The 53,386-nt window shown below is 46.1% G+C and carries 49 protein-coding genes; 35 read left to right on the forward strand and 14 right to left on the reverse strand.

Going from position 1 to position 53,386, the window contains the following annotated elements; translation table 11 throughout:
• Positions 1-469: IS3 family transposase (locus B092_RS0103755; protein ID WP_018573908.1), on the reverse strand; the 469-nt coding region annotated here is incomplete at its 3' end.
• Positions 470-483: 14 nt separating this feature from the next.
• Positions 484-762: a transposase gene (locus B092_RS0103760; RefSeq protein ID WP_018573909.1), complete on the reverse strand. Its 279-nt coding sequence runs from the start codon at positions 760-762 to the stop codon at positions 484-486.
• Positions 763-876: 114 nt separating this feature from the next.
• Here B092_RS0103760 and B092_RS13600 point away from each other — a divergent pair, with 114 nt between their 5' ends.
• The 4 genes from B092_RS13600 (at position 877) to B092_RS14930 (ending at position 2,278) form a co-directional block, all read left to right on the forward strand.
• Positions 877-1,143, forward strand: a complete 267-nt coding sequence (locus B092_RS13600; RefSeq protein ID WP_332299383.1) for a cell wall assembly protein — start codon at positions 877-879, stop codon at positions 1,141-1,143.
• Positions 1,127-1,327: a hypothetical protein gene (locus B092_RS0103770; protein ID WP_018573911.1), complete on the forward strand. Its 201-nt coding sequence runs from the start codon at positions 1,127-1,129 to the stop codon at positions 1,325-1,327. Before B092_RS13600 ends, B092_RS0103770 begins: the two co-directional genes overlap by 17 nt.
• Positions 1,328-1,338: 11 nt before the next feature.
• The gene (locus B092_RS0103775; protein ID WP_018573912.1) at positions 1,339-1,797 is read left to right on the forward strand and encodes a DUF2750 domain-containing protein; all 459 of its coding nucleotides are present in this window, start codon (positions 1,339-1,341) and stop codon (positions 1,795-1,797) included.
• Positions 1,798-1,930: 133 nt separating this feature from the next.
• Positions 1,931-2,278, forward strand: a complete 348-nt coding sequence (locus B092_RS14930; RefSeq protein ID WP_255313370.1) for a DUF1963 domain-containing protein — start codon at positions 1,931-1,933, stop codon at positions 2,276-2,278.
• A gap of 90 nt (positions 2,279-2,368) precedes the next feature.
• On the opposite strand, the gene B092_RS0103785 is transcribed toward B092_RS14930, so the two are convergent.
• A complete protein-coding gene (locus B092_RS0103785; RefSeq protein WP_018573914.1) occupies positions 2,369-3,475 on the reverse strand; it encodes a glycerol dehydrogenase in 1,107 nt (368 codons plus the stop codon).
• A 218-nt stretch (positions 3,476-3,693) separates the two neighbouring features.
• On the opposite strand from B092_RS0103785, the gene B092_RS0103790 reads away from it, so the two are divergent.
• From B092_RS0103790 to yaaA, 6 genes are all read left to right on the forward strand, one after another.
• Positions 3,694-9,639, forward strand: coding sequence for an alpha-2-macroglobulin family protein (locus tag B092_RS0103790; RefSeq protein ID WP_040608108.1), 5,946 nt, complete (start codon positions 3,694-3,696; stop codon positions 9,637-9,639).
• Positions 9,640-9,649: 10 nt separating this feature from the next.
• Positions 9,650-11,911, forward strand: coding sequence for a penicillin-binding protein 1C (pbpC, locus tag B092_RS0103795; protein WP_083907455.1), 2,262 nt, complete (start codon positions 9,650-9,652; stop codon positions 11,909-11,911).
• 19 nt (positions 11,912-11,930) lie between these two features.
• Positions 11,931-12,749, forward strand: a complete 819-nt coding sequence (locus tag B092_RS0103800) for a carbon-nitrogen hydrolase family protein (protein ID WP_018573917.1) — start codon at positions 11,931-11,933, stop codon at positions 12,747-12,749.
• A 91-nt stretch (positions 12,750-12,840) separates the two neighbouring features.
• Entirely contained in the window at positions 12,841-13,905 is a 1,065-nt protein-coding gene (gene fba, locus B092_RS0103805) for a class II fructose-bisphosphate aldolase (protein WP_018573918.1), read from the forward strand.
• A gap of 220 nt (positions 13,906-14,125) precedes the next feature.
• Positions 14,126-15,472: a serine--tRNA ligase gene (gene serS / locus B092_RS0103810; RefSeq protein ID WP_018573919.1), complete on the forward strand. Its 1,347-nt coding sequence runs from the start codon at positions 14,126-14,128 to the stop codon at positions 15,470-15,472.
• A 42-nt stretch (positions 15,473-15,514) separates the two neighbouring features.
• Positions 15,515-16,303: a peroxide stress protein YaaA gene (gene yaaA / locus B092_RS0103815; RefSeq protein WP_018573920.1), complete on the forward strand. Its 789-nt coding sequence runs from the start codon at positions 15,515-15,517 to the stop codon at positions 16,301-16,303.
• Positions 16,304-16,404: 101 nt separating this feature from the next.
• Here the strand turns inward: yaaA and B092_RS0103820 are convergent, their stop codons facing one another.
• The 5 genes from B092_RS0103820 to B092_RS0103840 all read right to left on the reverse strand — a co-directional run bounded on the left by B092_RS0103820 (position 16,405) and on the right by B092_RS0103840 (position 25,169).
• Positions 16,405-18,399, reverse strand: a complete 1,995-nt coding sequence (locus tag B092_RS0103820) for a TRAP transporter permease (RefSeq protein WP_018573921.1) — start codon at positions 18,397-18,399, stop codon at positions 16,405-16,407.
• Positions 18,347-18,871 carry a DUF1850 domain-containing protein gene (locus tag B092_RS0103825; protein WP_018573922.1) on the reverse strand — a complete coding sequence of 175 codons (525 nt, stop codon included), beginning with the start codon at positions 18,869-18,871 and terminating at the stop codon, positions 18,347-18,349. The genes B092_RS0103820 and B092_RS0103825 overlap by 53 nt, the downstream gene beginning before the upstream one ends.
• Before the next feature lie 46 nt (positions 18,872-18,917).
• On the reverse strand, positions 18,918-19,916 hold the full coding sequence (locus B092_RS0103830) for a TAXI family TRAP transporter solute-binding subunit (protein WP_018573923.1): 999 nt from the start codon (positions 19,914-19,916) through the stop codon (positions 18,918-18,920).
• A gap of 203 nt (positions 19,917-20,119) precedes the next feature.
• Entirely contained in the window at positions 20,120-21,673 is a 1,554-nt protein-coding gene (locus B092_RS0103835; protein WP_018573924.1) for a succinyl-CoA:acetate CoA-transferase ScpC, read from the reverse strand.
• Between the two features lie 274 nt (positions 21,674-21,947).
• Positions 21,948-25,169 (reverse strand): Rne/Rng family ribonuclease, encoded by a 3,222-nt coding sequence (locus B092_RS0103840; protein WP_018573925.1) that lies wholly within the window; start codon positions 25,167-25,169, stop codon positions 21,948-21,950.
• A gap of 790 nt (positions 25,170-25,959) precedes the next feature.
• Here B092_RS0103840 and B092_RS0103845 point away from each other — a divergent pair.
• The 3 genes from B092_RS0103845 to B092_RS0103855 are packed head-to-tail and all read left to right on the forward strand — an operon-like array spanning position 25,960 to position 28,309.
• The gene (locus tag B092_RS0103845; RefSeq protein WP_018573926.1) at positions 25,960-26,916 is read left to right on the forward strand and encodes an RluA family pseudouridine synthase; all 957 of its coding nucleotides are present in this window, start codon (positions 25,960-25,962) and stop codon (positions 26,914-26,916) included.
• A gap of 34 nt (positions 26,917-26,950) precedes the next feature.
• Positions 26,951-27,616, forward strand: coding sequence for an HAD-IA family hydrolase (locus B092_RS0103850; RefSeq protein WP_018573927.1), 666 nt, complete (start codon positions 26,951-26,953; stop codon positions 27,614-27,616).
• Between the two features lie 3 nt (positions 27,617-27,619).
• Positions 27,620-28,309 (forward strand): protein-methionine-sulfoxide reductase heme-binding subunit MsrQ, encoded by a 690-nt coding sequence (locus B092_RS0103855; protein WP_018573928.1) that lies wholly within the window; start codon positions 27,620-27,622, stop codon positions 28,307-28,309.
• A gap of 92 nt (positions 28,310-28,401) precedes the next feature.
• Here B092_RS0103855 and B092_RS0103860 read toward each other — a convergent pair whose 3' ends face one another.
• Together B092_RS0103860 and B092_RS0103865 are read right to left on the reverse strand one after the other, a co-directional pair.
• Positions 28,402-29,112 (reverse strand): SAM-dependent methyltransferase, encoded by a 711-nt coding sequence (locus B092_RS0103860; protein ID WP_018573929.1) that lies wholly within the window; start codon positions 29,110-29,112, stop codon positions 28,402-28,404.
• Positions 29,113-29,137: 25 nt separating this feature from the next.
• On the reverse strand, positions 29,138-29,752 hold the full coding sequence (locus tag B092_RS0103865; RefSeq protein ID WP_018573930.1) for a Maf family nucleotide pyrophosphatase: 615 nt from the start codon (positions 29,750-29,752) through the stop codon (positions 29,138-29,140).
• Positions 29,753-29,851: 99 nt separating this feature from the next.
• Here B092_RS0103865 and B092_RS0103870 point away from each other — a divergent pair, with 99 nt between their 5' ends.
• From B092_RS0103870 to B092_RS0103960, 19 genes are all read left to right on the forward strand, one after another.
• Positions 29,852-30,433, forward strand: coding sequence for a YceD family protein (locus tag B092_RS0103870; protein ID WP_018573931.1), 582 nt, complete (start codon positions 29,852-29,854; stop codon positions 30,431-30,433).
• Positions 30,434-30,551: 118 nt separating this feature from the next.
• Entirely contained in the window at positions 30,552-30,734 is a 183-nt protein-coding gene (gene rpmF, locus B092_RS0103875) for a 50S ribosomal protein L32 (protein ID WP_018573932.1), read from the forward strand.
• A 96-nt stretch (positions 30,735-30,830) separates the two neighbouring features.
• The gene (gene plsX, locus B092_RS0103880; protein ID WP_018573933.1) at positions 30,831-31,925 is read left to right on the forward strand and encodes a phosphate acyltransferase PlsX; all 1,095 of its coding nucleotides are present in this window, start codon (positions 30,831-30,833) and stop codon (positions 31,923-31,925) included.
• A 36-nt stretch (positions 31,926-31,961) separates the two neighbouring features.
• The gene (locus B092_RS0103885; RefSeq protein WP_018573934.1) at positions 31,962-32,942 is read left to right on the forward strand and encodes a beta-ketoacyl-ACP synthase III; all 981 of its coding nucleotides are present in this window, start codon (positions 31,962-31,964) and stop codon (positions 32,940-32,942) included.
• A gap of 77 nt (positions 32,943-33,019) precedes the next feature.
• On the forward strand, positions 33,020-33,973 hold the full coding sequence (gene fabD, locus B092_RS0103890) for an ACP S-malonyltransferase (RefSeq protein WP_018573935.1): 954 nt from the start codon (positions 33,020-33,022) through the stop codon (positions 33,971-33,973).
• Between the two features lie 97 nt (positions 33,974-34,070).
• Positions 34,071-34,814, forward strand: a complete 744-nt coding sequence (gene fabG / locus B092_RS0103895) for a 3-oxoacyl-ACP reductase FabG (protein WP_018573936.1) — start codon at positions 34,071-34,073, stop codon at positions 34,812-34,814.
• Positions 34,815-35,170: 356 nt separating this feature from the next.
• Entirely contained in the window at positions 35,171-35,410 is a 240-nt protein-coding gene (gene acpP, locus B092_RS0103900; RefSeq protein WP_018573937.1) for an acyl carrier protein, read from the forward strand.
• Between the two features lie 137 nt (positions 35,411-35,547).
• The gene (gene fabF / locus B092_RS0103905; protein WP_026253584.1) at positions 35,548-36,777 is read left to right on the forward strand and encodes a beta-ketoacyl-ACP synthase II; all 1,230 of its coding nucleotides are present in this window, start codon (positions 35,548-35,550) and stop codon (positions 36,775-36,777) included.
• Positions 36,778-36,784: 7 nt separating this feature from the next.
• Positions 36,785-37,207: a hypothetical protein gene (locus tag B092_RS0103910; RefSeq protein ID WP_018573939.1), complete on the forward strand. Its 423-nt coding sequence runs from the start codon at positions 36,785-36,787 to the stop codon at positions 37,205-37,207.
• A complete protein-coding gene (gene rpoE, locus B092_RS0103915; RefSeq protein ID WP_018573940.1) occupies positions 37,204-37,803 on the forward strand; it encodes an RNA polymerase sigma factor RpoE in 600 nt (199 codons plus the stop codon). The genes B092_RS0103910 and rpoE overlap by 4 nt, the downstream gene beginning before the upstream one ends.
• A 40-nt stretch (positions 37,804-37,843) precedes the next feature.
• Positions 37,844-38,566 (forward strand): sigma-E factor negative regulatory protein, encoded by a 723-nt coding sequence (locus B092_RS0103920; RefSeq protein WP_018573941.1) that lies wholly within the window; start codon positions 37,844-37,846, stop codon positions 38,564-38,566.
• A complete protein-coding gene (locus B092_RS0103925; protein ID WP_018573942.1) occupies positions 38,563-39,621 on the forward strand; it encodes a MucB/RseB C-terminal domain-containing protein in 1,059 nt (352 codons plus the stop codon). The genes B092_RS0103920 and B092_RS0103925 overlap by 4 nt, the downstream gene beginning before the upstream one ends.
• Positions 39,622-39,681: 60 nt before the next feature.
• The gene (locus tag B092_RS0103930; RefSeq protein WP_018573943.1) at positions 39,682-41,226 is read left to right on the forward strand and encodes a Do family serine endopeptidase; all 1,545 of its coding nucleotides are present in this window, start codon (positions 39,682-39,684) and stop codon (positions 41,224-41,226) included.
• Positions 41,227-41,308: 82 nt separating this feature from the next.
• A complete protein-coding gene (gene lepA, locus B092_RS0103935; RefSeq protein ID WP_018573944.1) occupies positions 41,309-43,099 on the forward strand; it encodes a translation elongation factor 4 in 1,791 nt (596 codons plus the stop codon).
• A 22-nt stretch (positions 43,100-43,121) separates the two neighbouring features.
• Positions 43,122-43,937, forward strand: coding sequence for a signal peptidase I (lepB, locus tag B092_RS0103940; protein ID WP_018573945.1), 816 nt, complete (start codon positions 43,122-43,124; stop codon positions 43,935-43,937).
• A gap of 7 nt (positions 43,938-43,944) precedes the next feature.
• On the forward strand, positions 43,945-44,718 hold the full coding sequence (gene rnc / locus B092_RS0103945) for a ribonuclease III (protein ID WP_018573946.1): 774 nt from the start codon (positions 43,945-43,947) through the stop codon (positions 44,716-44,718).
• Positions 44,708-45,604: a GTPase Era gene (gene era, locus B092_RS0103950; RefSeq protein ID WP_026253585.1), complete on the forward strand. Its 897-nt coding sequence runs from the start codon at positions 44,708-44,710 to the stop codon at positions 45,602-45,604. The genes rnc and era overlap by 11 nt, the downstream gene beginning before the upstream one ends.
• On the forward strand, positions 45,597-46,199 hold the full coding sequence (gene recO, locus B092_RS0103955) for a DNA repair protein RecO (RefSeq protein WP_018573948.1): 603 nt from the start codon (positions 45,597-45,599) through the stop codon (positions 46,197-46,199). Before era ends, recO begins: the two co-directional genes overlap by 8 nt.
• Before the next feature lie 262 nt (positions 46,200-46,461).
• Positions 46,462-47,028, forward strand: a complete 567-nt coding sequence (locus B092_RS0103960) for a TMEM165/GDT1 family protein (protein ID WP_018573949.1) — start codon at positions 46,462-46,464, stop codon at positions 47,026-47,028.
• 120 nt (positions 47,029-47,148) lie between these two features.
• Here B092_RS0103960 and B092_RS0103965 read toward each other — a convergent pair whose 3' ends face one another.
• The 4 genes from B092_RS0103965 to B092_RS0103980 form a co-directional block, all read right to left on the reverse strand.
• The gene (locus B092_RS0103965) at positions 47,149-47,838 is read right to left on the reverse strand and encodes a Bax inhibitor-1 family protein (protein WP_018573950.1); all 690 of its coding nucleotides are present in this window, start codon (positions 47,836-47,838) and stop codon (positions 47,149-47,151) included.
• A gap of 171 nt (positions 47,839-48,009) precedes the next feature.
• A complete protein-coding gene (locus tag B092_RS0103970) occupies positions 48,010-48,456 on the reverse strand; it encodes a hypothetical protein (protein WP_018573951.1) in 447 nt (148 codons plus the stop codon).
• Positions 48,457-48,465: 9 nt separating this feature from the next.
• Positions 48,466-48,954 carry a DNA polymerase III subunit chi gene (locus B092_RS0103975; RefSeq protein WP_018573952.1) on the reverse strand — a complete coding sequence of 163 codons (489 nt, stop codon included), beginning with the start codon at positions 48,952-48,954 and terminating at the stop codon, positions 48,466-48,468.
• 16 nt (positions 48,955-48,970) lie between these two features.
• The gene (locus B092_RS0103980) at positions 48,971-50,473 is read right to left on the reverse strand and encodes a leucyl aminopeptidase (RefSeq protein ID WP_018573953.1); all 1,503 of its coding nucleotides are present in this window, start codon (positions 50,471-50,473) and stop codon (positions 48,971-48,973) included.
• A 64-nt stretch (positions 50,474-50,537) separates the two neighbouring features.
• Between B092_RS0103980 and lptF the strand changes: the two genes are divergently transcribed.
• The 3 genes from lptF to B092_RS0103995 form a co-directional block, all read left to right on the forward strand.
• Positions 50,538-51,665, forward strand: coding sequence for an LPS export ABC transporter permease LptF (lptF, locus tag B092_RS0103985; RefSeq protein ID WP_026253586.1), 1,128 nt, complete (start codon positions 50,538-50,540; stop codon positions 51,663-51,665).
• A gap of 129 nt (positions 51,666-51,794) precedes the next feature.
• Positions 51,795-52,730, forward strand: coding sequence for a CysB family HTH-type transcriptional regulator (locus B092_RS0103990; RefSeq protein WP_018573955.1), 936 nt, complete (start codon positions 51,795-51,797; stop codon positions 52,728-52,730).
• Positions 52,731-53,060: 330 nt separating this feature from the next.
• A partial coding sequence (locus tag B092_RS0103995) for an RRXRR domain-containing protein (protein WP_026253587.1) occupies positions 53,061-53,386 on the forward strand: 326 nt, incomplete at its 3' end.

Here is a 53,386-nt window from a genome sequence, read left to right on the forward strand (position 1 = left end):
GATCAATTCGTGTGCTGGTTGACCAGCCAACAATACGGCGACTAAATAGATCTAACATCACGCAGAGATAGAGCCAACCTTCTTGCGTATAAATATACGTAATGTCAGTCACCCATACTTTATTCGGTTGGCTCACCGTAAATTGACGGTTTAGATGATTAGGAACAACGGGTAAGCGATGNTCTGAATCGGTGGTCACCTTGAACTTACGTGCAATCTTACAGCGTAAATTTTGTCGCTGTAAGCAACGTCCTACGGTACGTTCAGAGACCTTAAACCCTTGCGCTTGAACATCATGAACAATCGTAGGTGCACCTGCACGTGAGCGATGTTTCATAAATTCCTGATGTACCGCTTGTTGTAAAGCTGAGGATCTCACGGCACGTTGACGCCAGGCGTAAAAACCTGAGCGGCTCACGGACAAGACACTTAGCAGCAGAGCTAGCGGATAATGCCCCAAGTTCTCCATAATAAACGTGTACCTTAGCGACTTGGATTTTTGATAAAGTACACGTGCGCCTTTTTTAAGATTTCATTGGCCTGTTTGAGCTCCAATACTTCTTTCTCTAAGAGGCGAATTCTCTCTTGTTCTGTCGATAAGGGGCGCTTACTGGTGCCGCCATGCTGTTGACGCACCCAACGGTCCAAGGTAGATTCACCTATGCCTAAATGTTTCGCTAAGGCCGCAATCGATTGATCGCTATTGGCTAAGGCATAGCTTACTGCTTGCTGTTTAAATTCTGGACTAAAGCGTTTGGGCATGTTAATTTCTCCTGTGAAATAAGCATACGCTTTAGAGGGGGTGAATGTCCACTTTTTTGACTAGGATCAGATTACATTTTATTTTTAAAGGAAGCCAATGGGGGGGAGGGTTTTATCGGTGAGAACTATTTGATTTTGTGGAAGGCTGAGGAGCTTGGACCGTACAACCATGACTATCAAGTAGCGGAGTATGCACCGGGGATATTTTTGTTTGGTTCCAATGGTGGCGGCGAAGCCTTTGGCTTTGATACTCGTACTCACCCCTATAAAATTGTTCAACTTCCTTTTGTAGGGATGGAGCTAAAATATGCGCATTGCATTGCCGATAGCTTCTATGAATTGTTGGATAAAATGGGTAGTTTAGATGAGTCGTTATTTTGAACTAAGACGTAAAGAAAAAAATCGCTTGCTAGGAAGGGAGATTTTTGACATTAAGCCTGTTATCTTAGGGGGAGATCCTGAGGATATATCCAATAAGGCATTTCTAGCTCGAGAGCAACATATTCAAGCTGTTCGTTATTGGAATCAGTTAATCAACAAAATCGACCGACATGACATTAAATAGGTAAAAATAGAATGGAAAATTATTCAATAGATAGTAACGAAGAGCTCAATCAATTTCTTCAGGAAGTGGTTGAAAATGAAGCGGTGTTTGTGCTGCATCACGAAGAGACCAATGTAAATGCGTTGTGTGCCTCCATGGATTTTAGTGATGATGACGGAGAGGATTGTGCGGTCTTGTGCCTTTGGTCTTCAGAGCAACGTGCTGAGCGCTGTCAAGCCGCTGAGTGGCAGGATTTTGAGATTAAGCGTATTGATTTAACTGAATTTTTAGAAAACTGGTGCTTGGGCTTAGCGATGGATCAAGTGATTCCGGGGCTCAATTTTGACCAAGATTTACAGGGAATAGAGGAAGAAGCAATACACTTAGCTATCTTGATTCTTAATGAGTTAGAGCAACAGCAAAAAGAGCTGCCACTTGAAAAGTCTGCCAGTGTGGCTGAATATAAAAACGAGCTGACCTCATTACTCTAGTTTAACAGCCCGGTGTCTTAGTCAAATTGTCATAGTTGCGTATTAAGATGGTCACGGGGAATCTTGAGAAGGACTGGGGCAATGCTGGACAAACTGTTTACTTGAATACAGTAGTTGGTTAATTGATTATCCGCTGACAGATGATAAGTATGAGCGCTACTTAGACCTAATCGATGAATTAGAATTAGAGGTAGATCATAAGTTGCTTGGCCATTCTAAGAACATCCAAAAGGGGATGGAGTTGCAGTGTGAATTAGTACGCAATAATCTATCTTGTGGTTCTGCTGAGCTTATTAATGATCCGAGGGTGGTCGAGCTGGCTCCCGGACGCGTTGACTGGCAGCTACTATTTCAAATCTCAAGTTATGATGAAGATGATGTTCATTGGGCTAATGACGGGACATTGTATTTCTGGATCCGAACAGAGGATTTAAAGGCCAAGCGCTTTGAACAGGCATGGCAGATCTTGCAGTCATTTTGATCTTTGTCTGACTTAGCTTCTTATGTATTAAAGCCCCAATACAGTACCGTAGCGGGGCTTTAATCTTAAGACAGCAGTGATTTTTCTAAACTATTCGTCAAACCAGTCCCCTTGCTTGGATAAGCTGTCAAGTGAATACATAGCGGCAACGATATCTTCGTCACTCACCTTAAAGCCCATAGAGGACATGGTGTCATTCTCGCTATTAGCGATTTTAGCGACTTCTAATAACTGCTCTCTGCTCACATCCGGAATACCCAGTTCTTCAAAGCTAGTAGGTAAGCCGACATCTTGACAAAAACCGATAATTTCATCAATTTCGTCAAGAGGTCTGTTTTCTAAGACCATTTGAGTTAGTGCGCCAAAAGCAACTTTTTCACCATGCAATAAATCATGCAGTTCAGGGATAGCGGTCATGCCATTATGAATCGCATGAGCCCCGGCGATGCCACCACTCTCGAAGCCTAAGCCGGATAGGAGAGTGTTAGCTTCAATGACATTGCTGACTGCTTTAGTCAGTGCTTTGGCTTCTACGGCTTTAGAGGCTTTTAGGCCATCTTCTAAAAGTACGCGTAAACACAATCGGGTTAGTGCCAGAGCGGCTTGCGTGGCAAGACCGCCGGCCATTGTCGTTGAGTGAGAGCGACTATGCGCGTCAGCTTCATAATAAGTCGCTAGCGCATCACCCATGCCGGCAACAAAGAGCCTTACCGGCGCATTGACAATGAGTTCTTCATCCACAATGACGGCGCTAGGGTTGGTTTTTAAAAATAAGTAATGGTCAAATTCACCTTCATCCGTATAGATAACAGATAAGGCTGAAGTTGGTGCATCGGTTGAAGCGGCGGTGGGTGCAACATACACCGGTAAATTGCAATGGTGTGCAATGGCTTTAGCTGTATCAATGGTTTTTCCGCCACCAATGCCGACAATCACTGAGTAGCTGTCTTCTTTAATTTTGTCCAGGTGCTTTTGGATTTCAGTTTGGGAGCTTTCAGAACCAAAGGCTTCAAAATGATAGGCGACATTTTTTTCTTCATAGCTGCTGATAATGTCTGCTTTATAGGTTTCAGCGATGAAGCTGTCTACTAAAAGATAGGGTTTACCGTCACCTGCATTTGCCGTGTATTGCTCGAGTTTTTTGAGTAAGCCCGGGCCTTGGATGTATTTGCTTGGTGCTATAAAAATTCGTGTCATAGTAACTATCCTCATATAAGAAAAAACGTCAGTTGGTAGCCGTAAACCTTATAAGAACAGTTTAATCAGGCGGAATTAGGTGCACAAGGACCTAGATCAAATGAACACCATCTAGGGCTTTTTTTCATGCATTAGCTAGCTATCTACTTGTTTTTTTAATAACATAGAAAAAGCTTTCCTCCTATTCAGCGCACATTTCTCTATTTTCAGGAGCTGTTATGTCAAAACGCTTCAAATCACTGTCGTGTCGATTATCTCTTTTTGCCTTTTTCGGAGTAGCCATGTTGGGTGGCGCAGCTGGTGCTCAGCCTGCTGTCACGACTGTTGTGCCGTCAGATACCGTCGCTAAAGCAGATTTTGTACGGATCGGTTTTGATCAGGAGGTGATGCAGCTCGGCAGTGAGGTGGCAGATCCTTTTGTCGTGGAATGTGAAGGTGCTCGCGTTGAGGGCTCGGGCAAATGGCCTGATAATCGTATCTGGCAATATGATTTTGCAGACGCGATTGTTGAACCTCAAAACTGCCTAATACGCAGCAATCCTGAGTTTAGTGACCTTAATGGTGAGCGTTTAGAAGACAGTCAATATACCTTTACTACCGGTAGTCTACATGTCAGAGCGAGACCTTGGCCGGGGAGTGAGCCGATCAATGAAGATCAGCGGTTTATTTTGACGTTTAATGGAGTGGTGCCTGATGAGCAACTGGAGCAGCATGGCTATTGCGCCGTTGACGGCGTAGGCGAGCGCTTGCCGCTCAGGGTTTTGGCAGCGTCTGAGGCTGAACCTTACCTGGACATGGTATGGAGTCGTGACAATCCTGACTGGACTAAGGTGGTGCATTGCGGGCGTCGATTGCCGACCGATGCAGAAATGTCGTTGGTGTTGGGGGCGGATTTAAGCACGGAGTTTGAGCATCGCTTAGGTAAAACAGCACGTTTTGAGTATCAAGTGAGGGCTCCTTTTGAAGCTCAGATTCGTTGTCAACGATTACGCCAGGGCGCCCCCTGCATGCCGCTATCAGATATTCAGATTGGATTTAATGCCTTGGTGGATACCGAGCAACTAAAGCAACTGCGTTTACGTGTTAATGGTGAGTGGCGGGCACCGGATACGACAGGTGAACGTGACGGTTATGACAGCAACATTGCCAATGAAGCAGTGTTTAGCGGTCCCTTCCCGGAGCAAGCGGAGCTACAGTTGCAGGTAGCCGAAGGCTTCCATGATGATTTAGATCGTAAACTCGCTAATCTGGCGGATGTGAGTCAGCCTTTTACCTTAGATGAGTTTCCGCCATTGGCCAAGTTTGCTAAGCAGGCCTTTGGGATTTATGAGCTGTTTGAAGAGGCTGACGAGGCGGTTGCGGTGATTCCGGTGACGCAGCGTCGCTTAGCGCGCGATCAGCAAAGTGAGGCTAATTATTTAAATAGCTTAAGCACCAAAAATGATATCGAGGTGATGCGATGGCTCACACGCTTTTCACGTTTAGATGAACGTACTGTCGATACGACGGCGCTTCAAGATATTATGACTGACCGGGGCGAGGTGCGCTGGGGGAATCAAGACACACCGACGGTGGATACCCGTTCTATGTCTATTTTCAGTGCGGAGCAAGCAGATTTACAACAGGTTAAACTACCGCAGATGGCGAGTATGGAGGGTGGCGATGCGCAGGTCATCGGGATTCCTTTGGAGCGGAGTGGTTTCTATGTCTTAGAACTCAGCTCGCCCACGCTGGGTGGCGCCTTACTGGCTGACGAGAATGACCTGATGTATGTGCGTACAACGGCGTTGGTGACGAATCTTGCTGTACATATCAAATACAGTGCTGAGAACTTTTTGGTTTGGGTGACGCGCTTGGATACGGGTGAACCGGTCGCCAATGCGACGGTGAATATTTCAAGTTGCCAGGCGAAGCTGTTGCATAGTGGAGTGACTGACGAACAGGGTCGTCTTTATTTATCTCAAGCATTAGAAAGTACAGAGGCTTGTTATGGCTCAGATATCGGTGATTATTTTGTTTCAGCAAGCATTGATCAGGAGCATCCGGCAGCGCAAGGAGTCGAGCAGTATAGTTTTGCGTTGAGCAGTTGGACAGATGGCATCGAACCGTGGCGCTTTAATCTGAGCAATTATCTTTATCGTGACAGTGATCGTGGTCGTTTGGTAGAGCACAGTTTCTTTGACCGTCCTTTATATCAACGGGGCCAATTGGTTGCGATGAAGCATTATTTGCGTGCTCTGGATAGGTATGATTTAGCACTTCCTCGAAGCAGTGAATTGCCGGATAGGATTCGAGTGACTCATCAGGGGAGTGGCGATCACTATGATTTTAATGTGCAATGGCTTCCTTCACCGAGCGGTGGGCTGAGTGCGACGACTTATTGGAGTTTACCAAAGGGGGCAAAATTAGGACGCTACGGTGTCAGCTATTTGCGTCAAGGCAAAGAGGTGCTGCAAAGTGCCCAGACCTTTAGGGTGGAGGAGTTTAAAGTACCGTTTTTGACCGGTTCCATGCAGTTAACGGCAGATGGACAAGCGAGTTCATTAGTTGCCCCTGACTCATTAACTGTCGATTTACAATTAAACTATATTAGTGGCGGAGCCGCCGGCAATTGGAATACGGATGTGTCCGCCATGATTGGTGATACGGCGTTACGTTTTAAGCAGTATCCTGATTATCAGTTTGCAGCGACGTTGCCGGGTGAAGACCCCTTAGCTGTCGAGGAGGAGCCACAAACGGACAGAATTTTTTTAAAGCAACACGCCTTAGCGCTTGATGAGCAGGGCCGTGGTCATTTAGTGATCGAGGATACTCCATCGATCAAAAACGTCTCTAGAGTGCGTGTTGAAAATAGCTTTATGGACCCCAATGGTGAGCTTCAAACGATACAACAGAGTGCGGTGCTCTGGCCTGCCGATTTGGCGATAGGGATGCAGGTTGACAGTTTTGATCAGGGGGATGTGTCAGCACATATTGACCTTGTATTGCTTGATGCAAGTGGTAGCGCACTAGCTAATCATCTGGTGAGTATCCGAGCATTACAAACACATTATTTTGCCGTGCGTAAGCGTCTAGTGGGCGGTTTTTATAGTTATGACAGCAAGCAGCAAACCGAAGAATTGGCACAGGTCTGTGAGGGTCAAACAGACGCAGAAGGTAAGTTTTCATGCGAGGTAAACGAGCAATTTAAAGGTAGTATCACGTTTTTAGCAACGGCTGAAGATAAGCAAGGTCGTCTCGTCTCTAATAAGCAGAGTGCGTATTTTAGCGGTTGGGGTTGGTTGGGTTCGGCCGATCACGATCGTATTGATATCGTAGCTGATCGTAAGAGCTATCAGCCGGGTGATACGGCTACCTTGCAGGTACGTATGCCGTTCCAAAAGGCGACGGCCTTAGTGGCAATTGAGCGCGCCGGTATCTTAGAGACACAAGTGCATGAGCTAAGCGCTGACGATCCTAATATTCGTATTGAGGTAGATAGTTATTGGTACCCTAATGTATATGTCTCAGTTATAGCGGTGCGCGGGCGTGTGACCGAGGCGGATACAAATGAGACACGGGATCGAATTAACGGTTTAATTGATTTAAATAAGCCTAGTTTTCGCTACGGCATTGCGGAGCTTAAGATTGACGATCCGGATAAGCAGTTTGATTTGCAAATTACGCTTGACCAAGATAGCTATCAATTAAGAGAAACGGCCACTGCTAAGATTAAAGGGGTCTTGCAGGATGGCACGCCGGCCTCCAGAGCATCGGTTGCCTTAGCAGTTGTTGATGAAGCGTTGTTAGAGTTAGCTGAACATAATAGCGCTCATATCATTGACGGCATGCGACGCGAGCGAGGGTATGGCGTGACCACAGCAACGGCTCAATCCGAAGTCGTCGGGCGCCGTCACTACGGACGCAAGGCGGTCGCTGCTGGTGGGGCAGCCGCTGATTTTTCTAAGCAAGGCAGTACGCGAGAACTATTTGATACCTTATTGTTATGGCATCCATCAATCGAATTGGATGCCAATGGTGAGGCTACGATCCCTATCAGGCTCAATGACAGTATTTCCCGCTTCAAGGTGATTGCTGTAGGTGACTATGGGGTGGATCGTTTTGCTGAGGCGCAAGCTGAGTTTAGTAGTGCAAAAGACTTGCAGCTGATTTCCGGTCTACCGACAATGGTACGTGAGCAGGATAGATATGATTTAAGTCTGACCCTACGCAATACCACCGACAGAGTATTGGACGTTGTCGTTGGGGGCAGTAGTCGTGGTGCTTTAAATAAAACCTTAAGTAATCAAAAGATTAGCCTGGGTGCAAAGCAGTCACAAACCATTACTTGGCCCGTCGATATCGCTGCGCAGTCAACTCATCATGTGGCTGATTCTTTGGTGGATGATGCTAAGGAAGTGATTAATTGGGATTTCTTTGCTATAGAGCAAGTGACTGAAGCGAATGAAGCGATGGCGTTGGGTGATCGTATCCATGTCACTCAGAAATTGCAGCCCTTAGTTCCAATCACGGTACGTCAGTCGACGATGTTACAACTTGACGGTACAGCCGCGACTGGCACCCTGAGTTTGGGCTTGCCTGATCGGGCTTTAGCGCTGGATGGGCAGCCTCTCGGTGGTGTGACAGTGCAGCTGCAAAGCAGTTTATTGGGGCAAAGTGATGAGTTAAGGCAGTGGTTTGCCAGTTATCCCTACACGTGCTATGAGCAATTGGCTGCAATTGCAGTGGGCTTGGATGATCAAAAAGCGTGGGACAATCTGATGCTGGAGTTACCGCAGTACCTGGATTCTCAGGGGCTGGTGAAATATTTTCCTAGTGCGAGGATTAAGGGCGATACAAACTTAACAGCCCATTTGCTCAGTCTGGCGGTTCATAGTCAGCGTATTGGTCTCAACTTTGACATTCCGACAGAGTATAAAGAGCGTATGCTAAGGGGCTTGGAGGCGTCGTTTGAAGGGCGTGTGAACCACCCATATCCTCAAGAATTATGGCGCTGGAGTAGCCGATTAGCTGCGCTGACGGCCTTAGCCGAATACGGTCAAATAACATCAGGTGCCGCGCTCTCATTTTATGAGCAACACGATCAATGGACGATGAGTGATTGGATTAATTGGTTAATCATTGCCAAGCGCATAGAGGATCCAGCAATGGCTCAAATTGCCAATGAGGCAAAAGCTAATTTATTGACTGTATTAAGTCGAGAAGGGCAATTACTGGTTCCGCAGTCTAATGACTTAAGCAATACCTGGTGGAATATGTATAGTCGTGAAGCCAATCTCGCTAAATTACTCTTTGTCGTGGCCGATGATGAGAGCTGGTCGGCAGATATTCCTTATTTATTAAAAGGCCTGGTGAGTCTACAACTGGATAGCGGTCACTGGGGAACGACGGTTGCCAATACTTACGCTAAGCTAGCCATGAAGCACTATGCACTGACTCATGAAGTAGTGACTCCGGTCGGGCAGTTTGAAGCCGCGTTGAATCATGTCACATCAGATAGTGAGGCAGTCGAGTCATTGCGGGCAGAAATAACGGCAGAGAGTTTTGTCGACAATGACGTGATAAAGCTTGAACCGTTGTCTTGGGCAAGTAAAGAGGACAATCAACTAAGTTTAGATTTTGTTGGTGAAGGTAGTTTGTGGGCTACTGTCAGCGCGCATGCGGCAGTTCCATTAGTTGAAGCGAGCTATGCCGGCTATCAGTTAGATCGTCAGGTCTTGCCCGTGGTTCAGCAAATAGAGGGTCAATGGACGCAGGGCGATGTTTACAAAGTGCAGCTAACGATTCAGGCTAATTCACCAATGACGTGGGTTGTTCTTAATGACCCTATCCCTAGCGGTGCGACCATTTTAGGTTCAGGCCTAGGTCGTGACAGTGCCATTTTACAAGCGCAGTCTGCGCAAACGACTACTGATAATCAGGAGGAGGGTAAGGATTCTTATGATGACTGGCAACGTTGGCCAAGCTTTGTCGAACGTGGCAGCGATAGTTATAAAGTATATTATGACTATCTCGATCAGGGAGAAACAACACTTGAATATACGGTGCGATTGAATCATTCAGGAGAGTTTAACTTACCGCCGACACGCGTTGAGGCCTTGTACAATCCGGATGTGTATGGTGAATGGCCAAATAGCGACGTGTTTAACGTGTTTGCGAAGTAGCTAATGTCACATGATAAGCACCAGGATACAGGGCGTTGCCTCTAAGTCAAAACGCGCATTAAGGTATGGAGCCTATGGCCTGTTGGGCTTTGGCCTGTGCGTGGGTATAGGCTTGGTGATCGGACGGGTGGTATTGCAGCAGTCTGCCCCTGACAAGATGCCAAGCTTTGTCGATACGCGTACGGCTGCTGACTCCTCTTATATCAACGTCTTGGATCGGCAGGGTTTTGTTCTTGATAAAATTCGCCAAGATTTTACGATGCGACGAGGTGAATGGCTATCGCTGAGTGAGGTATCACCTAGTTTTATTGAAGCTATTCTCATTTCAGAGGATAAGCGTTTTTATGCACATCGGGGTGTTGATTGGTGGGCTTTATTTAATGCGACACAATACCATTTATTGGATAAGGTAAAAGGGCTTATTAGCCCGTCGGAACCGACAACGATGGGGCGTGGCGGTGCCTCCGGAATCTCTATGCAGTTGGCCTCCATGCTTAATTCAACTCTGCAAGCCCAAGGTGTTCGCAGCTATGAGCAAAAGTGGTATCAATTAGCCGCCGCTTTGGCATTAGAAGCGTCGTGGTCCAAAGAAGAGATACTTGAAGCCTATATTAACCTGTTGCCGTTTAGAGGGGAGGTGGTTGGTTTATCAGCGGCTGCAGAGGTCTTTTATGGTAAATATGCCTTTGGCCTCAATCCTCGTGAGTCAGCTCTTTTAGCTGCAATGGCTCGTGCACCGAATGCGCCAATGGAGCGTTTAACTGAGCGCAGCTGTGATTTATTAGAGAAAATGAATCATGCTGCTCAGTGCAATGGCTTAGCTTATTTTGTCAGCTACTATTTGCATTTGCCACATCCTGAGGTATTGGACCGTCATCATGATGCGCCACACATCGCACGATATGCCCGACAATGGGCCAACCTCAACGACAAGAAGGCAGTTCAAACAACCCTTGACGCTGCTTTACAAAGACACAGTCAAGCAGTGATCACATCGCACCTGAGGGAATTAAGTGATGAGTCGGTTCAGGACGCGGCGGTTGTGGTCTTAGATAATCATAGCGGCGATATATTAGCCTATATCGGTTCTTCCGCTACGATGAGTCACGCCGCAGAGGTAGATCATGTACGTGCCCCACGACAAGTAGCCTCAACCCTCAAGCCTTTTTTATATTCGCAAGTCATCGATGAGCGACGATTAACCGCAGCCAGTTTATTAAATGATTCGCCGATTAATTTATTAGCCGGTGAGGGCTTATATATTCCCCAAAATCATGATCGGCGTTTTGCCGGTTGGGTGAGTTTGCGCGTTGCTTTGGCGTCTTCACTTAATATCCCTGCGGTTAGGAGTATCGTGAGCCTCGGGGTAGGTGCTTTTTATACTAAGCTCAAAGAAATGGATTTGCCCTTAGAAAAAAATAGTGAGTTTTATGGCTATAGCTTAGCGTTGGGCGCAGCAGATATGGATTTATTAAGTCTGACCAATGCCTATCGCACCTTGGCAAATCGAGGCGTGTATAGCCAAGTGCAGTGGCACCGGCAGGAGCTCGTTGATGAGGTGAAGCGTCGAGTTTTTTCACCCGAAGCCGTGTGGATCATCGGTGATATCCTGTCTGATCGACAAGCCAGAGCTTATACCTTCGGACTGGATAGTGTATTGACGACACCTTTTTGGACAGCGGTCAAAACCGGTACCAGTAAAGATATGCGGGATAATTGGACGGTCGGTTGGTCTGAACACTATACCGTGGGTGTGTGGGTGGGTAATAACGATGGCCGCAGCATGCAGCAGGTGCTGGGGGTCAGCGGCGCAGGTCCGATTTGGCGTGATGTGATGCGCTATCTGCATCAGCAGCGCGATTCTCACGCACCATTAAGGCCTAAGCAAGTCGTGGCGACTAGAGTTCAGTTTGTCGGTGTGGATGAAGCGCCGCGCCAGGAGTATTTTTTAGAAGGAACAGAAATGCAGCGGGTCGTGGCGTTGACCTCGACAGAGCATTACACGAGTACTCGTCTTAAAATAGAAGCGCCGATCGATGGGACGATATTGGCGTTGGATCCGGATATCCCGCGTAATGCGCAAAAGCTGTATTTAAAAGCCACTATTCCGGCGGCAGACCCTAGAGCAGATACCATCAGCTGGTATATTGATGATATTCATATAGGTCATGGTGCCGGTAACTTCTGGTCACCACGTCGGGGCACTCATCGTATTACGCTAAAAGATGAAAATGCTAAGGTAGTAGATGAAGTAGTTATTTCAGTAAGATAAGCGATTAGGAGAATTATTTATGACTCACGCTACGTTAAAAGTCGCAGTGGCGCAGTTTCCGGGCACGAATAAAATCGAGGAAAATAAAAAGTATATATCCGAGTTGAGTCAGCAGGCTGCTGATCGAGGGGTTGAGCTATTGGTATTTCCCGAAGCTGCGATGTGCTCTTTTAGCTCTGATCTAGCGGACTTACAAGCCATAGCGACTGAGCATTCGCCGGCCTTCATTGAGTTCATGCAAGCTCTTGCGCAACAGCATAGTTTTGCCATTGTGGTAGGCGTATTAAGCGCTTCTGAGGTGACAGCAGATGAGCGCGTGGTTAATCAGTTGCTGGCCATTGATTTAAACGGTGAGATAATAAGTCGTTATACCAAAGTACATCTTTATGATGCCTTTAGTTTTAAAGAATCAGATAAGGTACAGCCGGGAATGATTTACCCTGATAATCGTGAACTCAGCTTATTTAAACTGAATGACTTTACGATCGGCTTAGTCAACTGCTATGACTTACGCTTTCCGGAGCTCTCCCGAAAGCTTGCCGTTGCCGGGGCAGATATCTTATCCCTAAGTGCTGCTTGGTTAGCCGGCCCTTACAAAGAAAGCCATTGGGAGGTTTTGTCTCGTGCCCGTGCGATTGAAAATACCTGCTATGTGTTAGCCTGTGGTCAAACCGGACCAAAAAATATCGGTCAAAGCATGATCATTGACCCGATGGGGGCGATACTGGCCGGAGCAGGTGAGGAACCGGGGTTGATCATACAGACGCTCACCAAAGAACGAGTGCATAAAGTACGGGAGATTCTGCCTTGCTTAGAAAACCGCCGTTATCATGTTTAGCTTGTAGTTAATCGGCATATGCGTTTTATCAACGTGCTAAAATTACCCTAGTTAAGAATCATTACTATTTAAATTTGTTTAGGAGAATTTGATGGCATTAGTCTCTATGCGTCAGTTATTGGATCATGCTGCTGAGCATGGTTATGGTATTCCTGCTTTTAACGTAAATAACTTAGAGCAGGTTCAGGCAATTATGGAAGCCGCTAAAGAAACTGATAGCCCGGTCATTATGCAGGCTTCTGCCGGTGCTCGTAAGTATGCCGGAGAGGGCTTTCTCAAGCACTTAATTCAAGCAGCTGTTGAGTCCTATCCTGAGATCCCGGTCGTCATGCACCAAGACCATGGTCAGTCACCGGATGTCTGTCGTGGTGCGATTGATTTGGGCTTTAGTAGTGTGATGATGGATGGTTCGTTAGAAGCCGATGGCAAGACCGTGGCTGATTACGAGTACAACGTTGACGTAACCCGTCAGGTCACTGAGATGGCTCACAAGCTCGGCGTCAGTGTTGAGGGTGAATTAGGGGTCCTCGGTTCGTTAGAAACAATGCAAGGCGACAAAGAGGACGGTCACGGTGCTGAGGGTACATTAACTCTTGATCAGTTATTGACCGACCCTGAGCAAGCCGTCGATTTTGTTAAGCGTACGCAGGTTGATGCCTTGGCCATTGCCATTGGTACGAGTCATGGTGCGTACAAATTCACGCGCAAGCCGACCGGCGATATCCTATCAATTCAGCGAATCAAAGAAATTCACGAGCGTTTACCTAATACTCACTTAGTGATGCACGGTAGTTCTAGCGTACCTCAGGAGTTGCTGGCTGAGATTCGTGAGTTTGGTGGTGATATGAAAGAAACTTACGGTGTACCGGTCGAAGAGATTCAAGAAGCCATCAAGCATGGCGTTCGCAAGGTCAATATCGATACCGATATTCGTTTGGCAATGACTGCTGCGGTGCGTCGTTTCTTAGCCGAAAATCCGTCAAAATTCGACCCACGTGAGTTTAATAAGCCTGCGCGTGAAGCCGCTAAGCAAATTTGTATTGCGCGCTACGAAGCGTTTGGTACTGCCGGTCATGCCTCTAAAATCAAGCCGATTTCTTTAGATGAGATGGCTGCGTTGTATGCTGCCGGTGATTTGTATCAAAAAACAATTTAATCTGTCATTGATATCGTGCGCATGGCCTGGCGCTAGCTAGGGCTAATGTGCATGATACAACCAGCAACCCCCAGCAATCGGAACATAATAGATCCGCTGCTTGGGGGTTTCTTTTTATACCTCACTAAGGTGTTAGCCTTGTTATAATTAGGCTTTAGTTAGGATACTTAAGCAACTAAGAATCACTGTATTAGATAATCACTCAATGGATAGAATGTAAATGCTAGATCTCGGATTGTTACGCAAAGACTTAGATAGTGTTGTGAGCGCCTTGGCTCGTCGAGGAGTTGAATTTGACGTGGCTCGTTTCAATGAATTGGAAGCACGACGCAAGGAATTACAGGTGCAGACGGAAAATCTTCAAGCCAGTCGCAATACACTTGCCAAAGAAATCGGCAAGTTAAAATCCCAAGGTCTTGACGCGTCCGATGTCATGGCAAAGTCCAAAGCCATTCCTGAACAACTCAAGGGGATGGAGGAGGAGCTTGCCACTCTACGCGAAGAGCTTAATGATATCCTGATGTCGACCCCTAACTTACCGCACAATTCAGTGCCGGTCGGTGCGGATGAAAACGATAATATTGAGGTACGTCGTTGGCTTCCTGAGCAGGACTTTGTCGCAGCGGATGTGATTCCTGCAGACTTGGGTTTTGAGGTGGCGGATCACGTGAGCTTAGGTGAAAAGCTGGGTTTGGATTTTGAGATGGCGGTGAAGTTATCAGGTTCACGATTTAGCTTTATGAAAGGGGGCGTTGCTCGCTTACACCGTGCCCTAGCGCAATTCATGCTTAACTTGCATACCTCTGAGCATGGTTATGAGGAGTGTTATACACCGTATATCGTTAACAAAGCCTCTCTTTACGGTACCGGTCAATTACCTAAATTCAAAGATGATATGTTCTGGGTTACCAAAGGTGGTGACGATGAGGAAGCGAGCGAAGAGCAAAAGACAAAAGAAGAGTTATTCTTAATTTCTACGTCTGAAATCAGCTTAACCAATTCCGTACGTGATGAGATTTTAGATACTGCGGAGTTACCAATCTGTCTGACAGCTCATACACCGTGCTTCCGTTCTGAGGCCGGTAGTGGGGGGCGTGATGTACGGGGTATGATTCGTCAGCACCAATTTGATAAAGTGGAAATGGTGCAAATCGTGCATCCGGATACTTCCTATGATGCTCTGGAGGCGATGGTCTCTCATGCAGAAAAGGTCTTGCAGCTATTAAAATTACCTTATCGTGTGATTACCCTTTGTACCGGTGATATGGGTTTTGGTGCTGCCAAAACATACGATATTGAGGTGTGGGTACCTTCACAAAATACTTGGCGCGAGATCTCTTCTTGCTCCAATACAGAGGCTTTCCAAGCCCGTCGTATGAATGCTCGTTATCGCGTTAGCCAAGGCAAAAACGAATTTGTCCATACGCTAAATGGTTCCGGTGTGGCAGTTGGTCGTGCGCTTGTTGCTGTCATGGAGAATTACCAACAAGCTGACGGCAGTATTGTTATCCCTGAGGTATTAAGACCTTATATGGGCGGCCTTGAGGTGTTGGTGCCAAACGCTTAGGCAGCACAAATCATTTAGCTTAGTAAGCAAAGGATTTTATACATGTTATTTTTACTTTCACCAGCAAAGAAATTGGATTACGACAGCCCGTTGGCGGCTGATTATCCCTTTGAGCAGCCGCTATTTGTCGAGCAAGCGGTTGAGTTGATCGAGGTGTTAAAAACCAAAACTGAGCAAGACATCGCTGATTTGATGAAGCTTAGCGAGAGCTTGGCTGCACTCAATGTTGAACGCTATCACCAATGGGAGCCGACCTTTGACCAGACCAATTCGCGTCAGGCCATTCTGGCTTTTAATGGCGACGTCTACGAGGGTCTCGAAGCTCCCACATTAACTAAATCGCAGCTTGAATGGACTAATGAGCACGTGTTTATTCTGAGTGGTTTGTATGGGGTGCTAAGACCGATGGATTTAATGCGTCCTTATCGTCTAGAGATGGGTACGCGTTTAGAGACAGACAAGGGCAAAAACCTCTATGAGTTTTGGGATACGCAACTTGCTGAATTTATTAATCAGAGTTTAGCCAATCACAAGAATCAAGTAGTCGTAAATTTGGCCTCCGAGGAGTATTTTAAAGCGGTTAAGAAAAATGCACTTAACTATCCTGTTGTTCAATGTGTTTTCAAAGAAGAGCGTGACGGTGTCTATAAAATCATTAGCTTTAGTGCGAAACGCGCGCGCGGTTTGATGTGTCGCTATGCCATTGAAAATGAGATTGATACAGTAGATGGTCTAAAAGACTTTGATTTAGAGGGTTATACATATGATGCTGCCACCTCTACCGAAGACAGCTTAGTGTTCTTAAGACCAGATCAACGAAAAGCTAAGTAAGTCATCTATTTGAACCACAAAAAAGCCAGTCACTTAAATTAACAGTGACTGGCTTTTTGCTTGTGATTGATATATTAGGCGTCTCGTCTAATTAGTTATAGTTAGGCCACGGCTGTTGTACTTTGACGTTTTGCTCGCATGATATTGAGAGCAAAAAGAGCAGCAACAATCACAATACCGATAATATCCGTCACTGTTTCAGGGATGATGAGCATCAAACCACCGACGGCCATGAGGATACGTTGCCAAACGGCTATATGTGTTTTGAAGTAACCTTCTAAAGCTGCAGATAAGGCGGTGACACCGACAAGGGCAGTCACTGCAACCGATGCGATATTGAACCAATGTGGTTTAGCAAACTCGCGAGCTGTCACCACGATCTCTCTGGTGTCTAACATCAACATATCCGGGTTGTACACGAACATGAAAGGTACGATAAATCCGGCTAATGCTAATTTTAGTGATAAAAACCCTGTTTTCATTGGGTCACCACCCGCAATACCCGCTCCGGCAAAAGATGCTAAAGCCACTGGTGGCGTAATATTGGCAAAAATACCAAAATAGAACACAAATAAGTGTGCCACAATGACTGGTACCTCAAAGGTTGCTAACGCCGGAGCAACCATGGTTGCTGTAATAATATAGGCAGGGATAGATGGTAGACCCATACCTAGAATCATTGAAGCAATCATTGTTAGAATCAAGGTGAGGAATAGCGAACCGGAACCCAGTGAAACAATCAGTGAGGTCATGACATTACCAAAGCTGGTTAAGTTAACCACACCAATCACAATGCCGACGACAGCACATGCCGCCATGACCGAGAGAGATTGTTTAGCCCCGTCTTGTAGTGCAGCAAAAATATCTTTGATACCCATGCGAGTTTCCGGACGGATCCAACTGACAAGCACCGTAATGCCAATCGTATAGGCGGCGGCATAACCGATTGGAATAGACTTAGCTAGCATGACAACCAGTGCGATGATAGGGAACAGCATATGGCCACGCGCTTTCATGACCTCTTTAACACGAGGTAAATCAGCTTTTGGAACACCTTTAAGATCATCTTTACCGGCACGGAAGTGTACTTGGGCGAGCACGCCGAAGTAATATAATAACGCAGGTATCAACGCCGCTAGCGCAATGGTACTGTATTTAACACCGGTTGTTTCTGCCATAATAAAGGCACTGGCCCCCATGATGGGCGGGAGTATTTGCCCGCCAATCGAGGCGCTGGCCTCGACGGCACCGGCGAAGTTACGGCTATAACCTATTTTTTTCATTAGAGGAATGGTAAAAGCACCGGTTCCGACAACGTTGGCGACAGCTGAGCCATTAATACTGCCCATGAAGCCGCTGGAAATAACCGCTACTTTGGCTGGTCCACCTTGATGACTTCCTGCCAATGCAAGGGCTAAGTCGTTAAATAACTGGCCCATGCCCGAACGCGCTAAGAATGCACCAAACAGAATAAATAAGAAAATAAAGCTGACTGACGCACCTATCGCTGTTGAGTAAAGACCTTCAGTTTTGAGATAGAGTTGACCAAAAATATCACCCAAATCATAGAGGCGTGTTGCTAAGCGATCAGGCACAAATCGCATGTGACTATAAAAAGGGTAGCTCAGAAAGATAAGCGCAAATATAGGCAGAATCCATCCCGTGATACGACGGCCCATTTCTAACACAACAATAACAGTCAATATCGCCATTACAATATCGGTGGTATTAGGAATACCGCCACGGATGGTCATAATGTTTTGATATTGGACGATTAAATAGAACATGCTAGCCAAAGCGGCGGCGACCCAGAGCCAATCAAACCAGATGATTTTAGAGCGACTGCTGGACTTTGCAGGTGGATAAACTAAAAAGATTAAAGCAGCACCAACGCCGACGTGAATCGCTCGGGTCAGCAATGTCGGCATGGGGTAAAAGGTAATATAAAGGTGAAATAGAGAATAAAAGGCCGCTGTGCAGGCGATGAGTATGCGGACAGCTTGGTTACCCGGATTGCGAGTTACCGATTCTCGGTCAAATTTCTCAAGAATTTTCTGACTGCTCGTGGTAGTCGTCTGAGAAGTATCCATAGTCATAACAGTTGTTTCCTAACCAGAAAATAATACGTGCCACTCGTGACGGTTGAATTGTTATTTCAGTGTAATCAGGCACTTGGTTATAAATAGTCCAGGTGCCATTGGAGGTTATTAGTTTACCCTGCATATTGCGTGAGACGATCCAATGCAGTGAGGGTAAAACGACTTCTGACGCTAAACCGACATAGCCTTCAGGTGCTTCAATCACGTTACCAGAAGAAGGGGTGCCTGCACCGAAGGTTTGCATGTAGCTAGCGCTTAGAAATAAATTTCCCGAAGATAATTGATAATACTCTTGCCAGTCTTGAAGTTCGACAGAATGTCGCCAGTGCAAAATAAATGTAGTGTCTTCTAAATAACAAAAACTATCTTCAAATGAAATTTTTACTCGCTCTTGTGGCCACAAAAGATAGCCTAACATGCATAAGGTGAGCACAAAGAGCGCGCGTCGAGCATTAAATTTAGAAGTCATAACGATGTCTCTCGGCAGAGCCGAGAGACTAGGGCGGTGTTATGGATTACTCAGCGGTAACTTCATCATAGTACTTTTGAGCACCAGGGTGAAGAGGTGCAACAGCACCTGATTTTGCGAATTCTAAGTTAATGCCACTAGCCGCTTGGTGTGCAGACTCAAGACGAGGTAAGCTCTCAAAGAACGTCTTAGTTAGCTTGTAAACATCATCCTCAGTCATGTCTTTATGAACGACTAAGGCATTTTGAATCGCTGCAGTAGGAACGTCTTCTGCATTACCGTAAGTCCCTTGCGGGATAGTTAGGGAGACAAAGAACGGTTTATCCTGAGCAATCTCGGCGATACGATCAGCTGGGATTTCAACGATCTGTAGGTCAAAACTTTGCTGAAGCTCCATAAGCGACGCATTAGGTAGGCCGCTGGTTAGGAAGGCTGCATCGATACGACCGGATTTAAGAGCGTCTGTTGCCTCAGCGTAACCTAGGTAGTCTACACTCAAATCATCATAAGTCATGCCGAAACCGTTAATAAGGTTGCGAGCATTTACTTCAACGCCTGAGTTTTGATCACCAACAGCTACACGTTTGCCGCGTAAATCGTCTAGCGTTTTAATACCGGAACGCTGAGAGGTGACTACTTGAACGTAGTTTGGATAAAGCGCAGCAATTTGTTGTACTTTTTCGATTTTGTTAGGGAAGCTGTTTTCACCATTGATTGCGTCAGTTAACACATCGCTCATGACGAAAGCCATTTCAACTTTATCTTGATTGAGTAAGTTAATATTTTCAACGGAAGCGCCGGTGGTTTGTGTTTTTGAGTTAACACCATATACCTTGCTGTATTCATCAGCTAATGAAGTAGCAATGATGTTATAAGGACCTGAAGCGCCACCTGTGGCGATAGTTACAAAGCGGCTTTCAATCTTATTGTCAGCCGTTTGGGACGCTTCATTTTCAGTCGCTGTGGACGTGGTGTTGTTGCTATCATCAGAGCAAGCAGATAAAGCAAAGGCAGCAGCTATTAGTAGTACGGATTTTTTAATCATAAGTCCTCTCTAAAGATGTAATGAAATACTTTGAACCCCGATGGTGAACGAGTTTATTGAATAAATGGCATTCTTAGCCAGCTTGTGATAGTAACGTATTTTTTAGAAAAAAACAGTTAATCACTTGGCGCGTGAGCTAAAAACAGGTCGCTTATAAAATAAATATAAACGACCTGTTTTATATTAGCTAATCAAAATGCGGATTATGCACCTTTAGCGACATCTTCTTTTGCAATTTTCATGCTGCCACTTTCTTGGAAGCGAGCGTGCCAGCTGAGCGCCTCATTTAATAGATGAGGTGTGTGGCCGGAGTTTTCCTTGCACGCACGCTCGAAGTAGGAGCGTAATTCATCGCGGTAATCAGGGTGCGCACAGTTCTCAATGATGCACTCTGCACGCTGACGTGGCGATAAACCGCGCAAATCAGCAAGACCCTGCTCAGTAACAATAATCTGAGAGTCATGCTCAGTATGGTCGACGTGTGAAACCATCGGCACGATACCTGAAATATCACCACCTTTGGCAATGGATGGTCGTACGAAGAAGCACATATAGCCATTACGAGCAAAGTCGCCTGAGCCGCCAATACCGTTAATAATATTGCTGCCCATGACGTGGGTGGAGTTGACATTACCGTAAATATCAGCTTCTACCATGCCGTTAATGGCTATCACACCAATACGACGGACCACTTCAGGGTGATTACTGATTTCTTGAGTACGTAAAATAATACGCTCTCGATAAAAATCAATATTATCAAATAGCTCACTAAAACCCTGACGGCTTAGTGAGAGTGACGTAGCGGACACATTGACTAACTTGCCGGATTTAATCATGCTGAGCATGCCGTCCTGAATGACTTCCGTGTAAGAGGTCAAGTTTTCAAACTTACCCTCGTTTAGGCCGGCCATAACAGCATTGGCAATATTACCTACACCGGACTGGATAGGCAGCAGGCTTTCCGGCAAAACACCTTTATTTACTTCTTTTTCGAGGAAATTCAGTATGTGCTCAGCAATTTTCTTCGATGATTCATCAGGTTCGGTAAAGTTGTTGTCGCGGTCCATGGCATTTGTTTCGACAATTGCAATGACTTTTTCTGCCGGGCAGCTGAGATACTTTTGACCAATACGATCAGATACATCAGTAATAGGAACCGGTTTGCGATGCGGGGGTAATGCAGTACCGTAGTAAATGTCATGCATACCATCCAGCTTTTCGCTAAGTGCGTAGTTGACCTCTAAGATGACATGGTCTGCTTGGTCGATCCATGTCTTGTTATTACCAACTGAGCATGCTGGAATGAGCGTGCCGTCTTCATTGATTCCTACGACCTCAATAACAGCAATATTTAACTTGCCATAGAAACCAAACCAAGCGTGCTGTGCCACGTGTGACAGGTGAGTGTCCATGTAGTGCATTTGGCCGGTATTGATTTTCTCACGACATACCGGGTCGGATTGGTAGGGTAGACGCATCTCAAGGCCATCAACCTTTGCTAATGCACCGTCTAATTCAGGGGCAGTAGATGCGCCGGTCCAGACACTGACTTTAAACGGGTTGCCCTTAGCATGCTCTTCATTGATACGGTCTGCTAATGCCAGGGGGATAGCTTTAGGGTAACCGGAGCCGGTGAAACCACTCATACCAATATTGACGCCGGAAGGGATTTTGGTGACAGCCTCCTCAGCCGACATCACTAGCTGATGATACTCCTTATGTTTGATGCGTGATAAAGACTCAAACGTATTACTCATCTCTTAATTCCTAGTCTGACGGATATGTCCTCATAAACAGATCCGATTTTTTATTTGTTTAATTAAAAAAATGCCGACCAAAATGATCGGAGCTCAAAAAATATAACATAATTAAACAAAGTCAAGACAAAAAGATGACAATCATTAGGTGCTTCGTTTGATATTTCTTAAGATATACTTTTGCTCAGACTAAGGAAATTAGCTTAGCGACAATAAAAAAAACCGATGCCTAAAAGTAGGCATCGGTTATTGAAGTGAAGAAGAACAGTGGGTGTTAATCGACGGTTTCAACCTGAATTAACTCACTTGTCTCAAGTACTTTGGCTGCTTTGCGAGGGCGCCCCAGTTTAACTGGCGCAGTTGCAGAAGCATCAGTGTTTGCAGTTGCTTTGGTTTCAATCATGTGTAAACCGGCATCGGCAATCACTTTTTCAAGATTTTCAGCAGGTTGCTTTGCTGTTGTCTCGCGCTTGTCGCTTGCTACTTCTTCTGTCGCAGCCATAGCCACGGGCGCAGCTTCTTCAGTATCGGCTTTTGTTTCAACGACGTCTCGAGTTGGCGCAGGTGCCTCGACCTTGGCAGTTGTTTCGACTGTGCTTTGCTCAGCAGGTAGTGGATTGGATTCGATCACTTGGCTTGGCACAGCCTCGGTAGTCTCTACAGATTCGGTGGTCGATGTAGGCTTTACCTCGATTGATTTAACAGGCGCGGCACTTTCGGGCATTGGTGTAGCCGTAGACTCGACAACCGGCTCACTCGCAACAGCTAATGGCGCTTCAACCTCAGTCACAGGAGCTGACTGGTCGTGCTGAGTGATGGTGTCGAGATCGATTTCACCTTTAGCGATTTGCTCAGATACTTCCTCGTAGTCATGGTTAGGTGTCTTGAGCATGACTTCGTTGGGAACAAAAGGCAAGGTTGTCGTAGCGCTTGCTGCATTGTCTTTTTGCGGACGGCGGTTACGATTGCTATTGCGATTTTGACGACGACGAGAGTCCGAGTGAGTTGATTCCTCTTGTGAATCACTCTGAGCTTCTGCTACGGCATGGTTTTTAGCGCGTTGGCTGACTTCAGCCGTCTTGCTTTCAACGGCAGGCTTAGGAGTAGCAGAGCGCGCATTGTTATTTGCTTCAGTCTGCTCTTGAACCTGAGGCGTCTCAACTGCTTGAGTTGTCGCTTGCGGCTGTTGTACTTCTAAGTCGTCACGCTGCTGTTTGCTATCACGCTGTTGCTGCTGGCGTTGCTCACGAGACTCGCGCTGCTGACGGCGTTGCTGACCTTTGTCGTGTTGTGTTGCCTGCTGTTGAGCACGATCTTGTTGGCTTTGATTTTGTGGCGACTGAGCTTGGCTTTGGGCGTCTTGCTTCTGGTCCTGCTGTTGTGCCTGATTGCGATCGTCCTGTCGGGCAGGTTGACGACGAGAGCGTCTGCTCTGTTGCTTATTGCCTTCTTGGTTTTGCTGATTGCGCGTATTGGCATTGCGTCTGTTATTAGCCGTCTGACCCTGTTGGTCTGCCTTTTGCTCATTGCTTTGATCTAGCTTTTTAGCACGTTGTTGACGGCGCTGATTTTGCTGTTGAGTGCTTGCCTCCTCGTCTTGCGGCTGAGACGTGCGCTTCGCATTACGTCGTTGGTTGCGTTGACGTGATTGGCGTTGTGACGAGTCGGCAGTGCGCGCTGCTGACTTATTGGCAGTAGGAGTTCTTCTGTGTTGAGTCGGTTTTTCTTCAACCTTTTTGTCGTACTCGCCGTTTGGGCGTACAAAGAAAGACTTAATGCGATGTAAAAAGCCTTTAGGTATGACGCGCTCAGCTACTTCTGCAGCAGCCGTGCCGGCTGAATTAACTGCAGCCTTAGCGGTGGTTACCGGCTTTGGTGGAACAGGCTCGCCATGAGAGATGCCTTTAACAATCGCTACTTGCTTTTTCTCTTGCTCTTCAAATTTGGCTTTTTGCTCACGCCATTGGATAACGGAATCAGGAACCGGCATCAATTCAACGCTGGATTTAGGATCATCTAAACGACTATCATCGTGGCGTAGGCGCTCAATATGATGATGAGGAGTTTCTAAGGCCTTATTAGGAATCAGCACGATGCGGACATTGAGACGATTTTCAATTTTTAGAATGTCTTGACGCTTTTCGTTTAATAAGAAGGTCGCGACATCTACCGGAACTTGCGCGTGTAGGGCAGCGGTATTTTCTTTCATCGCCTCTTCTTGGATCAGACGGAGAATATTTAGCGCACTTGATTCGACATCACGAATCACACCGGTACCATTACAACGTGGGCAAGTGATGTGTGAGCCCTCGTTGAGTGACGGACGCAAGCGCTGACGCGATAACTCCATAAGACCAAAGCGGGAGATCTTGCCCATTTGTACGCGAGCACGGTCAAAATGTAAGGCTTCGCGTAGTTTTTGTTCGACTTGTCGCTGGTTTTTGCTGTCGTCCATATCGATAAAGTCGATAACAATCAGACCGCCCAAGTCACGTAGACGTAATTGACGTGCTACCTCTTCTGCTGCTTCCAAGTTGGTACGTAGTGCAGTTTCTTCAATATCACCGCCACGCGTTGAGCGTGCTGAGTTGACGTCAATGGCGACCAATGCTTCGGTGTGGTCTACAACAATTGAGCCGCCGGAAGGTAATGACACATTACGTGCATAAGCGGTTTCGATTTGGTGCTCAATTTGGAAGCGCGAAAATAGGGGAACGGCATCGCGGTAACGCTTAACCAGATTCACATTGTCGGGCATCACGTCTTGCATAAAGGCAGTCGCCTGAGCAGTGATTTCGTCCGTATCAATCAGGATTTCAGAAATGGCAGGTGAGAAGTAATCACGAATCGCACGAATAACTAAGCTGGACTCCTGATAAATGAGGACCGGAGCAGGGTGTTGTTGAGCGGCATTATCAATCGCCGTCCAGAGTTGGAGTAGGTACTTGAGGTCCCAATCCAATTCCTCAGTAGAGCGTCCGATGCCGGCGGTGCGAGCAATCATGCTCATGCCCTGTGGCAGGTCCAATTGCTCCATGGCTTCTTTGAGCTCTTGACGGTCCTCGCCCTCGATGCGGCGTGAGATGCCGCCACCGCGTGGGTTGTTGGGCATTAAGACTAAATAGCGACCGGCTAAAGAAACAAAGGTAGTTAGGGCGGCCCCCTTGTTGCCACGCTCTTCTTTTTCGACCTGAACTATCAGCTCTTGGCCTTCTTGAAGTGCATCTTGAATACGGGCAGTGCGAAGATCGACGCCCTCTTTGAAATAGCTGCGAGCCACTTCCTTAAACGGTAAAAAACCATGGCGCTCGTGACCATAGTTAATAAAACAAGCCTCTAGGCTGGGCTCGATGCGGGTGATGACACCCTTGTAGATATTGCCTTTGCGCTGCTCGCGGCCTGCGGTTTCAATATCAATGTCGATCAGCTTTTGCCCATCGACAATCGCAACGCGTAGTTCTTCTTGGTGCGTTGCATTAAATAACATGCGTTTCATGTTCTAAACTCTCCGAAAAAATGCCACAGCAATATATATGATTGCTGAACCACCCGGACAGAGTTGTTGCGGACTTGATGATGCTGTGAATAAATAACAGCTAAAAATTTTGAGTGCTTTTGTTTTTATTGTTTCAACGCAAAGCGACGAGTTCTAGCCGCCCGAACGCCCCATATTGTGTATGTGCGCCTAGCGGTTAGAATGGTCATTAATACTTAGATGTGTGCCAAACTCGAATGACTCTCATCAAGCTACCTAGGGTATTTACAATAAAATAAACAAACAAAAAGCTTAGTTTTTATTAAAACGCTAAACCGACTTATACAAACATACAATCTAAGTCGGCTTATTTAAAATATTTATAGCCCAAATCGGTCTATAAAAAGAAATTCTGTACTTTCACTTAACAATCAACAACTATCATCTGTATAGGCAATTAGGCTGTGGGCAGGAGGTTAAATACTGCCGCATCAAAACAGCTTAATGCTTGCAACGATGATGACCACGGACAACTCAAAAAGAAAGCGGGACTCAGTCTAAATGCTCTGAAGCTCAACCGTAACAACTAGGGGAAATGGTGCAATGACCTATTTTACTTGCCCTAGATTCAGTCCAAAATAACTCATAACAATCTAATTAATTCAAAAAGCATGAGTTACAATAGCGTGTTAAGGTAGAGTGAAAGCTTAGATGCTTGAAAATATCGCAAGCGGATAGGCAATAGGCCTCTCTACAGTCGCGCCGCTCTCTTTTTCTGCGGGTAAATAGAATTATAGTTAGTCTTGACAATATGTGCAAACAAAGTTCATCAGATACCATCAGTTTTTCAGTACGCATGTTGGAAATTGATTCAGGTAGTGCAGGGCAGCGCTTAGATAATTTTTTGATTCGCCAATGCAAAGGCGTGCCTAAAAGTCATCTTTATCGTGCGGTCCGCTCCGGTCAAGTGCGTGTGAATCGTGGTCGTGTAAGCGTTGATTATCGCTTGGCGTTGGGTGATCTGGTGCGTGTGCCACCGATGCGGGTGGCTCAAGCCGAGGTTAAATTACCGGCACCTAAGGCAGAGTTTCCGGTGGTTTATGAGGACGAGGCTATTTTGGTGATTAATAAGCCCTCAGGCGTCGCTGTCCATGGGGGGAGTGGTGTGTCTTTCGGCGTGATTGAGCAGCTTCGTTCAGCGCGCCCTCAGCAAAAGTTTCTTGAATTGGCCCATCGCCTTGATAGAGAGACCTCCGGATTGTTAATTGTTGCTAAAAAGCGTACTGCCTTAGTCGCTCTGCATGACATGTTCAGACAGGACCGAGCAAAAAAGCATTATCAGGCATTGGTCACAGGCAAGGTAGAATCAAAGGTCCAGCATATTAAAAAGCCATTATTGCGTTACTTAACTGCTGAGGGTGAGCGACGAGTGCGTGTCGATCCTCAGGGCCGTTATGCTCATACCATTGTCACGTGTTTGCAGCGGTTTAGGGCTTATACTCTAGTTGATGCCGAGATTATCACGGGTCGCACACATCAAATTCGCGTGCATTTACACTCAATCGGTCATTCCATTGTGGGTGACGATAAGTATGGTGATGATGCGTTGCGCGAGCGTTTGCGTCGCCAGGGCTTTAAGCGTATGTTCCTTCATGCCTATCGTTTGCGTTTTCCACACCCAATAACCGGGGAGTGGTTGAGTGTCGAGGCAGAGTTACCCGAGGACTGTCAGTTGCTTTTAAAGCGTATTGAGGCCGATGAACTCTAGTAAATTGATATAAAGTGATAAAGAGAACTTGTAAATGAAATACACAACCGTTATTTTTGATTGGGATGGAACTGTTGTTGATTCAACGTATGTGATCGTTGATTCTATTAAGAAGGCCAGCCGTGAGTTGGGGCTAGAGGAGCCCAGTGACCGAAAGGCCAGTTGGGTTATTGGCTTGTCCTTGCCGCAGGCGTTGATGGAAGTGGTGCCAGGGTTGACTGAGCAGCGCATGAATGATTTTATCGCGGCTTATCGCAAGTACTACTTTACCGCCGACCCTGACTTAAAGCTGTTTGATGGGGTATTGCCATTGATTAAAAGGCTTCGTGAGCAGGGCTTGCACACAGCGGTTGCGACCGGCAAAAGTCGCTTTGGGTTAAATCAAGCGCTGGAAAATCACGGCATTGGGGATTTGTTTGATGTGACCAAGACCGCCGATCAGACTAGGAGCAAGCCCCATCCGTTGATGTTGGAAGAGATTTTTGATGAGTTGATGGTGACCCCGGCTGAATGCGTCATGATTGGCGATACGTCTCATGATATTCAAATGGCACAAAATGCCGGCTGTGACAGTATCGCTGTTTCTTACGGTGCGCACACCTTGCAGGAGATTAGCAAGGCCGAGCCTAGTTACATTGCGCATAATGTCACCGAGCTTGGTCATTTACTGGCGATGTATTCCAAAAAACGAGCGGAGTAAGTGATGTCAAACAAGAAAAAATGGCCTGAAAGTGATATACGGAGCATCTTAAGCCATATTTATATTTTATGCTTGGCGCCCGGTCTGGTTGCCCTTTGGTTGAGCTTTTCGGCTCGCGGTGAAGGGCATGTTTTTAGTATGGAGATATTGGTCCATTACTTAGCGGCAGGCTGTTTGTTTATGTTGACATTAACATTGGCAATTACGCCTTTGGCGCGTATGTTGGCGCAGCCTAATCTTGGTATTATCAGGCGGCCTTTTGGTTTGGCTGCTTTTGGGTATGCCTTTGCTCATTGGGTAGCTATTTTTTTCTTGTATGAATTTAACGGCACCGCGATTTGGTTCGCTTTTGGTGTTAATCCCGCCCTTTGGGCTGCTTTGTTGGCGTTGCTGTTGATGGTGCCGATGGCGCTAACCGCCACACATCAATCTATGCATAGTTTAGGTGTTTGGTGGCGCCGTATTCATTCGGCGATTTATGTGGTGTCGATTTTATGGCTCTATTATATGCTTAAGAGTTTTAAGGTCACCATCGGCGATCAGATCCTTTTTTGTTTGATTTGCGTGTTGCTACTTGCGCGAGTCTATCATTACTATAACGTGCAAAGTAAAAAAGCACAGTTTTATGATTTTCTAGACTCTAAAAACAAAGATAACAACAAAGGTGAAGATAAAAATAAGGATGAGAAGTAAGAGCAGGGCGTTGATATGCCCTCAATGCTCTTACTTTTTACACTTCATCATTGCTTAAGTGCTTGTTTGTCGGTGCTGTCGACATTAGCGACTTAGGCTAAAAATAAAAATAAGGTAGCCTGCTTGTCCAGAGAGGGAGTGGGCTGCTTTTTCCATTGCGCCACAGTCGCTGTTTTGATCCACTCATTTTTGCCCGTAATATCGCGTGCGACACAGAGTCGTGTGTTGTCGTTGAGATGTTGCAGTAGGCTCTTAAACATAGCTTCATTGCGATAGGGAGTTTCAATAAAAAGCTGTGTTTGATTCAATCGGCGTGATTGCTGCTCCCATGATTTCAGTTGCTTTGATCGTTCGTCGTTTTTGACGGGCGCATAGCCATTAAAAGCAAATTGTTGGCCATTAAGGCCGCTAGCCATCAGGCCTAAGAGAATTGAGCTCGGACCGACCCACGGCACGACGTTGATACCCATCTTGTGGGCTTCAGCGACAACATTGGCGCCCGGGTCTGCCACAGCCGGACAGCCGGCTTCAGAAACCAGCCCAACCTCACCGCCCTCAGGAATGGCGTTAAGCCAGGTCTGAATTTCTTGGGCCGGGGTCTTATTGCTTAAACTGTGGATAGTGATGTCCTGTAACGTGTGCTGAGTTTCAATCAGTTTTAAAAAGGCGCGCGCGGTTTTGGCGTTTTCAGCAATGTAGTAATCGAGTCGCGATGCCAGTTGGCGTACATCGTGTGGGAGCCATTCTGATGCCGGACTTTCGCTTAGTCCCACGGGGATAAGATGCAGGGTTTTGTTTTTCATTTTTTTTACTTCTTTCCTAAGAGAGTTAGCTGATAATATTTGTGGTGCTCGCCGTTAGTGTTGGATTAAGTCCAAAGTGGCGCAGCATGCGACAGAGTTCGATGAGGGGTAGGCCAATGATGGCCGTGGGATCGTCGCTGCGCATGGATTCCATGAGGCTGATGCCGAGAGACTCAGCTTTGGCGCTACCGGCAGTATCAAAAGGTTGATCAAAGGTTAGGTAGTGCTTAATTTCATCATCACTAAGCTCACGGAAATGGCAGGCGGTCACGACGTCGTTAATAAGCGTTTCATTGCCATCGGTTACGGCGAGGGCGCTGTGAAATTGAACAACTTGACCTGAGAGTTGTTTTAGTTGTTCGAAAGCGGCCTCAAAGCTACCTGCTTTGCCGATAGGTTCATGGCCGAGAGTGGCAACCTGATCCGCGCCGACCACGATGCAGCCGGGAAATTTATCCGCGACCGCTTTGGCCTTTTCTGCTGCTAGTCTAAGGCTCATTTCAGCAGGTCGTTCGCCGGGGTGGGGGGTCTCATCAACTTCAGATGATTCGGTAGTAAATGGAATAGCTAAGCGCTCCAACATGGTGCGTCGATAGCGAGAGGTTGAAGCAAGAATAAGACAGTTAGGGGCAGAAGTCATTATTTTCATTGACCTTAATGGGTAAAAGGGGTTATTATTCTAGGTTTTACGTGGTAGCGAGTAAATCTAAAGCTTAAGCAGGCTAGGGGTAAAGGGGTTATGCGCAAATTAGATGTATATGCTTTTATTGCCCAGCAGCGTCAGGCGGTCGAGTCAGGTGATGTAGAACCTTTGACTGGTGAAGCTGATTTGAGTCATTTTAGACGGTTTAGTGCAGATTTACCAACCCAAAAGCTGGCAACTGAAAGCGAAGCTGATTCTCAAGAGCTGAATCGTGTGTTTTGGCAAATTGATGGAGAGCAGCTATCCAGCGAGATGTATCCTCAGGGACGCTTTTTGCTTCATTTTTATATTGAGGCTGAACCTGTGGTTATGTGTCAGCGTTGTATGAAGCCTTTTCGCTATCCACTGACTGCTGAATCCACGGTGGAAGTGGTTCGTACAGAGAGTCAGTTTGAAGAGGTGAGTGATTCCGGTGAGGTGGTGCTGGACGAGTACGAAAAAGTACTGGCTAATCCCTTTTTGGAAGTGCTTGAGGTGGTTGAGGATGAGCTGATTTTGGCTTTGCCGTTTCTGCCTAGTCACGAGGATTGTGAGGTGGGTCAGCGCTTACTTGATGAGCATGCGATGCCTGCAGAAGAATCACCTTTTGCTATTCTAGAAAAATTAAAGAAAGACTAGCATTAATTGTGTTGCTCGTTTATTGTCCTAGGTTAAAATGCTAGGATATTTTATCCGTTTTAATTTTATATATTTTGTCCTTTTGTGGGGCAAATAATTATTTGTATTTGGAGTCATCATGGCTGTTCAACAAACTAAAAAATCACCTTCAAGACGTAATATGCGTCGTTCACACGATGCATTAACTCAACCTGGCGTAGCTGTTGAAGCAACAACAGGTGAGTTGCACTTACGTCACCACATTAGCCCTAACGGCTTTTACCGTGGTCGTCAGGTAATCAATTCTAAAAACAACGAGTAATTAATTATCTAAGATCGGTTGTTTTAGTTTTATCAAACTATTTATCTTCATAAAAACCAAAACCGATTTTAGTGCGATAGATTATCTCTTATTGTCGTGATCAAAATTGCTATTGATTGTATGGGTGGCGATGATGGCCTTGCTGTCACCATTCCCGGTACGGTAGATGTAGCCAACCGCTATCCTGATACGCATTTTTTATTAGTAGGTTTGGTCGATCAGATCGAGGCCGCTTTAGATCGGGCAAAGCCCAATAACCGGTCTCAATTTGAGATTGTTTCAGCAACTGAGGTCGTCACCATGGACGATCCGGTTGAGGTAGCTTTGCGCCGCAAAAAAGATTCTTCCATGCGCGTTGCTATCAGCTGTATCAAAAATAACAAGGCTGATGCGTGCGTCTCTTCGGGCAACACAGGGGCTCTTATGGCTCTGTCGCGCTTCATTCTTAAAATGCTTCCCGGCATTGATCGTCCTGCAATAGCTACAGCCTTACCAAATGTCAAAGGTGGTGGCACGACGGTGCTCGATCTTGGTGCTAATGTTGATTGTAGTGCCGAGCATTTACTCGAGTTTGGCATCATGGGCTCCGCGCTGGTCCAAGCGATTGAGCATATTGAAAGCCCAACCGTAGGTATCTTAAATATCGGTCAAGAAGATATTAAGGGTAACGATCAGGTCAAGCAGGCCGCTCAATTATTAAAAACTAGTCATTTAAACTTTTACGGCAACGTCGAGGGTGATGATATCTTCAAAGGCACCACGGATGTAATTGTCTGTGATGGTTTTGTGGGTAATGCGGTGCTTAAGGCGATTGAAGGTACTGCAAAAATGATCTTCAGCCAAATTAAGGGTGAGTTTAAGCGCGGTTTATTTAGCAAGTTGGCTGCCTTGTTGTCTATCCCTGTATTTGGTAGGTTACGCCAGCGATTGGATAATCGTCGCTACAATGGCGCGGCCTTACTGGGTTTGCGGGGAGTTGTCTTTAAAAGTCATGGTTCAGCAGATGTATTCGCCTTTGCCTGTGCGGTTGAGCGCGCAAGAGGTGCGGTAGAGAGCAATTTGCTGAGCAAAATTATCCATAGCGTAGAAAAGAGTAATGCTTTAAAATCACAGATTGGGGTTGAGGCTGAGCAACAAAGCTCAGAACCATCTGACGGGGCAGAGCAAGATTCTACAGCGTCTCGTCCCTAATTTGTTCTGAGTTGTTACATCATACAGGAGTCCGCAGTGAATCAATACGCCAAAATTGTCGGTCACGGAAGTGCTTTGCCTAAGTCCGCGATATCTAACCATGAGCTTGCTGAGAAATTAGCCAAGCAGGGTGTTGAGACATCGGACGAGTGGATTCAGTCGCGTACAGGGATTCGTCAGCGTTATATTGCCGAAGAGGGTGTAAAAACCAGTGATTTGGCCGTGCAGGCAGCTCATAAGGCTTTACAATCAGCAGCCTTATCAGCCAATGATATTGATTTAATCATTGTCGCGACCACCACCCCGGATATGATTTTCCCAAGCACTGCGTGTATTGTTCAGGCCAAACTTGGTATGACAAATCATGCGATGGCGTTTGATGTGCAGGCAGTCTGCAGTGGCTTTGTTTATGCCATGACCGTAGCTGACAGTTTAATTCGCGGTGGCAATGCCAAGCGCGCTTTAGTGATTGGGGCAGAGACTTTTACGCACATTCTTGATTGGCAAGATCGCGGTACCTGCGTACTGTTTGGCGATGGTGCCGGCGCAGTGATTTTAGAAGCGTCTCAGAAGCCAGGGATTTTAGCCACTCAGCTCAATGCCGATGGCGAATTCGAGAAGATTTTACATGTTCCTGCGCGCGTTTCGCATGGGGCAGTACTTGGCGATCCGTTTATGCGAATGGACGGTCAGGCTGTCTTTAAAAAGGCAGTAAGCCTGTTAGAGCGTTCGGCCTTAGATGTTTGCGAAAAGGCCGGTATTAGTCACGAGGAAATTGATTGGTTTGTCCCTCATCAGGCTAATTTACGTATTATCAATGCCTTAGGTCGTAAACTCGGTTTATCTGATGATCGCGTTGTCGTCACTGTTGATAAGCATGCCAATACGTCCGCAGCGAGCGTGCCTTTAGCCTTTGACGAGGCGTGTCGTGATGGTCGTATCAAAGATGGGCAACTAGTACTTTTGCAGGGCGTTGGTGGCGGCTTCACGTGGGGTTCAGTGCTGGTTCGAGTGTAATCAGTTGCTTACGACGTGTTGTCTGGGTTGATAGTTACGCTGTATTAGCGTTTAAGAGATGAATTAGGTGGTTATATATGACTAAGTTAGCATTTGTTTTTCCGGGTCAAGGGTCTCAGAGTGTTGGGATGCTTGACAGCTGGGCTGATAATGATGCGGTTAAAGCGGTAATAGATGAAGCCAGTCAAGCATTATCTCAGGATTTAACTACACTAATTGCAGATGGGCCTGCAGAGGATTTAAATTTAACGACCAACACACAGCCTGTGATGTTGGCGGCAAGTTATGCCATGTATCAAGCGTATTTGTCTGCCGGAGGTAAGTCACCAGAATTGGTTGCAGGTCATAGCTTAGGCGAATATACAGCGCTTGCCGCAGCCGGTACGATCACGCTGAGTGATGCAGTGCGTTTAGTGCGAGTGCGTGCTGATGCTATGCAGTCCGCTGTGCCTGTAGGGCAGGGCGGTATGGCGGCAATTTTAGGGCTGGATGATGAGGCCGTGTTAGAGGTGTGTCAAGCAGCCAGTACAGAGGATAGCTTTGTTGAAGCGGTTAACTTCAATGCGCCGGCTCAAGTCGTTGTGGCGGGTCACAAGGAAGCCATTGACCGTGTCTGTGTGTTGGCCAAAGAGCATGGAGCCAAACGTGCGTTACCGTTAGCGGTATCTGCACCTTTCCATTCTCGTTTATTGGAGCCTGCTGCTCAGGTATTAGAAGAAGCATTGGCTGGTATTGAGTTGCAGCGTCCTGCGATGCCGGTGATTAACAACGTCGATGTTGACACGGCAGATGCGCCCGATGACATTGTTGATGCCTTAGTTCGTCAAGCTTGGCATCCGGTGCGTTGGGTCGAAACGATTCGCAAAATGAAAGAAGATGGCGTGACTCATGTGGTCGAATGTGGTCCCGGTAAGGTATTAAGCGGTTTGGTAAAGCGAATTGAACCTGAATTGGTGATGCTTAATATCAACGATCCGGCCTCATTAGACGCTACGCTAAAAGCCTTGGAAGATCAGGCTAATCACGCTTAGTATTGTGCTTGATGTGGTAGTTTTGCGGCCAATGCCCAATGCATTAAATAGGTTACATGATTAATTGCTTTAACAAGCACTTTTCAGGATTAAAAAGATGTCAGAACAGGTTTTAAAAGATAAAATTGCACTTGTTACCGGTGCATCAAGAGGAATCGGTAAGGCAGTGGCTAAAGCACTAGCTGAGCAAGGCGCAACAGTCGTGGGAACCGCTACGACCGAGCAGGGGGCTGAGGGCATTACGGCTGAGCTTGAGTCGTTTGGCGGTCGTGGCGTCGTTTTGAACGTGACTGATAATGCGGCTTGTGACGAGTTATTAGCTGAGTTAGCAGCAGAGGGTGGTCCTCATATTCTTGTCAATAACGCCGGTATTACGCGTGATAATTTAGCGATGCGCATGAAGGATGAAGAGTGGTTAGATGTCATGCAGACTAACCTCAATGCCGTGTTTCGCTTGTGTCGCGGTGTGATGCGCCCAATGATGAAGGCGCGTGAGGGCCGTATTATTAATCTGACATCGGTTATCGCTTCTGTTGGTAATCCGGGTCAGTCAAACTATGCCGCAGCCAAAGCGGCTGTTGCCGGGATGAGTCGTAGTTTAGCGAGTGAGTTAGGTAGTCGTAATATTACCGTCAACTGCGTTGCTCCGGGTTTTATCGACACAGACATGACCCGCTCTTTAAGCGAAGAGGTGACAGACAGCTTACTGTCGCGTATCCCGCTATCGCGTTTCGGTCAGCCTGAGGATATCGCCAATGCTGTTGTCTTCTTGGCAAGTCCACAAGCATCCTATATCACAGGCACGACATTGCACGTCAATGGCGGCATGTTTATGCAGTAAGCGATGGCCTCGCTAATTTAGTATAAGTTTTATCATTGTTTCAGTATCTTTTTGATTTCTTTTAATTATTAGGTTTATTTGAAGTTGATAAGAAGCTGAATCAGCAGTAAAAAAAGGTCGTTTAAGAGAGAAAATATTTCTTTAAGCGGCTTATTTAATAAACATTGCAGTGTTTTTTGTCTAAAATGCAGTTGTTAAACACTGCACATTGCAATTTAGGGTGTTTTGAGCTACTTGAATTAGGTTTCATTTTTGCCTAGACTTGAGTAATTCAAAACAATTAATCACAGTATGGGTCATATTTTAGTGGCCATTAGTTTTTAACTAGTAAGGGCTTAGCCCATTTGGAGAAATACATGGATAGCATCGAACAACGCGTCAAGAGCATTATTGCTGAACAATTAGCGATTAAGGATGAGGCAGAAGTAAAAAACGAATCTTCTTTCTTAGATGACTTAGGCGCTGACTCACTTGACATGGTTGAGTTAGTTATGTGCTTAGAAGACGAGTTCGAAACCGAAATCCCTGACGAAGAAGCAGAAAAAATCACTACTGTTCAACAAGCTATTGATTTTATCACTGCTAACAAGAAGTAATCGCTTGGGTGATTTCTGCAAGCCGCCTAAACCGTCTTTAGTTGCTAGCAATTGCTAGCACATGGAGTCAGGCTTAGGCGGTTTTTGTTTTAAATTTCTAATAACAAGAATTTAACAGCTCATTTAAGGAGTCTTTAGTGAGAAGACGAGTCGTCATAACAGGCTTGGGCATTGTGTCACCTGTTGGAAATACCATTGAATCCGCATGGGATAATTTGGTCAATGGCCGTTCAGGTATTGGTCCTATTACCCGTTTTGATGCGAGTGAGTTTAGTGCTCGAATTGCCGGTGAGGTCAAAGACTTTGACGTCGGTAATTACATTAACAGCAAAGAAGCTAAGCAAATGGATACTTTCATCCATTATGGTTTAGCCGCAAGTATCGACGCTTGGCGTGATTCAGGTTTAGATATTAATCAGATTAATCCCGAACGAGCCGGTGTGATCGTCGGCTCAGGTATCGGTGGTTTACCACGCATCGAAGAAACACAAACTGCATTTTTGCAAAAAGGCCCACGCCGTATTAATCCATTCTTTGTGCCTTCTTCATTAATTAATTTAATCTCAGGTCATTTGACCATTATGTTAGGACTTAAGGGACCTAGCTACGGTGTCGTGTCAGCTTGTACAACCGGTTTGCATTCTATTGGTGATGCCGGTCGCTTAATTGAATATGGTGATGCTGATGTCATGATTGCGGGCGGTGCTGAGTCTACCGTTTCTCCATTAGGTATTGGCGGTTTTGCGGCTATGCGTGCCTTATCTACGCGCAATGACGATCCGACTACAGCATCACGTCCTTGGGATGTCGATCGTGATGGCTTCGTTTTAGGCGAGGGTGCCGGCGTTATGGTGCTCGAAGAGTATGAGCATGCTAAAAAGCGTGGTGCAAAGATTTATGGTGAATTAGTGGGTTATGGTATGAGCTCTGACGCACATCATATCACTGCACCTAACGAAGACGGTCCACGTCGCGGTATGGTTAATGCCATCAAAAACGCTGGTATTAATCCGGATCAAATTAACTATGTTAATGCGCATGGTACTTCAACACCTCTTGGTGATCTTAACGAAACCAAAGCACTTAAATTGGCATTAGGCGATCACGCTAAAAAAGTTGTTGTTAATTCGACTAAATCCATGACAGGTCATTTATTAGGTGCGGCCGGCGGTATCGAGGGTGTGTTTGCAACCTTAGCGGTTTATCACCAAAAATCACCACCAACAATTAATATCTTTAACCAAGATCCCGAGTGTGATTTAGACTATTGTGCCAATGAAGCGCGTGATGTAGCCATCGATTACGCTTTATCTAACTCATTCGGTTTCGGTGGTACTAACGGCTCAATGGTTGTTAAAAAGATTTAGTTGTTGCATGTACTCACCCGTATTAAACCGAGTATGGCGTCAAACTATCTGGATCAAGCCCAGCTCTTATGAGGTTTTTTATAAGAGCGGCTTGATTTGGGTCACTTGTGTGCTCATGGTCGGTTTTACTTTTGCCTGCTTGTTGACCGCTATCGCTTTTGCCTTTCTAAAAAACCGCACAGCACAACCCACTTGTGGGCTAGCAATGAGTCCTGAGGGGGATTGTCAATATTATCCCTCGACCGATGCGCCGGCGATTAATTGCACATTGCTGTCCGTGCGACATGCTTTGTTTTGGTGTCATTTAGTCGTGCAGTCGAGTGAGGGTAAATCTTATCAATTAGTGGTGTGGTTAAATAGTTTAAATGCACAACAAAGACGCCGCTTCAATGCTTTGTGTCATAATTGGTCTCAGGAGATATTGGCATGAGTACAGAGCGAGAGATAGATGCGGCGCTAGTCAAAAGAGCGCAAGCCGGCGAAAAGCGGGCGTTTGAATTGCTGGTAAACAAATACCAGCGACGCATATTGCGTCTATTGGGGCGTATCCTGCACAACCAAAGCGATGTCGAGGATATTGCTCAAGAGACATTTTTAAAGGCGTATCGCGCATTGCCTAAATTCCGTAATGAAAGCGCCTTTTATACTTGGCTCTATCGCATTGCGGTCAATACGGCAAGAAACCATATTTCCTCCAAACATAACCAAGTGTTTGTTTCTGATCAGATGGAAAGTCAAGATGGTGAAACTTTTTCCTTGCTTGATAATCTAACAGATGGAGAAACCCCGGAAACTCACCTGCATAATCGTGAAATTATCGAGGCATTGCAAATCGCCCTTGATGAGTTACCGGAACAGTTGCGTCAAGCGATTGTTCTAAGAGAGTTAGAGGGCCTCAGTTATGAAGAAATTTCAACGGCTATGGACTGCCCGGTAGGTACCGTCAGATCACGTATATTTAGAGCACGTGAGGCTATCTCTGAGCGACTTAAGCCGCTATTGGGTAATGATGGTAGGCCATGGTAGCGCTAATATAGTGGCGGTCTGGTAAAAGGAAGTCTTGTAAATGAATAACACTATGGATTTATCAACATCAGCACAGTTGGATCGTTTAAGTGCTTTTTTAGACGGCGAATTGAGTGAGTCTGAGTTTGATGCCGTGCTGGATAGCTTAGATGCTCATTGCTGTGCCGAGCTGAAGCGGTATCAGATCATCAGTGATGTCATGCGTGATAGCAGCTTAGCCATTCGTACCTCCGATCTGTTTTCAATGCGTTTGGCTAAAGCACTTGAGGCAGAGCCGGCTCATTCACTTGACGAAGTGCAAGAACAAGAAGAGCTTCAAGCGACCGGTACCGATGGTATGAGTGTTGGCCTGCCTGCTAAGCGTCAAACCGCTCAAGTTCATCGTATGCCCGGCAGATCTAAAGCGCGTTTAGCATTTGTTGCCGGTGGTGTTGCCGCGGCATTTGCGACGATTGTGACTTATAGCATTTTTCAAAGCAATGATATGCAGCCTAGTGTACATTCTACTGCGCCGGTGTTGGCTTCTGTTGAAACGCAAGCGGTCAGTCCCGCGGCTGTTGACAATACAATCAACACAATGGATTCAGCGATGAGTTTTAGTCGATCACCTGTCGTAGCTGTCAGCGCTTCTGCGGCTAACGACCAGCCATCGACTGAGGAGCGTCGTCGCACTTACCCTGAGTATTTGCGTTCACATAGTGATATGTCGGCCTATACGCCATTTATGCAGGTTAATTATCAGGGCATGGGTGTTGGTCAATGAATAGTTTGTTGCACAAATCATTAGTAGGACTTAGTATTACCTTCTTGGCGTTGGCGGTACCTGCTCTGAGTTATGCACAACAAGTCATTGAACCGGTAGTTCCCGAGGCTACTCAACCACTTTCTCAGGTGGTACCTGCACAAGATATTGAGCTGTTGAGTCTTGAGCAGCTACTGACACAAATTCAATTAGCCTCTTCGCAAGTCAATTATCAAGGTGTTTTTGTTTCGCATTGGGCTAATCAGCACCTAATCACCTCTAAAATTACCAACATCTTCAGTAATGAGCACTTGTCGCGTCGCATAGAGTCGCTCGACGATAATCCCATCGAGGTGCTGCGTACCGATGAGCAGCAAATCCAACTTTTCCCTGAGCAGCATGTTGTTGTGACTATGCCGATTAGGGAGCATGAGTTTCCCGGGCTGCTGCTAACCGGAGCAGAGGGGATTTCCGATTACTATGCCGTTGAAATGCAGGATACCTTATCTCGTGTGGCCGGCGTCGATTGTAAGAAAATAAGCTTGATCCCACGAGACGAGGATCGTTATGGCGTAAGAATTTGTGTTGAACCGGTTAAGCATTTATTGCTTCAAATTGAAACAGTTAACCACAGACAGCAAATTGTCAGTCAAACGGCTTTTACCCATTTGCTTTTTGATGAGCAAATAGATCGCTCATCGCTCCGCACAGGGCACGATTACGTGACGTGGAATCACTTTAAGCCTCAATACAATGATATTGATCTTGAGGCAGAGGGTTGGCGTTTTTCCTTACCTAGTGGTTTTCAAAAAGTTACCAGTTTTAAGTTAGTCACGGGAACCAATAAAGAGGTTCGACAACTAACATTATCTGATGGCCTTTCTTCTTTCTCTCTCTTTATCCAAGAGCTTGATCAAGCGGATAAGGATAAGTACGGTGAATTTGATCGTGTTGAAGGGCCGGTTAATATTTACAGTAAGCGTTTAGGTGCTTATTGGCTTACCGCATTAGGCGCTATGCCACTACCTACGCTTGAGTCAGTAGCAGAATCTGCTGAGCACAGTTCAACTGAGTGATTAGGTATTTTAATTTAAAAGTATCGCCTCAATTACCATTAGTATCTAAGGACATTTAGCATGTTAATGAAAAAAACCTTTTTATCCACCCTGTTAGCTTTGAGTGTTTTAACTCCGAGTGTGATGGCACAAGACGGTAAGTTATTGCCATCACCGGTTGTAAAGCAGGAAAATAACCATTCAAACCAAGCGCCGAAAACGGCCAATCCTCAGGCCAACACCTTAGTGGCATTGCCCGATTTTACTGATATTGTTGCTCAAACTGAGACTGGTGTGGTTAATATTCGCACCATGGAAACTGTCCGTAGTCGGAGTCTCGGTGGTGGTAATTTTGGTATGGATCGAGACATGGAAGAGCTTTTTCGCTTTTTCTTCGGTCCGGATTTTGGTTTTCCGGGTCAGATCCAACCACGTGAGCGCGGGCCACAGTTAGGCGAGCGTTCTGAGCGTGAGGTGCCAAGAAATGTAGGTTCCGGCTTCATTATTTCTGAGGATGGTTACGTCATTACTAATAACCATGTCATTGACAAGGCGTCTAAAATTATCGTGACATTAAATGACGGCAAGGAGTTGGTTGGTGAGGTGGTTGGTACGGATGAGCGTACTGACTTGGCCTTGATTAAGGTGGAAGCACAGGGTTTAAAGCCACTAAAAATAGGTGGCTCTGATGATTTGAAAAAGGGCCAGTGGGTGTTAGCAATTGGTTCGCCTTTTGGTCTGGACTCCACGGTGACTGCCGGTATTGTTAGCGCAATTAATCGTGATACAGGTGATTATTTACCGTTTATTCAAACTGACGTAGCGGTCAATCCGGGCAACTCCGGTGGTCCTTTAATTGACTTATCCGGTGAGGTCGTGGGTGTTAACTCACAAATCATTTCTCGCTCGGGCGGTTTTATGGGGATTTCTTTGTCAATCCCTATTAATGAGGCAATGAAGGTTGTTGAGCAGCTTAAAGAAACCGGTAAAGTTGTCCGTGGTCGCATAGGTGTAACCATCTCTGAAGTACAAGAAGATGTTGCTGAAGCACTTGGCCTAGATGGCGCTGAGGGTGCCTTAGTGAGTAATGTCGAACTTGGCAGTCCGGCTCAAAAAGCAGGTATTCGCCCCGGTGATGTGATTACCAAGTTTGATGGCAAGGACATCAAGAAATGGTCTGATTTACCTCGCATGGTTGGTCAAACGCGTCCTAACACCGAGTCCAGTATTGAGGTGTGGCGTCGCGGCAAGGCAGTCAAACTGGATATCGTGGTTGAGAGTCTCAATGGTGAGCAAGCGTTAGCGACCAAGGGGCCAACGGGTGATTCTAAAGCCGATAGCTCAGCTGATGTTGATCGACTTGGTTTAGTTGTTGCCAACCTTTCTACCGCTCAAAAAGAGGAGCTAGGTATCGAAGGGGGTGTCGTGGTGACTAGCGTCGAAGGCGTTGGTGTCGAGTCCGGTCTGATGGTTGATGACATCATTTTGGTGCTTAACGATCAAGACGTTAAGGATCTGAGTCATTATCAGGAGCTGGTTAAGGACTTACCAAAAGACAAAAACGCTGCATTATTAGTGCGACGTAACGATTTCACGCAGTGGGTTGCAGTTCAACCTGAAAAATAAAGTACAATACACTGTTATTGAACGCAAAAAAGGCGCAATATCTGCGCCTTTTTAGTTATCTATTGTCTTATTTTCGGAATTCATGCAGCATATACGCAATTTCTCTATTATTGCCCATATTGACCATGGTAAGTCTACCTTGGCCGATCGCTTAATTCATCGCTGTGGTGGTCTGTCTGATCGCGAGATGTCGACTCAGGTGCTAGACTCCATGGACATCGAGCGTGAGCGTGGTATTACCATTAAGGCACAGACTGCCGCGCTGGAGTATAAAGCCAAGGATGGCAATGTCTATAATCTAAACTTAATTGACACGCCCGGGCACGTCGACTTCGCTTATGAGGTTAGCCGTTCTTTATCTGCCTGTGAGGGAGCGCTTCTTGTCGTCGACGCTTCCCAAGGGGTCGAGGCGCAAACCGTCGCAACGTGTTATACAGCGCTTGACCTTGATGTCGAGGTTATTCCTGTTCTCAATAAAATGGACCTGAACTCAGCCGATCCCGATGCTGCCAAAGCAGAGATTGAGGAAGTGATTGGTATTGATGCATCAGAGGCAATTCCTGCCAGTGCCAAGGTAGGCATGGGGATCGATGATATTCTCGAAGCCATTGTTGCCAAGGTCGAACCGCCTATAGGTGACCCAGAAGCACCGCTACAAGCGTTAATCATCGACTCATGGTTTGATAATTACGTCGGTGTCGTCATGTTGGTGCGCATTGTCAATGGTGTTCTGAAGCCCAAAGATCGCATGCGCTTTATGTCGACCAATGAAACACATCTGTGTGATCAGGTGGGTGTGTTTACGCCTAAATCAGTACAACGTAAGCAGCTAAGTGCCGGTGAGGTAGGTTTCATTATTTCCGGTATCAAGGAGCTTGAACATGCCAAGGTTGGTGATACGATTACTATCGTTGGCAAGGAAGCCGATGCGGCGTTGCCGGGATTCAAAGAGGTTAAACCACAGGTATTTGCCGGTTTATACCCGGTAGAAAGTAGTGAGTATGATCAGTTACGTGACTCACTTGAAAAGCTTAAATTAAACGATGCATCACTCATGTTCGAACCGGAGGTGTCCGAAGCCTTAGGCTTTGGCTTCCGTTGTGGTTTCTTAGGCTTATTGCACATGGAAATTGTGCAGGAGCGTTTAGAGCGTGAGTTTGATATGGACATCATTACGACGGCGCCGTCGGTGGTGTATGAGGTTGAGCTCAATGACGGTTCTGTCATCATGGTGGAGACTCCGTCGCGGATGCCGGGGGTTGGCGAGATTGCTGATATACGAGAGCCCATCGTGGAAGTCAGTATTTTGATGCCACAGGATTATGTCGGTCCGGTCATGACATTATGTAATCAGAAGCGCGGCATTCAAAAAAATATGGTTTATCATGGTCGTCAGGTGAATCTTGTTTATGAGATGCCATTAGCAGAGATTGTCTTAGACTTCTTTGACCGTTTAAAATCCGTATCTCGCGGTTATGCTTCCATGGATTACAACTTTATTGAGTTCCGCAGTTCTGATGTCGTGCGTGTCGATTTATTGATTAACGGCGACAAGGTTGATGCATTATCGATGATTGTTCATCGTCAGCATGCGCGTCATCGTGGTCGTGAGGTGGTCTCTAAGATGCGTGGCTTGATTCCACGTCAGATGTATGATGTGGCCATACAGTGTGCCATCGGTGCCGAGGTTATCGCTCGCGAAAACGTCAAGGCATTACGTAAAAACGTACTTGCCAAGTGTTATGGTGGTGATATTTCGCGTAAGAAGAAGTTACTTGAAAAGCAAAAAGAAGGTAAGAAGCGCATGAAGCAGGTAGGTAGTGTGGAGATTCCACAGGAGGCCTTCTTAGCGATCTTACAGGTTGATGATTAGTGAGCGGAGCAATTAAATAATCATGGATTACGCCTTAATTTTATTATTACTGTTAATCGTAGCGATTGTGGTAAAGATGCTCGATCGGCTCATTTTGAAGCCCAGAAGAGTAGCTGAGTATGGAGACGAAGAAGCCAAGCACAGAGGTTGGTTTATCGATATTGTGCATAGCTTCTTTCCGGTGATTTTAGCTGTCTTTGTACTACGTAGCTTTATTGTTGAGCCATTTCGTATTCCATCGGGTTCTATGCTGCCCACCCTGGAGGCCAAGGATATGATCTTGGCTAATAAGTTCTCTTATGGTGTGGTGTTTCCGGTTATTAATAAAAAGATTATTCCTGTCGGCAGTCCTGAGCGAGGTGATGTGGTGGTCTTCCGTTATCCGCCGGAGCCTAACATAGATTATATTAAGCGTATTGTGGCATTGCCCGGTGACACAATCGTGTATGACAATATTCAAAAAACCTTGACGGTTAATGGTCGGGCGTATGCGCAAATGGATTTGGGTCCTTACATCAATCCTGAGCAACAAAGCAATAACCCGCAGCAGTACGCAGAGGTTACCGACACAAAAACGTATAATATTTTAAAGTTGCCCTATCAAAACGTGGCTCGTCCACAGACTCGTTTCCCATTTTTAGATCACTGTGAGTACAGCACGGAGCAGTTGAGTTGTACGGTACCTAATGGGCATTATTTTGCTTTAGGTGATAATCGTGACAATAGCGTGGATAGTCGTTACTGGGGGTTTGTGCCCGAAGAAAATATAGTTGGCAAGGCATTTTTTGTCTGGATGAATCTGGGTTTTAATTTTGACCGCATTGGGTCCATTAAGTAAATCGCCTATGAACTTAAAACAACTACAAGAAAAGCTGGATTATCAATTTAATAACGATGCTTTTTTGATACGCGCGTTGACTCACCGTAGTCACGGTCAATCTAATAATGAGCGTCTTGAGTTTTTAGGGGATTCTATCCTCAACTTTACTATCGCCTCACTCTTGTTTGATGGCCTTAAGCAAGAGGATGAAGGTGATTTGTCACGTATTAGAGCAAGCTTAGTCAATCAACAAACCTTAGCCGAGTTGTCAACCAAGTTGGGCTTGTCAGAGGTGTTGCGTTTGGGCGAGGGTGAGCTTAAGAGTGGCGGTTTTAGACGTCCTTCAATATTAGCGGATGCGTTGGAAGCTATTTTTGGTGCAATTTATCTGGACTCTGATATTGATTCAGCACAGCGTGTGATTTCGCGTCTTTATGAGCCGTTGATTGCCAATGTTGATTTCAAAACAGCGGGTAAAGACAGCAAAACCTTATTGCAAGAGATGCTTCAGGCGAAGCGCTTGTCATTGCCAAAATACGTTGTCGTGGACACGCGCGGTGCGGCACATGATCAAGAGTTTGTTGTTGAATGTCGAATTGAGGAATTGGCTATCGTGACTGAAGCAGTGGGTCATAGTCGTCGCCAAGCAGAGCAGAGTGCTGCTGCCTTAGCATTAAATTCGGTTAAGCCGATTTTATCTAAAGCCAACTTCAAAAAAGAGAAGTATTTAGAGCGACAAGCAACGCAGCTCAGTTTGCCGGTAGCTACAGAGCAGGAGCAGTCTAATGATGGAAAATAAAAAGCAACGGTGTGGTTTTGTGGCGATTGTCGGTCGTCCAAATGTCGGTAAGTCAACACTGACCAATGCCTTAATCGGTGCCAAAATTTCTATTGTGTCACGCAAGTCGCAGACTACCCGTCACCCCATTCAGGGCGTGTTGACTCGTGACAATGCACAGTTTGTTTTTATTGATACACCGGGATTCCAAACACGCCATGGCGGCGCCATGAACCGTATGATGAACCGGGTAGTCGTACAAACGCTCTCTGACGTTGATGTGGTGGTGCATGTCGTAGAGGCCGGTAAGTGGTCCGAAGGTGATGAAAATGTCCTGCCGCTATTACCTCCGTCTGACAAAAAGCATGTGATCTTGGTGTTGTCTAAAATTGATGCCATCAAAAACAAAGCTGAGTTATTTGAGTTTACGACTCGTATCATGGCCAAATATCAATACGATGCGGTGATCCCGGTCAGCGCGGTAAAAAATACGCAATTAACTATTCTCCTGGATGAAATTGCTCAGCGCTTACCGCATGGTGAGTTTATGTTTGATGAGGATACACTCACTGACCGCTCAATGCGTTTTATTTCCGCAGAGATCCTACGCGAAAAAATCTTCCGTTTAGTGGGTGATGAGCTTCCTTATGCTTCTACTGTGGTTATTGAGGAGTGGAATGAGGAGGATAAAGGCATCCATATCAATGCCTGCGTTGTCGTTGAGCGCGAAAGCCATAAGCCTATTTTATTAGGTGCGGGCGGCCAGCACATGAAGCGGATTGCCACGGAAGCACGTCAAGAAATTGCTGATATGGTTGGCAAGCCGGTCTTTCTCGAGGTCTTTATCAAAGTCCGCAAGGGCTGGTCAGAGCAAGAAAGTACCTTGCGTGACTTAGGTTATGAGTAAGCGCAGGACACGGATTTTAGATGCCGAAGCCTATCTGCTGACTGCCTATGATTGGAGTGAAACATCGCTCATTGCCCATGTATTTAGTAAAGATCATGGCATTATCGTCGGTGTCGCGAAGGGCGCCAAGCGACCGTATTCTGTTATGCGCCCGATACTGAGTCATTTTCACCCTCTGTTGCTCAGTTGGAGCGGACAGGGAGAGGTCAAGACATTCATTCGCGCTGAAAATAACGGTTTTTGTCCCATACAGGGGCGTGCCCTTATGCCTGCTTGGTATATGAACGAGCTTCTGCTGAAGTTCTTGGCACCTGAGGACCCGCATGCCGGATTATTTGATGTGTATGCCGACTGCCTCAGGCAATTAGCTGAGGGCAGCAATGAGAATATTGTGCTCAGACATTTTGAATGGCAATTACTGGAAGAAGCCGGCTATGGTGTCGAGGACCCGATGCCTGACTTTTCAGAACCCGCTCAAAACCGACGTTGGCGCAAGCAATTAAGGCAGCGTTTAGATGAGCAGTTAGAACGACGCTCCCTCAAAACGCGTGATGTTATTCAGTCCCTGCACAGTTTGGCTAAAACACAGGTATAAATCCTCACAATTCGTATGATATCCGGATTAAATGTGACGTGTTCAGATATAATCTCTTTGTTCTTAAGGGAGTAGTTGTTCGTAAATCCCTACGAAGCTGTCATCAACATATTTGCTTTTGCATGGTGCCGGCATCTACCGCATAAAAGCTTACCGGCTTTTTCAGTGCGCAGACTAACGAGACTTAAGACAGGTATAAATCGCCTCGGTGGGTCGTTTATGCTTGTCTTTGTCGTGTTTGCCCACCAAAATGGAGTGTAAGTTGGACGCTTTTATCGCATCTGTTTTAGCCGTATCTTTGGCCGAAGTCGGTGATAAGACTCAGTTGTTGGCGCTTTTCTTAGCCGCCATGTTTTCCCGCAAGCTACCGATTGTATTTGGTATTTTTGTTGCCACAATATTGAATCACGCTGTGTCAGCTTGGTTCGGTGTCTGGATTTCAGACAATGTCAGCACCGAACTGCTCACTTGGATTGTGGCCATTAGTTTCCTCGCGATGGGAGCCTGGTTACTCATTCCTGACAAAAAGGATGAGGTTGATGAGAAGTACGTCAGCTACGGTGCTTTTATTGCGACCACTGTGCTGTTTTTCTTCGCAGAAATTGGTGATAAAACACAACTGGCTACGGTGTTGTTGGCTGCTAAGTACAATGATTTTTATCCTGTGCTGTTCGGTACGACAGTGGGGATGATGCTGGCTAATGTGCCTGTGGTTTACCTGGGTTGTTGGCTGCTGGACCGAATATCGTTTAAGAAAATACGTCAGGCGGCTTGTGTGTTGTTTATCTTGCTAGGTGCGGGTACGCTAATTCAATATTATTGGTTCTAAGGTTAATGACCTACCTTAGCACCCTATAAGCAAGCATAAAAAAACCAGTGCCTAAAATTTGGCACTGGTCTAAAAGCACTAGTGAGCTATTGTAGGCTCACTAGCATGGGGCAGTTTAAATTATTCGTTGCTGGTAATACCCAAGATACTTAATAAGCTGACAAATACGTTATAAATACTTAGGTACAGCGATAGAGTGGCTGAGATATAGTTAGTCTCACCGCCATTTACAATACGCTGTAAATCAACCAGCATAAAGGCCGAGAAAATCACAATGGCCAATAAAGAAATGGTTAGGGTCAATGCCGGTATCTGTAAAAACACATTGGCAATCGCGGCGACGATAATCACCACCGCACCGATAATAAGTGTCTTGTGCAGGTGAGTAAAGTCACGCTTTGTGGTGGTTGCTATGGCCGCCATGGTCGCAAAAATTGCTGCGGTTCCGCCAAAGGCCAGCATAATTAAATTAGCACCGTCTCCTAAGCTCAGAACATAGCCAAGCATACGAGAGAGCATGATACCCATAAAGAAGGTAAACAGTAATAGGAAGCCAACACCGGCTGAGCTGTTTTTGTTACGCTCGATTAAAAACATCAAACCGAAAGCACCGGCAAAGAAAACAATCATCGAGATGCCCGGGCTTAGGATCTGATTTAGTCCAAGCTTAAGCGATAACCATGCACCGGCGACGGTAGGAATCATGGATATAGCCAAGAGCATATAGGTATTACGCAGTACGCGATTGCGAACCACGGCACCTGCGGCACTGTGATCTTGGTACTGTGTCGGTTGTTGATACTGATTCATGGATACTCCAATAATAAATGTATAGCGGTCTAAATAACGTAGTCTCACGCTCTGTTTATTAACCGCCAATTAACTAAAAAAGCTTACAGAAAACTGAACTCTCTGTCAATAGACACTTGCACGTATGCTTATGTTCCCAATAAATTGTTAAATATTGATTGAAAAATGCATTTAATGATGTTTTTTTAGTTCATCAAAAATTCTTTGCCTGATTCTTTGTTCGGTGTGAGCCAATTCGTCATTGATAATGAGTTCAATAGCGTCTTCTAAGGGATGATGAGCAGTATGATGCAAGCTACGTGCTTGTTCTTGTACCCAGTCAGGTGCTTCAGGTAATCGTAATTTGTCTGACGGAGTAAATTGCTTGGTGCTGATGGGTGCAGCGGGAGCAGCGATCGGTATGTCTTCTTCTTGTTCTTCTTGTACAACAGCGTCATCAGCAGCAGGGCCGACAATAGGAAAATCATCAATCGGCTCAGGCTCTGCTTCCAGGATGGGATAGTCGCTCTCATCTACATGCGCTGACGCAGGTCCAATCACCGGGACATCGTCATCAGCTGCTGGATTATGTGGTGTGCGGGAAGCGTAAGGGGGACGTTTACGGAAAAAAGTAGTCATGTTAATGCCTTAATTCTTACCCAGTTGATGTGAAATTAACTCAGCCCCTTCGGCGCGGTATTGCTTCCATCGTTGGCGAGCGTATTGCTTATCGGCTTCATGCTCAGAAACAATTTCCAGTACGCAGGCAAATTGCTGATAGTGCGGTGGACAATCTACGTCTAAATTGAGTAGCCACATATCAGAGGCTTTTGAAAGTATCTCCTGATGAGAAAGTAGGGCGGCATCTTGTAGTAAAAAAACGGGTTGAGTTTTGTCGGATGGCGTCCATTGATCGGCTATTAGTTCAACCAAATGCTCGGCAGAACTAATAGCTTCCTGTGGGATAAAAGCGTCGGGTGCCAGATCCCAAAGCAGGCGACTAAACATATCTAATCGCTTTTGCTCGGAACTGAATACCAGTATTTTTTTGGTTGAACGATAGTTTTTGGCGGCAGAAATCGCCGCCTGTTGGATACGATGCCCAACCCCAAAAGCAAAAAATACCTTGACGCTCATAACCCTGACCCTTGCCTTACTTAGTAGTTAATAAGTACTGAGCTAATAAAGGCAGAGGACGACCGGTGGAACCCTTGGTGTTACCTGATTTATCCCATGCCGTTCCGGCCACGTCTAAGTGAGCCCATGGGTACTGCTTGGTAAAGCGGGCAAGGAATGCAGCCGCAGTAATTGCGCCGGCGTCACGACCGCCAATGTTTTGCATATCAGCAAAATCGCTCTTCAATTGCTCTTGATACTCCTCGTCAAGCGGCATTGGCCATGCCTGGTCGCAAGCTTGCTTGCCGGCCTCGTGTAGGGCAGCACGTAGGTCGTCATTGTTACTAAATAAACCGCTGTTGATTTTACCTAAAGCGATTACACACGCGCCGGTTAGGGTCGCAATATCAATGACTGCTTTAGGCTCATAGCGCTCAGCATAGGTCAAAGCATCACATAAGATGAGACGGCCTTCGGCGTCCGTATTGAGAATTTCAATGGTCTGACCGGACATGCTGGTGACGACATCGCCCGGCTTGGTTGCACGGCCGCTTGGCATGTTTTCGGTCGCAGGGATTAGACCGACCACTTCTTTGTCTAGGCCGATTTCACCGATAAATTTAAATAGACCAAGTACGGTTGCTGCACCACCCATATCCCATTTCATCTCGTCCATACCGGCACCGGGTTTTAGCGAAATACCACCAGTGTCAAAGGTGACGCCTTTACCGACAAAGACGATGGGTGCTTCTGATTTCTTGGCGTTTGCCGGTTTATGATGCAATACAATAAAGCGAGGAGGCTCTTCTGAACCTGCTGCCACAGACAAGAAAGAGCCCATTTTTAGTGCTTCGATCTGCTTTTTTTCCAGCACTTGTACTTCAATAGACTCATAGGCTTTAGCCAGTGCTTTGGCTTGTTTGCCTAAATAAGTAGGGGTGGCGAAATTACCGGGTAAATTACCTAACTGGCGAGTTAATGCCATGCCCTGAGCAATGGCTTTACCCTCAGCAATGGCTGCCTTTAGTGCTTTGTCTTTGTCGTCATGGGTGATGAAAGTAACTGTAGCTAAGCTGGGTGCTTCTGCTTTTTCTTGGGCCTCTTTGCCCAGCGTGGCGGTGTAGCGGTACTGAGCATTTTCTAGGGCGCGTGCAGCGAACCGTGCGCTTTCTGTGGCAGATACCGCTTCAGTCGACTCTAGTAATAAGGTATTGACCGCTTCTTCTAAGCTTAGGTCATTACAAATTTTAGCAATCGCTTCGTGTGCTTTTAAAATAGACTTCGCGTTATAATCTTCTTTTTTGCCAAGGCCAATAAGAATAATACGTTTAGCAGTGATACCCTCGAGGTTACGAAGAACTAAATGCGAGCCCAGCGTGGCTTTAAACTCTTTGTCCAATAATGGGCTGATGGCACCTTTAGATGCTTTTTCGATGGCGTCAGCGGCCACACCAAGCGTTTGCTCTTGATATACACCAACAATTAAAGCTGATGTCTTAATGTCTTCAATTGACTTAGTAACTTGTACTTTAAATTCCATTTGTATATCCTTATTTCCTTATAATTAACATTACTGTGTTATTCATTATCGCTTAAGAATCTTTATGTCGCTATTCAAACGCTCGGTCGTCGCCGAAATAACTAGTCACGCAGGTGTCGTCATGTCCACGTTGATGGTGGTGTGGCTGAGTGTATTGTTAGTGAGACTTTTAGGTCAAGCAGCTGAGGGGCTAATCGGTTCTGACTTAGTGCTGGGTATCGCCGCTTTTTCCAGTATTACTGCACTACCCACTATTTTAACAGTAACCCTATTTATTGCAGTGCTTGTTACCGTTTCCCGCAGCTATAGGGAAAATGAGATGATCGTCTGGTTTACCAGCGGTATTTCGTTGATTACTTGGTTAAAGCCGGTGCTACGCGTGGCGTTACCTATTTGCGCCTTAATCGCCTTGTTAACTATTCAAGTCTCACCTTGGGCTTATGCCGAGATTGAGGAAAATCGTCAGCGTTTTGAGCAGCGTTCGGATATTTTTAAGATTGCCACCGGTCAGTTCATCGAGACGCAGAGCGGTCAGCGCGTCTTTTTTATCGAGCAAGATGAATCTCAGGATAGCGGTTTGGGTAGAGTGTTTGCTCGGGTTAATCAGGGCGATGGCTGGATTAGTACCATTACCTCGGAACATGCGGATTATCGTGTCGATGAGGAGGGGCGCCGTTATATTGATTTAGGTCCCGGTAATCGCTACGATATGCGTAATAATTCCACCGAATTCCGGATGACGCATTTTGATTCTTTTACCATGCAAATTTATGGTGCCGATGCCGGCAGTGAGGAAGCGATTAGGACAGCGGTGCAATCGCGCCTCAAGGCACGGACGATGACGTCTCTCATCGCTGACAATGCGCCTAAAAGTGACGGGCAAATCATGTGGCGTATCTCAATGCCGATAGCCGCGCTTAATCTGGCACTTCTAGCCATTCCCCTTGGCGCCATTAATCCTCGTGCCGGTCGCTCAATCAATTTGGTGATCGCCGGTTTAATCGCATTGCTCTATATGAACTTATTGAATTTAATGCGCAGTTGGATTGGCAATGGCACGGTCGGTTTCCTTGAGGGCACGATTGGTCTCAACCTCATAGTCAGCCTGCTTTGTATTTTTTTCTTTTGGTGGCAAATTAGGGTCAAAAAGCCCAAAGCTCCACTTCATACAAGCGAAATGGCAGCCAGTTAATTTCATTGCTTTTACGACAAAATATATATCTTTAAGTTATAAGCTTAAGGTTTATTATAAAAATAGATTATATTAATATATACGCTTAATTTTAAATTGGGCCGCTCATTTCGTGGAGCAATAGTTAGTATGAATCTACAGCAATTTCGTTTTGTACGCGAGACAATTCGCCAGAATTTTAATCTTACTGAAGCTGCCAGACAGCTTTACAGTTCGCAACCTGGTGTGTCTAAAGCGATTATCGAGTTAGAAGATGAACTCGGAATCACAATTTTTGAACGTCATGGTAAGCGCCTTAGAGGCTTGACCAAAGCTGGTGAAGCGGTCAGTGTGATTATCGATGACATTATGAGGCAAGTCGATAATCTCAAAAGACTGAGTGATGATTTAGCAGAAAAAGAAGAGGGTAGTCTGATGATCGGGTGTACCCACGCTCAGGCACGCTATTTCTTACCTAAGATTCTGATGGAGTTTAAAAAGAAATTTCCTAAGGTTCGCGTCGGTCTAAGTGAGGGTGATCCTCCGCAATTAGCCAAACGCCTTTTACACGATGAGGTAGACATTGCTTTTGCCACTGAAACGCTTTCCTCTGTGAGTGGTTTAGTGACGTTGGATTGTTATGAGTGGGAGCACGTGCTGGTGATGAATCAAGATCATCCTTTAAGCCAGCTAACCACGTCTGAAGCCAAACAAATATCCTTAGCACAAATACAGCAGTACCCGTTGATTACCTATGATCGTGCTTTTTCAGGACGAACCGCGATTGATAAGGCTTTTGCTAAGCAAAACCTAGTTCCCGATATCGTTCTCGAGGCGGTGGATGCCGATGTCATTAAAACCTATGTTGATCTGGATATGGGTTTAGGTATTATTGCCGGCATGGCGTTTGATCCAAGGCGTGATTCCGGACTTATTCATATTCCGGTGGGCCATTTATTCGGTCGTCATATCACCCGTTTAGCATTGCGAAAGGGCGTTTTTGTTAGAGATTACCTCTTTGAATTTGTAAAAATGTGTACAGTTGATAGCCTTGAGCGTGATGAGCTGGACGAGATTCTTTCTTAAGTGATTGATTTTTATTAAATTAATAAAATATGATAGGTAAAGTCAACTACCCCGCCCTCAAGGGACGGAGCTTGTAAAAGCAAGCTGGGTTGACCAGGGTTAGCGGCTTTTATTTAGTCGCTCCGTTAACAACAGGTCGTTCAGACCCACCCTAGAGTGCTTCTTCAGCTCTAGGCTCTGGAAAGACAGGATTATGCAGGCGCAAGGTAAAACGCCGAAGGTTCTGTTTGCTGCACGCGCAGGAGCCGGTTGTTGACTTTCCCGAGGAGAGACAGGGCGAAAGCCCTGCGNCACGAGGCCCGTAAGGGCATTATTTAGGAGAAAATCGCGATGGCGGTTTTTGTGTTAGGAAAAAACAAACGGCCTTTGATGCCGTGCAGTGAGAAACGCGCTCGGCTATTGCTAGAGCGCGGTCGTGCTCGCGTGCATCGCTTGGTGCCTTTTACGATCCGGCTGGTGGATCGCACGGTCGCAGACTGTGTGTTACAGCCGCTAGAGTTAAAGATTGACCCCGGCAGTAAAACGTCGGGGTTGGCATTGGTTCGCACCCGTCAATCAGTCAATGCGCAATCGGGCGAAATAACAGCTACAGCGCATGTACTGAATCTGTTTGAGTTGATTCATCGGGGATTTCAAATTAGCCAAGCCTTAACGGC

Origin of the sequence: Oligella ureolytica DSM 18253 (genome assembly GCF_000373745.1) — a bacterium.
Taxonomy (GTDB): domain Bacteria; phylum Pseudomonadota; class Gammaproteobacteria; order Burkholderiales; family Burkholderiaceae_B; genus Oligella; species Oligella ureolytica.

Coding starts and splice junctions, on each gene's coding strand:
- B092_RS0103760 (WP_018573909.1), bottom strand. CDS start 762: ATGCCCAAACGCTTTAGTCCAGAATTTAAACAGCAAGCAGTAAGCTAT.
- B092_RS0103770 (WP_018573911.1), top strand. CDS start 1,127: ATGAGTCGTTATTTTGAACTAAGACGTAAAGAAAAAAATCGCTTGCTA.
- B092_RS0103775 (WP_018573912.1), top strand. CDS start 1,339: ATGGAAAATTATTCAATAGATAGTAACGAAGAGCTCAATCAATTTCTT.
- B092_RS0103785 (WP_018573914.1), bottom strand. CDS start 3,475: ATGACACGAATTTTTATAGCACCAAGCAAATACATCCAAGGCCCGGGC.
- B092_RS0103790 (WP_040608108.1), top strand. CDS start 3,694: ATGTCAAAACGCTTCAAATCACTGTCGTGTCGATTATCTCTTTTTGCC.
- pbpC (WP_083907455.1), top strand. CDS start 9,650: ATGATAAGCACCAGGATACAGGGCGTTGCCTCTAAGTCAAAACGCGCA.
- B092_RS0103800 (WP_018573917.1), top strand. CDS start 11,931: ATGACTCACGCTACGTTAAAAGTCGCAGTGGCGCAGTTTCCGGGCACG.
- fba (WP_018573918.1), top strand. CDS start 12,841: ATGGCATTAGTCTCTATGCGTCAGTTATTGGATCATGCTGCTGAGCAT.
- serS (WP_018573919.1), top strand. CDS start 14,126: ATGCTAGATCTCGGATTGTTACGCAAAGACTTAGATAGTGTTGTGAGC.
- yaaA (WP_018573920.1), top strand. CDS start 15,515: ATGTTATTTTTACTTTCACCAGCAAAGAAATTGGATTACGACAGCCCG.
- B092_RS0103820 (WP_018573921.1), bottom strand. CDS start 18,399: ATGACTATGGATACTTCTCAGACGACTACCACGAGCAGTCAGAAAATT.
- B092_RS0103825 (WP_018573922.1), bottom strand. CDS start 18,871: ATGACTTCTAAATTTAATGCTCGACGCGCGCTCTTTGTGCTCACCTTA.
- B092_RS0103830 (WP_018573923.1), bottom strand. CDS start 19,916: ATGATTAAAAAATCCGTACTACTAATAGCTGCTGCCTTTGCTTTATCT.
- B092_RS0103835 (WP_018573924.1), bottom strand. CDS start 21,673: ATGAGTAATACGTTTGAGTCTTTATCACGCATCAAACATAAGGAGTAT.
- B092_RS0103840 (WP_018573925.1), bottom strand. CDS start 25,169: ATGAAACGCATGTTATTTAATGCAACGCACCAAGAAGAACTACGCGTT.
- B092_RS0103845 (WP_018573926.1), top strand. CDS start 25,960: ATGTGCAAACAAAGTTCATCAGATACCATCAGTTTTTCAGTACGCATG.
- B092_RS0103850 (WP_018573927.1), top strand. CDS start 26,951: ATGAAATACACAACCGTTATTTTTGATTGGGATGGAACTGTTGTTGAT.
- B092_RS0103855 (WP_018573928.1), top strand. CDS start 27,620: ATGTCAAACAAGAAAAAATGGCCTGAAAGTGATATACGGAGCATCTTA.
- B092_RS0103860 (WP_018573929.1), bottom strand. CDS start 29,112: ATGAAAAACAAAACCCTGCATCTTATCCCCGTGGGACTAAGCGAAAGT.
- B092_RS0103865 (WP_018573930.1), bottom strand. CDS start 29,752: ATGACTTCTGCCCCTAACTGTCTTATTCTTGCTTCAACCTCTCGCTAT.
- B092_RS0103870 (WP_018573931.1), top strand. CDS start 29,852: ATGCGCAAATTAGATGTATATGCTTTTATTGCCCAGCAGCGTCAGGCG.
- rpmF (WP_018573932.1), top strand. CDS start 30,552: ATGGCTGTTCAACAAACTAAAAAATCACCTTCAAGACGTAATATGCGT.
- fabD (WP_018573935.1), top strand. CDS start 33,020: ATGACTAAGTTAGCATTTGTTTTTCCGGGTCAAGGGTCTCAGAGTGTT.
- fabG (WP_018573936.1), top strand. CDS start 34,071: ATGTCAGAACAGGTTTTAAAAGATAAAATTGCACTTGTTACCGGTGCA.
- acpP (WP_018573937.1), top strand. CDS start 35,171: ATGGATAGCATCGAACAACGCGTCAAGAGCATTATTGCTGAACAATTA.
- B092_RS0103910 (WP_018573939.1), top strand. CDS start 36,785: ATGTACTCACCCGTATTAAACCGAGTATGGCGTCAAACTATCTGGATC.
- rpoE (WP_018573940.1), top strand. CDS start 37,204: ATGAGTACAGAGCGAGAGATAGATGCGGCGCTAGTCAAAAGAGCGCAA.
- B092_RS0103920 (WP_018573941.1), top strand. CDS start 37,844: ATGAATAACACTATGGATTTATCAACATCAGCACAGTTGGATCGTTTA.
- B092_RS0103925 (WP_018573942.1), top strand. CDS start 38,563: ATGAATAGTTTGTTGCACAAATCATTAGTAGGACTTAGTATTACCTTC.
- B092_RS0103930 (WP_018573943.1), top strand. CDS start 39,682: ATGTTAATGAAAAAAACCTTTTTATCCACCCTGTTAGCTTTGAGTGTT.
- lepA (WP_018573944.1), top strand. CDS start 41,309: ATGCAGCATATACGCAATTTCTCTATTATTGCCCATATTGACCATGGT.
- lepB (WP_018573945.1), top strand. CDS start 43,122: ATGGATTACGCCTTAATTTTATTATTACTGTTAATCGTAGCGATTGTG.
- rnc (WP_018573946.1), top strand. CDS start 43,945: ATGAACTTAAAACAACTACAAGAAAAGCTGGATTATCAATTTAATAAC.
- era (WP_026253585.1), top strand. CDS start 44,708: ATGGAAAATAAAAAGCAACGGTGTGGTTTTGTGGCGATTGTCGGTCGT.
- recO (WP_018573948.1), top strand. CDS start 45,597: ATGAGTAAGCGCAGGACACGGATTTTAGATGCCGAAGCCTATCTGCTG.
- B092_RS0103965 (WP_018573950.1), bottom strand. CDS start 47,838: ATGAATCAGTATCAACAACCGACACAGTACCAAGATCACAGTGCCGCA.
- B092_RS0103970 (WP_018573951.1), bottom strand. CDS start 48,456: ATGACTACTTTTTTCCGTAAACGTCCCCCTTACGCTTCCCGCACACCA.
- B092_RS0103975 (WP_018573952.1), bottom strand. CDS start 48,954: ATGAGCGTCAAGGTATTTTTTGCTTTTGGGGTTGGGCATCGTATCCAA.
- B092_RS0103980 (WP_018573953.1), bottom strand. CDS start 50,473: ATGGAATTTAAAGTACAAGTTACTAAGTCAATTGAAGACATTAAGACA.
- lptF (WP_026253586.1), top strand. CDS start 50,538: ATGTCGCTATTCAAACGCTCGGTCGTCGCCGAAATAACTAGTCACGCA.
- B092_RS0103990 (WP_018573955.1), top strand. CDS start 51,795: ATGAATCTACAGCAATTTCGTTTTGTACGCGAGACAATTCGCCAGAAT.